The organism is Pseudomonas sp. NBRC 111119 (assembly GCF_001320125.1).
Taxonomy (GTDB): domain Bacteria; phylum Pseudomonadota; class Gammaproteobacteria; order Pseudomonadales; family Pseudomonadaceae; genus Aquipseudomonas; species Aquipseudomonas parafulva.
Genome location: NZ_BCAV01000008.1, coordinates 113,488 through 167,776 on the forward strand (window position 1 = coordinate 113,488; position 54,289 = coordinate 167,776).

Sequence of the window (54,289 nt, forward strand, 5' to 3'; positions counted from 1 at the left end):
GCGCCCACGATCGATACCATCACCGCCGTCACCAGTGCCGCGCAGCTGATCAGCAGCAACTGCGTGCGCCGCACCGGGATGCCCAGTGAAGCTGCAGAATCGGCGCCGAAGGTGAATGCATCCAGCGCCCGGCGGTGCCACAGGCATACCAGCAAACCCAGCACTGCGACCGGTACCGCCAGCCACACTGACGGCCATCGCACACCGCTCAGGTTACCCAGCAACCAGAACAGAATGCCCCGCGCTTGCTCCGCGGTGGCCGACTTGGTGATGAGGAAGGCGGTGAGGGCGTTGAACAGCTGCGAGCCGGCAATGCCCGCCAGAATGACCTGGGCGTTGTTGCCGGCCGGGCTGGCGGCCCGGGCCAGTACCAGCACCAGGGCGAATGCCGCCAGTGCGCCGATGAATGCCCCTGCCGACATGCTCAACGCCATGCTGCCCAGGCCCAGCAAGCCGACCAGCACTGCGCCGGTCGAGGCACCTGCCGACAGGCCCAGCAGATAGGGCTCGGCCAGCGGGTTGCGCAGCAGGGCCTGGAGAATCACGCCGCAGGTCGCCAGGCCAGCGCCGCAGGCTGCGGCCACCAGGGTGCGGGTCAGGCGGTAGTTCCAGACGATGCCGGCATCAATCGGGTCCACCGCGTAGCCCGCCTGCCACAGGTGGTTGGCCAGCACCTGGCCAACCAGGCTGGGTGACAGGTTGCTTTCACCAATGGCGGTGCCTGCCAGCAAGGCAGTCAGCAGGGCGGCCACGGCCACCACGGCGGTGAAGGGCAGGCGGCTGGTCACTGGGCTGCGTGACCGCTGGCGAACGCCGTTGCCAGGGTTTGCAGGCCACGGAACAGGCGGATGCCGGCTTGCATGGCTTCAGCATCCAGCACAATGATGCGCCCGTTTTTCACCGCATCCATGTTGCGGGTGACCGGGTCGTTACGCAGGAATTCGAGTTTTTTCTGGTAATCGTCGGCCGGGAAGCGGCGGCGGTCCATGCGTGCGACGATCAACCAGGTCGGGTTGGCCTTGGCCAGGGTTTCCCAGCCTACGGTCGGCCATTCTTCAGTGGATTCGACCACGTTGCGTACCCCCAGGGTGCGCAGCATGAAGTCGGCCACGCCCTGGCGGCCGGCCACGTAGGGGTCGATGTCCAGGTCGGCGCTGGAGAACCAGAACAGCGCCGAGGTCTGCGACAGGTCCTTGCCCGCCAGTTGCCCCAGGGCGCTGTTCAGCCGGCCTTTCAACTCGGCGTTCAGGGCAGTGCCGCGGTCTTGCACATCGAAGATTTCGGCCAGCTGGCTGACGGTTTTGTAGATGCTGTCTACCTGAAAGGCCTGCAGGCGCGTGCCATCGGCCCCCACCAGGTTGTCCTTGCCTTCACAGTCCGACGGCATCACATAGGTCGGTATGCGCAACTCGTCGAACTGTTCCCGGGTACCCACCACCCCCTGGGCGCCGATCATCCATTCGAACTGGGTAGCCACCAGTTGCGGGCGCTTGCCCACCACCGCTTCGAAGCTGGGGTCGTTGTCGGCCAGGCGCGGTACCTTGGCGTTCTGCGCCTGGTACTCAGGCAGCACGTCGTTGAACCACAGCGAGGTGCCCACCAGCTTGTCGCCCAGCCCCAGTGCATAGAGCATCTCGCTGCCGGCCTGGCCGATGGTCACGGCCCGCTGCGGCGCGTGGTCGAAGGTCTGCGGCTTGCCACAGTTGTCGAGGGTCAGCGGGTAGTGGGTAGCGGCAGCCTGGGCCAGGCCGGCAAAGCCCAGGCCGGCGAGCAGGGTGGCAATACGGGGCAGCATGCGGGGCGATCTCCTATCGGGCAGTTCACCGAAGGAACGTGCGGGCAGGCATCGCCGAGCCCCTGCCGGTAGCAGAAGGCAAAACGCAAAGCCCATCCCGGACACCCCGCCGGTTGGTGATATAGGTGCCGGCAGGTCTCCTGACTGGTGCGTCATGGCCTGGCTCCGACCTTCCCGGGTGTGTGACCCAGTGGCATGCAGGGAGCAGGCTCGGCACTTACAGTTGCGGGGGCAGTTCCGTTTGGCCCTGTGGAACGGGGCCTGGGATTCCCTATTGATTCCGTGATGGAAACCGGCGGCACGCATGGTAGACCATCACGCCGCCGGGTGAAACGCTTTTAGAAATACTTCAGCCAGGCAATGTCCCGCCTGCGCGCCTTCAGGCGGGCGAACCTGCGGGTGGGCAGGTACAGCGCCAGGGCCAGCAATGCCGCCCCCACCCAAACGGCGCCGATGCTGTCGAAGCCGAAGTACGCGCCCTGGTTCAGGCCAAACACAGCGACCGCTGCCAGGTACAGCACCTTGAGCACGTATAGGTGCAGCAGGTAGAAGAACATCGGCGCCGCCCCCAGCACGGCCAGCGCAGCGACCCAGCGGGCCTGGCCGGCGCGCTCGAAGCCGCGCAGCAGCAACAGGCCGGTGCCCAGCGTCAAGGCCAGGAACAACAGCGACGGGGGGTATTTGGTGATGTTGAACAGGCTCATGAGGGTTTGCACAACATTCGGGTAGGCCGCCCAGGGCGCTTCGCCATAGCCATTGAACAGGCGCAGCAACACAAAGCCCAGCAACGTGCCTGCGCCAGCCAGCAGCAGGCGTTGCTGACGCTGCGCAGGTTGGCTGGCGCGGCCAAACCAAGGCCCAAGGCCATAGCCAAGGGCGATCACACCCACCCACGGCAACACCGGGTAGGAGGTGCGCAGGCGCAGGTGCTCCGACACCTCCAGCCAGCCACGGTCATGCAGGATCGCCCAAGGCACATGCAGAGCGGCGCCTGTATCGAAATGCACGCCGTCCAGCAGGTTGTGCCCGGCAATGATGAGCGCGCCCAGCGCCAGCAAAGCGGCCCGTGGCAGCCATACCAGCAGCGACAGGGCGATCATGCTGATGCCTATGGCCCAGATCACCTGCAGGTAGATGACTGTAGGCGGCAGTTGGAATGTCCAGGCGAAGTTGACCAGCGTGAATTCCAGCACCACCAGAAACAGCCCGCGCTTGAACAGAAAGGCCGCGACATCGGCACGGCCTTGGTGCTTCTCGCCGTACAGCCAGGCAGACAGCCCGGTGAGCAGGACGAACACCGGGGCGCACAGGTGGGCGAGGGTGCGGCTGACGAACAGCGCGGGCTCGGTGGTGTCGATGGCCATCGGGTCGCTGACCTGTTTGTGCAGGAAGAACGTTTCGCGCACATGGTCCAGAAGCATGAACAGCATCACCAGCCCGCGCAGGGCATCGATGCTCTGCAGGCGCTGGGTGAGCAGGGTGGGGGTGGCGTTTGCGCTTGTCATGAAATTTCGCTGGCAAGGTGAGTATCAAATGAAACGTTATCTTATAACCAATGCATGCTGTCACGGTAGGCATTTTTGCCGGCCGTGGTATGGGTGGAGTACGCCGCCGCATGGCGACGGCGGCTTTATCAGAAGCGGTAGTCCACCGTGGCGAACAACGACCGGGGCGTGCCCATCAGCCATTGCTCGCCACTGAATGCCGACACCACGTACTGGCGGTCGAACAGGTTGTTCAACTGCAGCCCTAGCCGCACATCCGGCTGCACCTGCCAGGCAATGTTGGCATCGACCACGGTGTAGCCCGGGGCGCTCTGGGTATTGGCGTTGTTGGCATAGCGTTCATCGACAAAGCGCGCGCCGATGCCGGCCTGTACCTGCTGGCCCAGGCCTTTGCTCAGCCACAGGTTGGCGGTGCGCCTGGGCACGTTGACCGGGCGGTTGCCCGAGCGGTCCAGGTTCACCCCACCGACGTTTTCCTCGAACTGGTCATAGCGCGCCCGCAGCAACGCCGCGTTGGCCGACACCTGCCAGTGGTGCGCCAGCGCCAGTTCCAGGGTGGCTTCCAACCCGTCGGAGGTCTGCTGGCCTGCCTGCTGTTGTTCGTGGGTGAGCGGGTCATCCACAAGCAGCTTCTTCTTGACGATGTGGTAAGCCGCCAACGTCCATTCGCCCTGGCCGTTCCAGAACCGTTGCTTCAACCCCACCTCGGCCTGCCTGGCTTCGGTGAGGGCGTAGTGCATCTGCGAAGGGCGCAGGCTGATCAGGTTGTCGACGCCGTCCTGGCTGGTGGAATACTGGCCATACACCGCTACCTCCTCGCTGAGTGCATACACCAGCCCCGCGCGCCAGTTGCCGCCCTGCAGGCTGCGGTCGCTGCGGCTGCCATCCACCAGGTTGTCCCGGTCGATGTGGTTCTGATCCCGCCTCAGGCCGGTCACCAGTGCCAGCTTGTCGGTCAGTTGCAGGCGGTTCTCGGCAAACAGGGCAAAGGTGTGCGTGGTCGAAAGGGTCTGTGGCCGCAACGGCGATGCACTCTGGAACGGCCCTGGGCGGGGCTGCCACGGGTCGATGTAATCACCGCCGATGTCGTCATAGGGCGCGTTGCTGTCCACATTGAACCGGACCTTGTTGTACTCGGCGCCGATCACCGTCTTGCTCGGCAGGCCGAACAAGGCGTGGTCGAAATCGAAGGTCTGGCGGTCGCCGAACTGTTCCTGGTCGTGGCGGATCTGCAGGAAGCTGCCGCGCAGCAGCAGGCCCTGCTCGGGGGCCCAGCGGTAGTCCTCGGCGTTGCGCCACTGGCGACGGCTGTTGATGTAGTACAGCTGGTTGCTGGCGGCGACATGATCGTTCAGCGCCCACTCGCTGGTCAGCCGCGTCCATTGGTCCACGTAGTGCTGCTGGTCATTCTGCACGTTGTAGTTCTTGCTGCGCAGGCTGCTGTGGTAGTGGCCGTCGATCAGCGGCGTGCCGTAGTAATTGGCTGGCGTGGCGTCACCGCGGTCGTGGGCGAGGGTGAAGCTGAGGTCCTCGCTGGCGTCGAAGCGCAGTGCCATGCTCAGGGCCTGGCTACGGGAGGGGGTGCGGTCGACCCAACCGTTGCCTGCTTGCTGGTTCAGGTTCACCCGGTAGCTCAGGCGTTCGCTCAGGCTGCCACCGCTGTCCAGGCCTACTTGCTGGCGGTCCCAGGAGCCATACCCCACACGCAGGTGGTTGCGCACCTCGCCGGCGAGGGGTTTCTTGGGGATCACGTTGACCACCGCGCCGGTCGCCCCTTCGCCGTGCAGCACGGATGCCGGGCCGCGGATCACCTCGATGCGCTCGACCATCCACGGGTCCACCGGGAAGGTCTGGGTGCCCGCCCCGGCGTACAGGCGTGCGCCGTCGAACAAGGTCATGACCGAGCCGTGGCCGGTGAAACCACGGGCAGACAGCCCTGTGCCGCCATCGCCCGGTGAGCCGATGAAGGTGATGCCGGGCGAGCGCGTGACGGCCTCCTGCACGGTGGCATTGTTGCGCTCCTGGATCTCGGCGGTGCCAAGGGTGCTGGTACTGGCCGGGGTTTCCAGCGTGCTGAGGCCAAGGCGCGACCCTGCCTGGCTGGGCGTTGCCAAGTTGGCGGCCGCGCTGTCATAGGCACCTGTGACCGCCGTGGAGGGCAGGGCCAGGGCCGCTGCCGGGAGGGTGTCGGCCTGGGCCGGCACGGCGACGGCCAGGCAGGCCGCCAAGGGGTGTAGCTTGAAGATACGGGACATGTCGTTCCACTGCTGCAGGAAAGAAGGAATCCCGGTGGAATACACGCAAAGGCGCACCTGGCACGCAGGCGCGCACAGGCACTGGCCTGCGCCCGCCCACCGCGGGTTGCCATAGGGAGCTTCAGGCCGGTCTCCGGGCTTGCGAGGGGCATGAACCTTTCACCTTCCCATGCAGGTGCACAGTGGTGTGTCGAAAGGTTCGCTCGCTTACCGTTGCGGGGGCAGCGCCGGACTTGTCGTGGCTACACAACGCACCGGCTTCCCGTTTCACCCTGCGCACGGCGGCGCAGGGCACCTGAATCTGGCGCGCATCTGACCACTGAACAGCGCGGGCGTCAAATGCGCGGGTTGTGGGCCTTCAGAGGGCCTTTGAACGGCGTTCGCGATTCAGGTGTTTTTATTTCGAACTTTTCTGAACAGACCGCACTCGAAGCGCTCGTGCACAACCCGTCAATACGTCATGGAGACTATTCGCATGTCTGCTCGTAACCTGCTGCGCCACACCTGCCTGCTCGCCTTGGTCGCCGCCCCGCTGGCTGCCACCGCAGCGCCAAGCACGGACCCGCTGTTCACCCTGGGCCTGCTGGGCTCCTACGACAAGTTCAAGTTCGAAGGCGGCAGCGAAACGGACAAGGATCACATGGGCCAGGGCGGTGTATTTGCCACCTTCGGCAACAAGATGACTGCCGAATCCGGCTTCATCTACCAGATCGGCGCAGAGGCCAAATACGGCAAGAAGAACGACAACAAGCTCAAGGAAGCCCAGGCTGACCTGGACCTTGGCTGGCGTGCGGCGCTGGACGCGCGCAACTTCGTCGACGTGACCGTCGGCGGCGGCTACAGCTGGTCGCGCTACGAGCCCGAGATCAACGACCTGGACACCAAGCTCACCCTCAAGTCGCCGTTCGCCAAGGCCGCGCTGGGCTACAACCACCAGTTCGACGCCTCGACCCTGCGCGTGGAAGTGGGTGCCCGTCACACCCTGGACGGCCGCGCACGGCTGAAAGTGGATGACTTCGGCAGCGACACGGTTGACCTGAAAGACCGCACCAACCCCTATGCTGAAGTCACGATGCTGATGAACCAGCAGGGCGCCATGCCGGTGCAGGCCGGTGTGTACTACACCCGCACCGAGTACAAGCTGGACGATAACTCGCCGGTTGCCGACAACACCAAGCTCAAGCGTGACGAGTTCGGTGTAAAAGTGGGCCTGGCCTTCTAAACCAGGTGCCCGGCCCCGCTGAACGATGCGGGGCCGGCGCGGCTGGCGGTACTACCGCCCGCGTCTGCGTGACACCCGCGCCTCGATGTTCTTGCGCCCGATCAGCAGGGACGGGGTTTCCACCACTGGCTCATCGGCCAGCCACTTGTACATCACCAAGCAGTCCACCAGCCCCAGGTGGGCATGGCGATAAGCCTTGGGCAAGCGGCCTACCGTTTCGAAACCCAGCTTGTGCCACAGGGCAACGGCCACCTCGTTGCTGGCGACCACCGAGTTGAACTGCAGGGCCAGAAAGCCTTCCTGGCGCGCCAGTTTCTGCGAATGCTCGCACATGAGACGCGCCACTCCGCGGCCACGCGCCTGCGGCGTGACCACATAGCCGCAATTGCCCACGTGCGCCCCAGGCCCTGCGGCGTTGGCCTTGAGGTAGTACGAGCCCAGCAGTTCCCCGTTTTCCTCTGCCACCCAGGTATGCAGGGGCAGCTCCAGCCATAAGTGGCGGCCTTGCTCGGGGCTCATCTGCGGGTCAAGCGCGTAGGTTTCCCGGGCCTGCACCGTGGCCTGCAGGGTGGGCCAGAAGCGCTCGAAATCGTCTGCGGTCATCGGGCGGATATGGATCATGCGGTTACTCCAAACGGCCTTCAGATGTAGATGAACACCAGCACCACTGCGGCGACCACAGCCCATTTTTCAAGGTAGTAGCGCGTGCGGTTACGCTTTTTCAGCGCCTTGCCGCGCTCGCGGATCTTGTAGATGCGGGTGAACAGGCGGTTGATGCCACCGGTCTTGTCACCGGCATCGTTGGGCGCGGCGGCGGCTGCCATCACATTGCGGCTGAACCAGCGGTTGAACGCGGTTGCCCAGCGGTACTTGAGGGGGCGCTCGACGTCGCAGAACAGGATGATGCGGTTGTGCTCGGTGGTGTTGGCGGCGTAGTGGATATAGGTTTCATCGAAGACCACCCCCTGGCCATCGCGCCAGGAGTACTTCTGGCCGTCCACATCGATGTAGCAGCCGTCATCGTTGGGCGTGTCCAGGCCAAGGTGGTAGCGGTACGAGCCTGCATACGGGTCGCGGTGGCGCACCAGCTTGGCCCCTGGCGGCAGGGTGGCGAACATCGCGGCCTTGACCGTGCCGATGCCTTGCAGCAGTTCCGTGGTGCGCGGGCACAGGGTCATTGCCGATGGGTGGCTCTCGCCGTACCACTTCAGGTAGAAGCGCTTCCAGCCGGTTTTGAAGAACGAGTTGAAGCCCACGTCATCGTAGTTGTCGGACTTCTTGATCTCGCCAACCTGCAGCAACTGCTGGGCTTCCTCGCGGATCTCCTGCCAGTGGTCCTGCAGCGGTTGCAGCTCCGGGAAGGCTTCAACGGGCAGGTAGGGCCTGGCCGGGTGCTTGGAGAACAGGTACAGGAAGCTGTTGACGGGGGCCAGGAAGCTGGAATGGTCGCCCAGCTGCCGCGTCAGCTTGTGACGAACCCGACCGCGCAGGTGAACGTAGGCGATCGAGAGGGCGAAGATAAGTACGAGTGCAATTTTCATGGACGTTTACTTGTCGAAAAATGGCCATGCGCCATGGCATAAGCCCGCCAGCATAAACAATCGCCAAGGCAGTTTGTACTTATTGTTACGAAACAGCCGGGCGACTTAAGTGTAATGATGGGGGCGTTAACCGCGCCCCAAAGGTCAAGGAGATCATATGGCTCAGGACACCCGCCTTAGTGGCAGCCCATTCAAGCGGCTCTTTTTTGCAGTGCCGGTGGGGGACGCCCAGCGCCGCGATCTGGCCGCTTGGCGCCGCGGTCTGGCCCTGCGTAATGGCAAGCCGGTGCCGGCTGCCAACTTCCATGTGACGCTGCTGTTTCTGGGCGATGTGGACGCTGCCCTGGTGCCCTCGATCTGTGCGGCGGTGGACCAGCTCGCCCGCCCAGGCAGCGCGCCCAGGCTGCTGCTTGATCGCTTGCAGGTCTGGCAGAAGGCTGGCGCACTGGTGCTGGAAGCACAGAGCACCCCGCCGGCCCTGTTGCACCTGGTGTACGGCTTGCAGCAGGCCCTGTTGCCATTGGGGGTGCAGGTGAGCAGCCGGGATTACCGCCCGCACCTGACGTTGTCCAGGGATTATCGGGGGCAGCCCCCGGAAGCGCCCACCGCCCCGGATTTCTACCTTCTGGCGCGGGAGTTTGTGCTCTACGAGTCGCGAAAGGGGGCCTACACCCCGTTGGCGCGGTGGTCGTTGGCCGGGTGAACCGGGGTGGGTGCTGTGTGTGCAGCAGGTCAGACCGGCAAGCTCTTGTACGGCAGCTCTTCCCCTGGGCTGTGCTCGAACTGGCGCTTGTATTCGCGGCTGAACTGCGACGTGCTCTGGTAGCCCACCCGATGCGCGGTCTGCGCCACCCCCAGCCCTTCGCCAATCAGCATCTGCTGCGCCTTGAGCAGCCGCAGGCGCTTCAGGTACTGCATGGGCGCCATGTCGGTGCAGCGCTTGAAATGCTCGTGGAACGTCGACACGCTCATATTGGCCCGTGCAGCGAGGGTCTCAACGTTCAGAGGCTCGCTGTAATGCTCGCGCAGGTGAGCCAGCGCCGCACCGATGCGGGCGAAGTGCCCTTGCTGCTCCACCAAGGCCCGCAGCACCCCGGCCTGCGGGCCGCGCAGGGCGGTGTACAGCACTTCGCGGACCCGCGCCGGGCCCAGCACCTTGGCGTCCAGCGGGTCCTGCAGGCAATGCAGCAGGCGCTCCACGCTGTCGCGCATGGGCGCGTCCAGCGCCGCTGAGGTCATCGACTGGGGTGTCTGGGCCTGCACCACACCGCCCGCTGGCAAGTCCATGCGCTGCACCAGTTCACTGAGCACCGAGCGGTCGATGTCCACGGCCACGCCCAGCAATGGCGCTTGAGGCGTGGCGAAGGTTTCGCACATGAACGGTACCGACAGCGCCTGCACCAGGTAATGGCCGGCGCCATATTCCAGCGTGCGCGGCCCCAGGCGGGCCAGCTTGCTGCCCTGGGCCAGGATCATCAGGCTGGGTTCGTAGATCTGCGGGCTGCTGGCGACGTAATGGTCCCAGCTCAGCACCTGCACCTGTGGCAAATGGGTAGGGACGAACCCCGGGCGCGTGGCCAGGCGGCGGATTAGCGAACAGAGCGGCGCATTGGCGTCGACGTGGCGGGTCAGTTGCATGGAGCACCAGGGCAGAGAATCGGACAGTACGATGATCGCAGATTGACAGCCCGGCGCCACATGCAAAACCGGATTCCCGGAGAATCAGGCATGCATGCCGGAGGATCAGCTGTGGGCGAGGGGGCGTCGAGCAAGCAAAATGGCTCGCCTGAATCGTTTCACTTCACTGCGAGGCCCAGTATGTATACAGCCATCGGTTACGCTGCCCAAACCCCGACCAGCCCACTGGCACCCATGACCTTCGAGCGCCGCAGCCCGCGCCCGGATGACGTCGCCATCGAAATCCTCTACTGCGGCGTTTGCCACTCCGACATTCACCAGGCCCGTAACGAGTGGGGGATTGCCGTGTACCCCTTGATGCCTGGCCACGAGATCATCGGCCGTGTCACGGCGGTGGGCGACCAGGTGAGTGGGCACAAGGTGGGTGACCTGGTGGGTGTGGGCTGCATGGTCGATTCCTGCCGCCACTGCGAGGCCTGCGCCAAGGACCTGGAGCAATACTGCCTCGAAGGCCCGACCATGACCTACGCCACCCCGGACCGGGTGGACGGCAGCAATACCATGGGCGGCTACTCCAGCAGCATCGTGGTCAGCGAACACTTCGTGGTACGCATCCCCGACGGCATGGACCTGCCCAGCGCAGCGCCCATCCTGTGCGCTGGCATTACCACCTATTCGCCGCTCAAGCACCACGGCGTAGGCCCTGGGCACAAGGTGGGCATCCTTGGGATGGGCGGCCTGGGGCACATGGGCATCAAGCTGGCCAAGGCGTTGGGTGCGGAAGTGACCCTGTTCACCCGCTCGGCGGCCAAGGCAGCCGAGGCTCGCCGCCAGGGCGCTGACCATGTGATCGTGTCGAGCGATGCCGAGCAGATGAGCGCGGCGGCCGGTCGCTTCGACTTCCTGCTCGACACCATCCCGGTGCAGCACGACCTCAACCCCTACCTGGAAACCCTCAAGTTCGATGGCGTGCACATTCTGGTGGGCCTGATCGAGCCCATCGACCCCGCCGTGCATGCAGCCAACCTGGTATTGAAACGCCGGGTGCTGGCCGGCTCGTTGATCGGCGGGATTGCCGAAACCCAGGAGGTACTGGAGTTCTGCGCCCAGCACGACATCCGTTGCGATATCGAGATGCTGGATATCCGCAATATCAACCAGGCCTACGAGCGCATGATCGCTGGCGACGTGAAATACCGCTTCGTCATCGACATGGCCACCCTCCAGGGTTGACCTGCAGGTTGCCCGTACCCGCCAGGGTGCGGGCAACCTGTGCTACCAGCGCAGCGGTTTGTCCCAGCCTTTCCAGAACAGCCAACGCTGTGTTTCAGCATGGGGGCCGGTGCCGATCTGCCAGTCAGGCCGCCCGGTGTCCAGCGCGATCACCGCAACGAACCCGGCATAGGTCCCGGCTACCACCGTGCGCCCGTCGCGGCTGATGTCCAGGGCACACAGGGTTGACCCGATGAAGTGCTGCCAGCGCTCACTGCCGTCTTCGGCGAACGCCCGCAGATAGCCATAGGCGTCGCCGACGATGTACTCCCCCTCACGCGCCACCCCGGCATACACCCGTGCACCTTCCTGGATCACAGGCGTGCGTGGGTCGTCGCTGTAGTAATCGGTATCCAGCCCCGGCAGGTCGGCCACCCGCACTGCCAGCGTGGCACCACTGTAGAAGTGGCAGGCATTGAGCATCAATTGGTCACCTGCGGCGTTGAACAGCGCAAAGTGCGGGTACTCGCTCACCGGGCCCACCTGCGCCAGCACCTGCAGGTTGTCGTCCAGCACCAAGTGCCGGCTGCATTGGTCACCCACCACGATCAGGCGCCCGTCGGCCGATACCGTGCCATGGGCCATGCTCAGCCCCAGGTTGATATCATCGGGGTCGATACCCTCGGCCAGGTCATCGAGCACCTGCTGCTGTTGCGGGAGCAGGCGTGTTGCGCCGTGGGCAGCCAGCAGGAAAATGCCCTCGTCGCTGACCAGCAGCACCTGCTGGCCATTGGCAAACGGGATCAGCGCGGTTGGGGTAGGTGGCATTTCAAACGGTTCGAACGGGTAGCCCTTGGGCAGCCCTTCAAGGCCGCTGGGCCAGGCCAGGCGTTGCACCAGCGGGCCGCCCCAGCCATCGGTTACGCGTACACCTTCGGCGTTGGCCAGGGCGAAATAGCGGCGCTCAGGGCAACGGCCAAAGTGCTCGACGCCGATCACCGGTGTGACGTTGTTGCCGTCGATCCGCACCACCTGGCCTTTTTCATGGGGCATGCCGATGCGCGCCAGCACGCTGCCGTCGTCCAACAACAGGAGTGTGGCGATCCCCTGGGCGTGCTCATCGAGCAACGGCACCAAGGGTTGGTGGGCCGGTGGCCAGGCCTGGCGGAATGCCTGGTGCGCCTGCTCATCCACGCCTGGCCGATTGGCCGATTGCAGGGCCGCCAGCCAGGCGTCGAGCAAGTGATCGGTGGCAGGTGGCTGCGGCTCTTCGAGGTGATCCCAGCCCTGTGCCTGCCCTTGGGCAACGTACTGGTTGATGGCCTGAGCATAGGCCGTGACTGCCTGCTGCCACTGCTGCTGGGGATGCTGCTTGTCCATGAGTGGATGGAACTCCTTGTTGCCCACGCGTTTCTGAAATTGCGCGCATGTTACTCCTTCGGCCCTGCGGTTGTGAGGCCCTGGTTTGACGCGTACCATGCCTGCATTCCTTCCAATAACAAAACGTGCGCCCCTCCCGCGACCAGCAGGTGCCAGGCGTGCGTGGTGTTGCCTTGCCTGCGGAGAACCGGTTTTTCATGAACGGACCCACCCCCACCCACCTGCCTCCTACCGAGGGTACGGGCAGCTGGTTGAGCGTCATCGCCCTGGCGCTGGCCGCCTTCATCTTCAATACCACCGAGTTCGTACCGGTGGCGTTGCTGAGTGACATTGGCCGCAGTTTCGACATGAGTACCGCCCAGGTGGGCCTGATGCTGACCATCTATGCCTGGGTGGTGGCGCTGGCTTCATTGCCGATGATGCTGCTGACCCGCAACGTGGAGCGGCGTCGGCTGCTGCTGTTCGTGTTCGTGGTGTTCATCGTCAGCCACCTGCTGTCGTGGTTGTCGCAGAGTTTTGCCATGCTGCTGGTCAGCCGAATCGGCATCGCGCTGGCGCATGCTGTGTTCTGGGCCATTACTGCATCACTGGCGGTGCGCGTGGCGCCGCCTGGCCAGCAGGCCAAGGCGCTGGGCCTGCTGGCCACCGGCACCACCCTGGCCATGGTGCTGGGCATCCCCCTGGGGCGCGTGGTGGGCGAGGCGCTGGGCTGGCGGGTCACCTTCCTGAGCATTGCCGGGGTAGCGCTGGCCACCATGCTGTGCCTGATGAAGTCACTGCCGTTGCTGCCCAGCCAGAATTCTGGCTCGCTGCGCAGCCTGCCCATCCTGTTCAAACGCCCGGCGCTGGTCATCACCTACCTCCTGGTCACGTTGGTGATTACTGCACAGTTCACCGCCTACAGCTACATCGAACCCTTCGCCTTGCATGTGGCGCAGCTCAGCGGTGAGCGCACCACGCTGCTTCTGCTGCTGTTCGGCGGTGCGGGCGTGGTCGGTTCGTTCCTGTTCAGCCGCTACAGCGACCGTTTCCCTCAAGGTTTTCTGGTGGGCTCGATTGGCCTGCTCGCCGCCTGCCTGTTGTTGCTGCTGCCATTTGCGGGCAACTTCTACGCCTTTGCCGCACTGAGCATGTTCTGGGGGGTGGCCATCCTCAGCTTCAGCCTGGCACTGCAGTCCAAAACCCTGAAGCTGGCTTCGGACGCAACGGACGTGGCGATGGCGTTGTTCTCGGGTATCTACAACATCGGCATCGGCGGCGGTGCCTTGTTAGGCAGTATCGTCAGCAGCCAGATGGGCGTGGCCAACATAGGCCTGGTAGGGGGTGCGGTGGCGCTGGTGGGGCTGGTGCTGGCCTCTTGCAGCAGCAAACGCTTCCGGCAGGCATTGATGCACTGATCAGAGCAACACCGCTGCCCAGGCCGAAACCAGCAAGGCCAGGGCCAGAACCTGGTTGAACACGCGCATGCGCCGGGGTGCCAGCCACCTGGCGCTGCCGGCACCCAGCAACGCCCACGCGGCCATGCATGGCAGGGCAATCAGCAAAAACAGCAGCGCCAGTTGCCACACTGCGACCGAGGGTGTGGCAAACACCCCGATCACGGCGACGGCCATCAACCATACCTTGGGGTTGATCACCTGCAGGGCGGCGGCATTCAGCGCATCGAACCCACGCCCTCCAGCGCGTGAGTCAACCCCTGCCGGGCTGCGCAGCAGTTGCCAGGCAAGCCAGGTAAGCCACAGCACACCACCCCACGTCATCAATTGCCGGGCTAATGGATGGCGCAGCAACAGTTCCCCCATGCCGAGGCCAACCACCAGCACGATGGCAGCTGCGGCGGTGCAGGCGGCCATGACGGGCGCCAGGGTCGCCCGCAGGCCCAGGCTGGCGCCCCGTGCAAGGATCAACAGATTGGTGGGGCCAGGGCTGATACTGGCTACCAGGGCAAAGAGCATGAATGGCAAAAGGGTAGGGGTCATGGAATGGGCTCCTGTCAAAGAAGCACCATGCTCACGGGTTACTGCGTGTCAGTCTGGAAGGTTTGAGCAAAGCCTGCGGTACTGCGCCGGGGTCAGCTGGTAGGCGCGGCGGAACCAGCGCCCCAGGTGGCTTTGATCGGCAAAGCCCAGGGCAATCGCCACGTCGGCTGGGCGCTGGCCCAGCGCCAGACGGCGGCGGGCGTGGGCCAGGCGCAGCTGGATAAGGTAGGCGTGGGGTGCCAGGCCGAACGCGGCCTTGAATGCACGGGTGAGGCGAAAACGGTCGATGCCGCAGGCAAGTGCCAGCTCCTCCAGGCCGATATCACGCTCCAGGTTGTCATGCAGGTAGTCCCGTGCCCGTTGCGCTGTCAGCGGCAGGCGCGGGTCGGGGTTCTGGCGGCGGCGCCAGTGCAGGTGGCGGGTAAGGCTGGCCAGCAATGCGTCGGTCGCGCTCTGCCGGACGATGCGCAGGTCCTGCTGGTGCACCGCCTGGAAGGCGAGGGCGGTGGCCTGGGCCAGCTGCACGTCGTGGTTGAGGGTATCGGCAAAGCTCGGCAGGCTGTCGCGGGGCACCTGTTCGAACAGTGCACGCAGTTGCTGGTCCAGCCAGGCAGGCTGCAGGTACAGCGTCGAGTAAGTGAACCCATCCTCGGTCGGGGCCAGGCCATCGTGAATGTCACCGGGCTCCAGCAGAAAAACCTGCCCAGGGGTGCTGCGGTGGCGTACCTGGCGGCAATTGAATTGCTGCACCCCCTGCTCGGTAACGCCAACCAGAAAGCTGTCGTGCCAGTGGGGATCATAGGCATGCCCGACAAAGTGCGCGCGCACCGACTCGATGCCGGTATCAGCGTCCGTTTTCAGGTCGATCCAGTTGCCCATGGCCGTCTCCACCCAGGGTAAACAGCTACCTTAGCGCAGCTGCCCGCATCAGTCTGGAAGGTTTGTGCAACTGCGCCGCAGCGCCTCGAACCGTTCACGCAACCACAGGTGCAACTGGCCGACCGCGGGGGTGAGTTGCTTGCGGTGTGGGCATACCAGCGTGACCGGGGTCGGCTCGCCTGCCAGGTCGGGCAGGACGATTTCCAGCTCGCCGCTGGCCAGGTCGTTGCTCACATCCAGCCAGGACTTGTAGACGATACCTTCCCCCAGAATCGCCAGCCGGCGAATCACATCGGCGTCGTCGCTGACCAGCGGCCCGCGCACCTGCACCGTGCGGTTACCCAGCTGCCATTTGTCATACACGCGACCATATTGCATGTACAGCAGGCAGGCGTGTTGCTGCAGGGCATCGGGCGTCTGCGGCCGGCCATGCCTGTTCAGGTAGGCGGGCGAGGCCACCAGTACCCGGCGGTTCCAGTCGGCCAGGGGCAGGGCGATGTAGTTGGCGTCCTGATTGCGCCCATAGCGGATGGCAACGTCCACCGGGTCACGGTTGAGGTCGGCAATCTGGTCAGACAACAGAAAGCGCAGGTGCAAGGCGGGGTGCGCGCGGCGGAACGCGCTGAGCCACGGCAGCAACATGTTGCGGCCCAGGTCCGAGGGCGCCGACACCTGCAGGGTGCCGCGCAGCGTCCCTGGGTTGCCGTGCAGGTCTTCATGGCCCTGGCGCAGGGTCTCCAGCGCGGTCACGGCAGTGGGCAGGTAGCGCTCCCCTTCGGCGGTAAGGCGCAGGCTGCGGGTGGTGCGGGCGAACAGGCGCACATCCAGGTCGCGCTCCAGGCGCTTGATGGCGGCGGCCACCTGGCCGGGCAGCAACCCAGCTTCCAGGGCGGCTGCGGTAAAGCTGCCCAATACGCTGCTGCGCACGAACAGTTCGAGGTCAGCGAGGCGCAGCATTTTCACTCCAGCAAGAAAAGTGTTGCTCGATTGTGCCGGTTTTTCTTCGGTGCAGGAAAGATAATATGGCCTACCTGTCCCCCTGAAATGCCTGGAGCCACCCCATGGATACCGTTTCACTGGCCAAGCGCCGCTACACCACCAAGGCCTACGACGCATCGCGTCGCATTCCCCAGGCCACCCTTGACGCGCTGCTCGAGCAACTGCGCCACAGCCCGTCCTCGGTCAACTCCCAGCCCTGGCATTTTGTCGTTGTCGGCAGCGATGAGGGCAAGGCCCGCCTGGCCAAGAGTACCGACGCCGACTACGCCTACAACTCGCCGAAGCTGCGGGATGCCTCCCATGTGATCGTCTTCTGCGCCCGTACCACCATGACCGAGGCGCACCTGGATGCTGTGTTGGCCCAGGAGGCCACCGACGGGCGCTTCCGCGACGAGCAGGCACGGGCAGCGCAGAACAACAGCCGGCGCCACTACGTGGACCTGCATCGCCATGACCTCAAGGACATCCAGCACTGGATGGAAAAGCAGACCTACCTGGCCCTGGGTACTGCCCTGCTCGGCGCGGCGGCCTACGGCTTGGATGCGACCCCAATGGAGGGCTTCGACAGCAAACGCCTGGACGCCGAACTGGGGCTGCGTGAGCGCGGTTTGACCAGCGTGGTGATGTTGTGCCTGGGCTATCACGGCGAGGCAGATTTCAACGCCGGCCTGAGCAAGTCCCGCTTGCCTGCCGAACAGGTGTTCACGTTCCTGTAGTGGGGGTGGGGCTCACGAGGCCCCGCAACCTCACCAGAGCGCGGCCGAGGATGCAGTCAGCACCCTGGTGAACACTGCAATCGCGGTTTCTACATCCGCCTCGCGGGTAAACCTGCCCACACTCAGGCGCACGCTGTTGCGTGCCTTGCGCTCATCCAGCCCCAACGCCAGCAGCACATGCGAAGCCGCATTGCTGGCCGAGTTGCACGCCGAAGTGGTCGACAGCGCCAGCTCGGTCGCCAGTGCGGCGCTGTTGAACCCTGTACTGTCGATACACAGGTTGAGGGTGTGCGGCACGCGTTGCCGGGCGCAGCCATTGAGGCTGACGCCGGGCAGTGCCAGCAGCCCATCGCGCAGGCGCCAGGCCAACCGCTCCAGGCGTAGGTATTCGCTGCCCCCCGCCTGCCCTGCGAGGGCGAAGGCGCTGCCCATGCCGGCGATCTGGTGGGTCGCCAGGGTACCGGAACGCAACCCCTGTTCATGCCCGCCGCCATGGATCTGCGCACGCAAGTGGGGGCGTGCCCGCGGCCCCACGTAGAGCGCGCCAATGCCTTTGGGCCCGTACACCTTGTGCGCCGAGAACGACATCAGGTCTACCGCCTGTGCTGCCAGGTCGATGGGCAATTTACCCACGGCCTGGGCAGCATCCACGTGCAGCAAGGCGCCGTGGGCACGCACCCGCTCGCCGATGGCGGCAAAGTCGGTGACTGTACCCAGTTCGTTGTTCACCGCCATCAGCGACACCAGACGGGTGTCTGCGCGCAGCGCAGCATGCACGGCAGCGGGTTGAATCAGCCCGGCGGCGTCTGGGGGCAGGCGCGTGACCGACCAGCCCTGGCGTTCAAGCTCTGCCACCGTGTCCAGCACAGCCTTGTGTTCCAGCTGGCTGGTGATCAGGTGTGCAGGTTGCCCCAGGCCCTGGGCGATGCCCTTGAGCGCCAGGTTGTTGGATTCGGTTGCGCCAGACGTCCACACCAACGCATCCGCCGTGGTGCCCACCCGCTCTGCCACCTGCTGGCGCGCCTGGTCGACGGCAGCGCGAGCGGCTTGGCCGTACGCGTGACCACTGGAGGCGGGGTTGCCGAAGTGGGCCTCACGCCCGAGGCTGGCGAGCATGGTTTCGATCACCCGTTCATCAACGGGCGTAGTGGCGGCGTAGTCGAAATAGAGCGGGGCGTCAGGCATGGGCAATTCCGTGTGTGGCCAGAAAGCTTCAAGTGATTGAGCAAGATTACCCGGCGCCGGAAGATGGTTTTACCTTTAGTTGCCCTGTTTTAAGAATATTTCGCGAAAAAATTCTCCCTGCTGGGAATAAGGAGAATTTTTTTCTAAGGTTAGGCCACCAGGGGGTTCATTACTGACCTGGTAAGCGCGCTCAAGGCTGCATCGTTCTCTCTTCTTGCGCCACCACACGCTCGCACAGCTCGGTGATCTGCTCGCGCATCCAGCGGTTGGCCGGGTCCTGGTCGGTGCTCTCGTGCCAGTACAGGTGGGTTTCCAGTGCGGGTACCTCCACCGGCAGTGGTTTGTAGCAAAGCTGGTGGCGACGGGCGAAGCGCTCGGGCACGGTCATCGCCATGTCCGTCTGTTGCAGCACCTGAGAGGCCATCAGGTAGTGCTGCGAGCGCAGGGCGACCTTGCGCTGAACGCCCATTTTGCCAAGGGCCAGGTCTACGTAACCCAGGCCATTGCGCCGGCTGGAAATATGAATGTGGGTCATGCCCAGGTAGCTTTCCAGGGTGAGCGTGCTGTCTGCCAGCGGGTGGCCCTGGCGCAGCGCGCACACATAGCGGTCCTGCATGAGCTTCACATGCCGTACTTGGGGATCGGTGTTGAGCGGGGCATCAATGGCGAAATCCAGGCGGCCGGCGGCCAGCTCCTTGGTGGTTTCACGCCGTTTGCACAAGAAGCTCTCGATCAGCACCGAAGGCGCCAGGCGCCGCAGGCGCTGAAACAGCGGGGGCAATATCACCGCCTCGGTCAGGTCGGTCATGCTGATACGAAACGTCTTGTTGGCCTGCTGCGGGTTGAAGGTGCGGCTTTCCTGCACCGAGGTGCGCAGCAGCGCCAGGGCATTGCGCACCGAGCCGATGATGTTCTGCGCCATGGGGGTGGGCACCATGCCCTGGGCGGTGCGCACGAACAGTGGGTCGTTGAAGGTTTCGCGCAGGCGCGACAGGGCGTTGGACACCGCCGGCTGGGTAATGCCGACGATCTGCCCAGCGCGTGTAAGGTTGGCTTCGGTGTAGATCGCATCGAACACGATGAACAGGTTGAGATCGACCTTGCTGAGGTTCATGGGCGCCGCTCGTTGTTTGAATTATTCGTCGATCATATATCGGTTATGAATGTTAATACACGGCGAAAATAGACTAGGTGGATGGCGGGTGGCTGCTCTAGGCTCTGTTCACTTACCCCGAACCATGAAGGTAGCCCCGATGGATTTCGCCTATTCGCCCAAGGTGCAGGCACTGCGCGAGCGCGTCAGCGCGTTCATGGACACCCATGTATACCCCGCTGAAGCGGTGTTCGAGCGCCAGGTTGCTGAAGGCGACCGCTGGCAGCCCACGGCAATCATGGAGACCCTCAAGGCCAAAGCCCGCGCAGAAGGCTTGTGGAACCTGTTTCTGCCGGAATCGGAATACGGCGCGGGGCTGACCAACCTTGAATACGCACCGCTGGCCGAGATCATGGGCCGCTCGCTGCTGGGGCCGGAACCTTTCAACTGTTCAGCGCCTGACACCGGCAACATGGAGGTGCTGGTGCGCTATGGCACCCCGGCGCAGAAGCGCCAGTGGCTGGAGCCGCTGCTGCAGGGCCAGATCCGCTCGGCGTTTGCCATGACCGAGCCGGACGTGGCCTCGTCGGATGCCACCAACATGGCGGCCACCGCGTTGCGCGAGGGTGACGAGTGGGTGATCAACGGCCGCAAGTGGTGGACCTCCGGGGCCTGCGACCCGCGCTGCAAGGTGATGATCTTCATGGGCCTTTCCAACCCACAGGGCCCGCGCCACCAGCAGCATTCGATGGTGCTGGTGCCCATGGATGCGCCGGGCGTGAAGGTGGTACGCCCGTTGCCCGTGTTCGGCTACGACGACGCCCCCCATGGCCATGCCGAAGTGCTGTTCGAAAACGTACGGGTGCCCTACGACCATGTGATCCTCGGCGAAGGCCGTGGTTTCGAAATAGCCCAGGGGCGGCTTGGCCCCGGCCGTATTCACCACTGCATGCGCTCCATCGGCATGGCCGAACGGGCACTGGAACTGATGTGCAAGCGCGCCGTGTCGCGCACGGCATTCGGCAAGCCGCTGGCGCGCCTGGGCGGCAATATGGACAACATCGCCGATTCACGAATGGAAATTGACATGGCGCGGCTGCTCACGCTCAAGGCGGCGTACATGATGGACACCGTGGGCAACAAGATTGCCCGCAGCGAGATTGCCCAAATAAAAGTTGTCGCGCCGAATGTGGCCTTGAAGGTCATTGATCGCGCCATTCAGCTTCACGGGGGGGCGGGTGTAAGTGGGGACTTCCCATTGGCGTATATGTACGCCATGCAGCGCACCTTGCGCCTGGCCGATGGGCCGGACGAAGTGCACCGTGCGGCGATTGGCAAGTATGAGGTTGGCAAGTATCTGCCGGTGCAGATGATGAACTAAACAGCGAGGCAGATGGCGCCCAGTGAGGGAGCAGCGCGTGTATTGAGCGTGGCTGGGCAAAAGGGGGTGGGACAGTCTATAACTGGGAGTACGACAGGCTGAAGGTGCCCAGGCAAGTTCGACAATGTGTTGAACCAATATACTGTTCGGTGCCACTAAGCAGTTGATAACGCGTTATTACCTGGCCGTCTTGAAAAAGGAACCATGCCCATGTCCCGTCTCGCCGAATTCCGCCAGCTTGAACAAAAGCTGGCGTCGCAACTTGCTGAACTGGAAGCCATGAAAGGCAGCCCGGAGCTGCAGAAAGAAATCGAGTTTGAAACCAAACTGCGCAACCTGTTGGCCAAGTATGAGTACAGCCTGCGCGACATCGTCAATTTGCTCGACCCGCAGGCCGGGCAACACAAGGCTGCACCCGCTGTTGGGCAAAAAGCGCCGCGCCGTGCGCGGCAGGTCAAACAGTACAAGAACCCGCACACCGGTGAAGTGATCGAGACCAAAGGCGGCAACCACACCAAGCTCAAGTCGTGGAAAGCCGAATACGGTGCCGACGAAGTGGAAAACTGGCTGGCCCGCTAATGCCTGGCAAGCGCTACCCCACCACCCCGGACGGCCGATACTTCGTGGTCCGCGGGCGGCTGTGGCGCTGCTCCAACCCCTCATTGTCAGACGCGCAGCGCAGCACCTGGGTGCATGCGCTGATGCAGGCACGGCGCGCCGTAAAACATGCCAGGGCGCACAGTGACTCAAGCCTGCTCCAGCAGGCACGCGCCCAGGTGCAGGCGGCCAAGGAGGCCCTGGGCGAGCGCGGGCCGGTTTGGTGGTCCGACGGCAGCCCGGACTTCAACCGGCACATGGCGGTCAACACTCCTTACGCCCAGTGGTATCGCGCGCTTGAGCAGCCCCTTGCGCAGGCAACTGCTGCCCCCGCGTCTTGATTAGCGACATCACCACCCCACCCAGCAGCAAACCGAACGTCACCCCCAGTGACAGCAGTGCCGGCACTTTGCCCACCAGGCCGTGATAGAAGATCTTGCAGCCGATGAAAATCAGCACCAGGGCCAGCGCGTATTTGAGGTACACGAAGCGGTGCATCAGCGCCGACAGGGCGAAGTACAGCGAGCGCAGGCCGAGGATGGCGAAGATGTTCGAGGTGTAGACGATGAACGGGTCCTGGGTGATGGCAAAAATCGCCGGCACGCTGTCAACCGCGAATACCAGGTCGGCCAATTCGATCAGTACCAGCGCCAGGAACAGAGGCGTGGCGTGGCGTAGCGGCTTGGTGTGCCCAGGCGGGGTGTGCTGCACGAAAAACCGTGAGCCGTGGATGTCGTCGGTCACGCGCATGTGCCGGCGCACGAACTTCAAGATCGGGTTGTTGGCGAGGTCTGGCTTGTCGTCATCCTTGGCCAAGGCCATTTTTATACCGGTGAACAACAGGAAGGCGCCGAACAGGTAAAGCACCCAGGCAAAGTTCTGCACCAGCGCCGCGCCCACGCCAATCATGATCGCCCGCAGGAATACCACCCCCAAAATACCCCAGAACAGCACCCGGTGCTGGTAGCGGCGGGGCACGGCGAAATAACCGAAGATCATGGCCATGACGAACACGTTGTCCATGGACAGCGATTGTTCGACCAGAAAGCCTGTGTAGAACTCCAGTGCCGACTGGGCACCCAGCTGGAACCACACCCAGGCGCCGAACAGCAGGCCGACACTGAAGTAGCCTGCGTACAGCAACAGGCTTTCGCGCATTTCAATTTCCCGGTCCTGGCGATGCAGCACGCCCAGGTCGAGCACCAGCAGGCCGATGACGATCGCCATGAAAACCAGCCACAACCAGGTGCTGGTGCCAAGAAACAGGGTGGTGAGCAATGTGTGCAGAGCTGTCATGAGCCCCTCCTTGATTGTCGATGTTGCAAGGCAACAGTGATCCGACATGGCGGCTTGGCAGCCGTCAGAGGGGCCCGGTATCACATGGGTTTCAGGCTAGACGAGGTTACCGGCGGGGAGGGTGGCCAGCTGTTACATTTCTTTGCCGTCACCTGTCAGTAGACCCACACCTCCACCCGACGGTTGCGCAGGCGGCCCTGCTCACGCTCATTGTCGGCCACCGGCAGGTCGTCCCCCAGGCCGATCAGTTCCATCACCTCGACACCCTCGCGGGCCAGCACGCGCCGCCCCGCTTGCGCCCGCAGCCGTGACAGCAGGGCTGCGCGCCCTGGGGTGTCCTTGGGGTCACCGAACCCCACCAGTACCGCCCGGCGTTGCAGCTTGCCGGCCTGGTCGAGGTAGCGGGCGACCCGCTGGATGTCGCGCAGCGCCTTGTTGTCCAACACGGCGCTGCCTGGCTGGAAGCGCAAACTCACACTCAACCGCCGCGCCTGCTGCGCCAGGCTGCGATAGCGCGGCGGCATCGTCGGGCGGGTGCTTACCTGTTGCGCTTCGATCTGCTGGGAAACGAAGCCTTGCCGGGCGACGATCGCCTGGCCGGCAGGGCTCTGGGCGAACTCGGCCAAGGCCATGGCCTGCGGCTTGGGGTGGGCTGGCAGGTACAGGAACAAACGCCTGGAGAGCGGGTAATCCTCACTGGCGACCTGCGCCGACGTGGGTAGCAGGGCGGGGGTATCGCCGTCCGCCACAGGCAACACTTTGGCCCGGTGGACGGCGGCCAGGCTGCTGAAGCCAATCGCCTGCCGGTCGTTGGCCACCGCTGCGGCCAGGGGTTCGCTGGCTTCGAAGCGTTGGGCGTTGTGCGCCAATTGGCAGTGACGGGGTGCCAGCACCATCGCTTTGAAGCTGGCATAGGTGCCCGAGCGGTTGTCCCGCGCATAGAGATGAATGGCGCCACCGGGCACACCCAGCTGCTCCCAGTGATGAACCTGGCCGCAGAACACCTGGGCGAGCTGATCGGTGGTGAGTTGCGCCAGTGGGTTATCTGGGTGGGTGATCACGGCAATGCCATCCAGGGCGATCACCTGCTCGGTGTCGGCCTCGCGCAGGTTGCCCAGCGCGTGCAGCGCGCGCTGTTCGCGCTCGGTGATGGGGCGCGATGCTGCTGCCAGGTCGGCGTCACCGCGGCCCAGGGCGACAAAGCCGGTGCTGCTGCCGTGGGCGGCTATATCGACCCGGATGGGGCTGCCGGAGGCGTCGACGGCAGTGATCACTGTTTCATTGGCGGTTCGGCCTGGCTGGGTGTGCACCGCGGTTGCCTGCTGCGCCTGCAGTTGCCCCACCACCAGTGCAGGCAGCAGGGTCGCACCCATGGTATTGGAGCCGGCCAGGCGCAGGTGCACGGGCTCGGCCAGGGCTGTCAGCGGGAGCAGGTTGAACAGCAGGATGAGCAGGCGAGGCATGCCGGAAGGCCCGTGACACAGAGGTGGCCGGCAGATTACGACAGTTGCGTGATGTTTATATGACTGCGCTGGCGCAGCGGCGCCGCCGTGGCACCGCCGCGTTCAAGGCTTTAATGGGCCCCGGCCGACTTGCTCAGGTCGCTCTCTGCCCATTCGGTGTAGATGCACGCATCGGCCACCGCCCAGCGCACGTGCACCGCATCCCCTGGCTGCATCGGCATGCCGGAAGCCGACAAGGCTTTCACGGTCAGCTCGGTCCCCCCCGCCGTGATCACGTGGCAGGTTTGGCTTTCACCCAGGAACAATACCTCGCCTACCTTTGCGCTGACCTCGTTCCAGCCCGCTGGCAGGGGCTGTGCCGCGGCCTGTTCGGCGGTCAGGGCCAGGGCTTTTTCAGGCCGCACCATCACCAGCGCATCCTGCTCGGCAACCAGCCCCGGGGTGAGGCGGATGGCCACCGGCTGCCCCTCGAAGCGCCCGGCACCGTTGCCCGTGGCCTTGATGCGCAGGAAGTTGGAGTTGCCCAGGAACGAGGCCACGAACGCATTGGGCGGGTTCTGATACAGGTCGTAGCCGGTGCCCAGGCCGACGATCTTGCCGTGGCTGAAAATGGCAATGCGCTGGGACAGGCGCATGGCTTCTTCCTGGTCATGGGTGACATACACGATGGTGATGCCCAGCCGGCGGTGCAGCTGGCGCAGCTCATCCTGCAGGTCTTCGCGCAGTTTCTTGTCCAGCGCGCCGAGTGGCTCGTCCATCAGCAGGATGCGCGGCTCGTACACCAGCGCTCGGGCAATGGCCACGCGCTGCTGTTGGCCGCCGGACATCTGCGAAGGTTTACGGTGGGCGAAGGGTTCCAGTTGCACCAGCTTCAGCATGGCATCCACGCGCTTTTTGGTTTCAGCGGCGGCGAGTTTGCGGATGGCCAGCGGGAAGGCGATGTTGTCGCGCACGTTCAGGTGCGGGAACAGCGAATAGCGCTGGAACACCATGCCGATATCACGCTTGTGCGGTGGCACATTGACCAGCGACTGGCCATCCACCAGGATCTCGCCACTGCTGGGGGTTTCGAAGCCGGCCAGCATCGACAGGGTAGTGGACTTGCCCGAGCCGCTGGAACCCAGGAAGGTCAGGAACTCGCCATCCTGAATGTCCAGGTCGAGGTTGTCCACGGCGGTAAAGTCACCGTAGTGCTTGTTCAGGCCCCGTAGGCTGACCAGGGGCTTGCCTGGCGCGTTGTCTTTGATCACTGCACTCATTGTTGTTTTTCTCCGCGCGCTCAGGCGTTTGTTTCGGTACGCCGGCGCAAGGCGGCGGCAATGAACATCACAAGCAGCGAAAGGCCGATCAGCAGGGTCGAGGCCACCGCAATCACCGGGCTGAGGTCCTGGCGCAAGGTGGTCCACATCTTCACTGGCAGGGTCTGCAACTCAGGGCTTGCCATCATCACGCTCAGCACCACTTCATCCCATGACACCAGGAAGGCAAACAGGCCGCCTGCAATCATGCCCGGGCGGATGGCCGGGAACGTGACCTTGAAGATGGCCTGCAGGCGCGAGGCCCCGCAGATCACCGCGGCGTCCTCGATGGACTGGTCGAACAGCTTCAGCGAGTTGATGATCGAGATGATGGTGAAGGGCAGCGCCACGATCACGTGGCTGACCACGAAGGCGAACAGCGTGCCGGTGTAGCCCAGCTTGAGGAACAGCGCATACACCGCCACGGCAATGATCACCAGCGGCACGATCATCGGCATGGTGAACAGGCCGTAGAGCATTTCTCGCCCGGGGAAGCGGCCGCGCACCAGCGCAAAGGCTGTTGGCAGGCCCAGCAGCACAGCCGCCACCGTGGTCAGCACGGCGACTTTCAGGCTGGCCAGCGCCGCGTCCATCCACTCAGGGTTGGAGAAGAACTGGCCGTACCATTTGAAGGTCCAGCCTGGCGGTGGGAACACCAGCCACTGGGACGAGCCGAACGAGAGCAACACGATGAACACCACTGGCAGCAGCAGAAAGGCCGCAATCACCCCGGTGGTCAGGTACAGGCCCGTCCGCAGCGGGCGGCCCATGGCATTGGGAGACAGGAGCATGGCGGTTTACCTCGCGTTGCCAACCGGGGATTCCGGTTGCAGCTTCAGGTACAGGTAAAAGAGCACCAGTGTGATCAGCACCAGCAAGGCGGCGGCGGCGCTGGCCAGGCCCCAGTTGAGGAACGACTGCACCTGCTGGATGATGAACTCGGGCAGCATCATGTTCTGCGCACCGCCCAGCAGGGCCGGGGTGACGTAGTAACCCAGCGACATCACGAACACCATCAGCGCGCCGGAGAACAGCCCCGAGCGGCACAGCGGCAGGAACACCTTCCAGAAGTTGGTCCAAGGGCTGGCGCCGCAGATCGAGCCCGCCTGCAGTACCATCGGGTCGATGGCATGCATGGTGGCCTGCAGCGGCAGCACGATGAACGGGATCATGATGTAGCTCATGCCGATCACCACACCGGTCAGGTTATGCACCATTTCCAGCGGCGCATCGATGATGCCCATGGCCATCAACATCTTGTTGATCACCCCCGAACTCTGCAGCAGCACCAGCCAGGAATAGGTGCGCGCCAGCAGGCTGGTCCACATCGACAACAGCACGATGTTCAGCAGCCAGCGGCCCCAGCCCTTGGGTACCAGAGTAATCGCCCAGGCCAGGGGGAAGCCCAGCAGCACACTGATCAGGGTCACCAGCCCGGCTACCGAGAAGGTGTTGAACAGCACCCGGGCGTAGGCGGAGTTGGCGAACAGCTGCTCATAGTTGCCAAGCCCGGGGGTTGGCTCCAGTACACCACGCAGCAACAGGCCGACCAGCGGGGCGAAGAAGAACAGGCCGAGGAACAGCAGGGCGGGCAGCAGGTTGCGGCTGCCTTTCCAGCGCTGGCCAAGGCTGGCCCGCCGTGGCGCCGCAGCGCTGCCCCCGGTGCCCGAGGCGGCACCTTGGGCATTGTGCAGGGCGTTGATGGCAACCTTCATTTGACCAGCCACTCATTCCAGCGGGCAGCAATGGCCTGGCCGTTTTTTGCCCAGTAGGCAAAGTCCAGGGTGACCTGGTCCTGTGCGTAGGCGGTTGGCAGGTTCGGGGCCAGGGCCTTGTCCAGTTTGGCCACGCTGTCGACGTTGACGGGGGCGTAGGCGGTCTTGTTGGCGAACTCGGCCTGGCCCTCGGCGCTGCTGGCGTTGGCCAGGAACTTCATGGCCGCGTCCTTGTTCTTTGCACCCTTGGGGATGACCAGGAAATCGGCCATGACCAGGTTCTGCTTCCAGCTCACACCCACCGGTGCGCCGTCTTGCTGCAGGGCGTACACGCGGCCGTTCCAGAACTGGCCGAGGGAGGCTTCACCCGAGGCCAGCAGTTGCTGGGACTGGGCGCCACCGCCCCACCAGACGATGTCTTTCTTGATGGTATCGAGCTTCTTGAAGGCGCGGTCCAGGTCCAGTGGGTACAGCTTGTCGGGGGCGACGCCATCGGCGAGCAGGGCCAGTTCAAGCACGCCCGGACTTGGCCATTTGTACAGGGCGCGCTTGCCGGGGTAGGTCTTGGTGTCGAACAGTGCGGTCCAGTCGGTGGGTTTGCTGGCGCCCAGCTTGCCCTCGTTGTAGCCGAGCACGAAGGAGAAGAAGAACGAGCCGACACCATGGTCGGAGACGAACCGGGGGTCGATCCTGTCGCGTTTGATCTGGGTGAAGTCGAGGGGTTCGAGCAGGCCTTCGCTGGCGGCGCGCAGGGCAAAGTCGGCTTCTACGTCGACCACGTCCCACTGCACGTTACCGCTTTCCACCATGGCCTTGAGCTTGCCGTAGTCGGTCGGGCCGTCCTGCACCACCTTGATGCCGGTGGCTTTGGTGAAGGGCACTGCCCATGCTTCCTTCTGGGCGTCCTGGGTAGTGCCGCCCCAGCTGACGAAATTGACGCTTTCGGCGGCCTGGGCAGCCTGGCACGCCAGGGTCAGCAGGCTTGCAGACAGCACTGCGGTTACACGTTTGCTCAACAGCATGGTTACGCCCTCGTTGCTTTTTGTTATTCGAGGCGGGGTGTGGTGCGCCCGCCAACAGTATTCGGGGAGCAGCTACAGCAGATTCAAGGTCTACGGGATATCATATTATGGTATTCCAAACTTTTCGCAAGGGGCATGAGGCGACCGGCCATCACTCCGCGCTTTGCCCGGCGCCGCAGGTTCAGCCCAGCATCCCGGGTTCGAAGGGGATGCTTTGCACCACTTCCAGCTCATAGCCGGCAAGGCCTGCGTATTTCAACGGCGGCCCCAGGTGCCGCAGCTTGCCGACGCCCAGGTCCTGAAGAATCTGCGCGCCGGTACCCACCTCCGAGTACACCTTCGACTGGCCGCGCTGGTAGGGCCTCAGCGGTTGCGTAAGGTGCGGCACGCGCTCCAGCAAGGCCTGGGAAGACTCATGGTTGGCCAGGATCACCACCACACCGGCACCTTCCTGGGCCACTTTCTGCAAGGCGGCCCACAACGTCCAGTTGGCAGGGCCGGCGTATTCGGCGCCCACCAGGTCGCGCAGCGGGTCGATCACGTGCACCCGCACCAGGGTCGGTTGTTCGCGGCGAATGTCGCCCATCACCATGGCCATGTGCACACCGCCTTCGATGCCGTCTTCATAGGTGACCAGGCGGAAGGTGCCATGCACGGTCGGCAGTTCACGTTCGCCTATGCGCTTGACGGTCTGTTCGTTGCTGAGGCGGTAGTGGATCAGGTCGGCGATGGTGCCGATCTTGATGCCATGGCGTGCTGCAAATACTTCCAGGTCGGGGCGCCGCGCCATGGTGCCGTCGTCGTTGAGCACTTCCACGATCACCGACGCCGGGCTGAAACCGGCCAGGCGCGCCAGGTCGCAGCCCGCTTCGGTATGCCCCGCGCGGTTCAGCACACCGCCTTCACGCGCACGCAAGGGGAAGATGTGGCCCGGCTGCACCAGGTCTTCCGGGCGCGCGTCCGCGGCCATCGCGGCGGCCACGGTGCGGGCGCGGTCGGCGGCAGAAATACCGGTCGTTACCCCGGTAGCCGCTTCGATCGATACGGTGAACGCGGTGCTGAAGACGCTGCCATTGGCCGGCACCATCTGCTCCAGGCCCAGGCGCTGGCAGTGCTCGTCAGTCAGGGTCAGGCAGATCAGCCCGCGGGCTTCGCGGGCCATGAAGTTGATTGCCTGGGCATCGCAACGTTCGGCTGCAATCAGCAGGTCGCCTTCGTTTTCCCGGTCTTCATCGTCTACCAGCAGCACCATCTTGCCTTGGCGGTAGTCCTCGAGAATCTCATCGACAGTGTTGAAAGCCATGTTGCACACTCGCTGTGGCTGGTTGATTATTATGGTATACCATCATACATAAAATCATTTCGAGAGGAGAGTTACGCATGAAGGCCTACTGGATCGCCCATGTGGACGTCACCGACCCTCAGCAGTACCTGCAATACACCCAGCGTGCCCCGGCGGCGTTCCAGGCGTTTGGCGGGCGGTTTCTGGCGCGCGGTGGGCGCAGCGAGGCGGTGGAAGGGCGTGACACCCCTCAGCGTAGCGTGGTCATCGAGTTCGACTCCTACGAACAGGCGCTGGCCTGCTACCACTCAGACCAGTACCAGCAAGCCTGTAGCCACCGCCAGGGGGTGGCTCGGGCCGAAGTGATCATCGTCGAGGGGGTCGAGGGCTGAACCACAAGGCAGGGACCACAGTGCAGATAAAACTGGCTATGCTTGGCCGATGACCAGCCCTGCACCCCTGCGCCAACCTTGCCCGCCGGGTGCCTGTAACTGCGGCCGTGAACAACTGGCCACTCACGCACAGGCCGCCCAGCGCATTCTTCTGCTGAACCGGCAGGAAGAAAAGCGCCTGCTCGAGCGGCTGGAAAACCTCCAGTCCCTCGAAGACCTGTACCGCTTGCAGCAACGCTTGTACGACAACCTCGGTATCCGGCTGCACATCGCCCCCGGCCACCATGAGGTGCGCACCATGCGCGGCATCGTCATCGAACTGGACGATCAGCCGGGGCTGTGCCGCAAGACTCGCCAGGCCATCCCGGCGGCCATCCGCCGGGGCCTGGAGCGTAACCCACAGGTGGCGTTCCGCCTGCTCGACACCCATGACTTGCTGCGCGATGCCTGATGCCGGGCAGCGTTGCCACGCGGGGCTAATTTTTTTACAACCTGCCACGTCTACTTCAAAGCCCCCTGCGCCCCTGGCGCTGCGGCCCTCATCATTCAAGGAGACAGGCAATGACTTCCGTTTTCGACCGTGACGACATCCAGTTTCAGGTCGTGGTCAACCACGAAGAGCAATACTCGATCTGGCCCGACTACAAAGCTATCCCCGATGGCTGGCGCGCCGTGGGCAAAAGCGGCCTGAAGAAGGAGTGCCTGGCCTACATCGACGAGGTGTGGACCGACATGCGCCCGCTGAGCCTGCGCCAGAAAATGGCGGAAGCTGCTGCGCAGTGACCACGGTCAACCTGCTGTGCCTGCCGTACTCGGGCGCCAGCGCCATGGTGTATAGCCGCTGGCGGCGCAAGCTGCCCGCCTGGTTGCAGGTGCGCCCGGTCGAGCTGCCCGGGCGTGGCGCACGCCTGGGGGAGCCCTTGCACACCGACATGCAGGGCCTGGCCCGGCAACTGGCGGCCGAGCAGCGCCTGGCGGCCAACGCCCCTTACGCCTTGCTTGGCCACAGCCTGGGTGCGCTGCTGGCGTTCGAACTTGCCCATGAATTGCAAGGGTTGGGGTGCACCCCACCCCTGGCGCTGTTCGCCTGCGGTACGGCGGCGCCCACCCGCCGTGAAGACTACGATGGCAACAACTGGCGCGAGCCCAAAACCGACCCCGAGTTGCTCGACGAACTGCGCACACTGCAGGGTACGCCGGAAGAAGTGCTGGCCAACCCTGAGCTGATGAGCCTGACGTTGCCCATTCTGCGGGCCGACTTTCTGCTGTGCGGCACCTACGCCTACCGCCAGCGGCCTGCGTTGCAATGCCCGTTGCACGTGCTGGGCGGCGAAAACGACCGCGCCAGTGATGAGCAACTCGACGCCTGGCGGCTGGAGACGCGCGGTGCCTTCTCCAGGCAGATGTTCAGCGGCGGCCATTTCTTCATCCACGAGCATGAAGACCGCGTACTGGCTGCCCTGACCCGCGCACTGGAACCGTTGCGCCAGTCCGCCTGATTGACGTCCCCGGTTGCCTGGGAGAGGCTAGGGCTTTTCCCAGGCAAGGGGCAGGCAATGCTGATTGACCCGAACAAGGCCACGCTGCTGGTCATCGACATCCAGGAAAAACTCATCGGCGCCATGAGCGACCCTGAAGGCACCCAGGCACGCGCTCGCTGGTTGCTGACGGTGGCAGAAGAGCTGAAATTGCCGACGGTGATTTCGGAGCAATATCCCAAAGGTCTTGGCCCTACACTCGGGCCGTTGCTGGAAGCCGCGCCGGGGGCCAAGGTGGTTGAAAAAAACCATTTCTCCTGCGTCGCTGCTCAGTGCCTGCCCAGCGAGCTGATGGCGCGTGAGCAGGTCATCGTCTGCGGCATGGAAACCCACGTGTGCGTGTTGCAAACCGTGCTTGGCCTGCTGGCGCTGGGCAAGCAGGTGTTCGTGGTGGAGGACGCCTGTGACAGCCGTACCCAGGCCAACAAGGCCGCCGGGTTGGCGCGCATGCGCGGTGCCGGGGCGCAGGTGGTGACCCGCGAGATGGTGGTGTTCGAGCTGATGGGCAGTGCCAGCCACCCGTCCTTCCGGCATATCAGCAAGACGTTTCTGGTAGGGGAACAGCCCTGAACCGGCGCGCGGTAATGGGCGTGGTGATCGCCCTGGCGCTGCTGCAAGGCTGCGCCGGGCGCCGTGAACCCACCCCCCAGGCCGACCCGGCGCAGGTGCGTGCGCAGCTCATGCGCCTGCTGCCGGCACAGGCACGCGACCGTGCGGGTTGGGCTGACGATATCCAGACCGCGTTTCAGGCCCAGGGCCTTGAGCCCAGCCAGAGCAACCTGTGTGCGGTGCTGGCGGTGACCGAGCAGGAGTCCACCTTCAACGCCGACCCGCAGGTACCCAACCTGGGGCGTATCGCCCGAGAGGAAATCGACCGCCGTGCGGCGCGGCTGCATATCCCCAGATTGCTCGTCGACGGCGCGTTGAAAACCCCCTCCGGCAACGGTCAGAGCTACCAGCAGCGGCTGCTTTCGGTGCGCAGCGAGCGGCAACTCAGCGAACTGTACGATGAGGTGATCGCCCGGGTGCCGTTGGGCAAGACCTTGCTCGGTGGCCTGAACCCGGTGCGTACCGGTGGGCCGATGCAGGTGAGCGTCGCCTTCGCTGAACGGCATGCACAGGGCTACCCCTACAGCCAGGCTGGCAGTATCCGCCAAGAGGTGTTCAGCCGCCGTGGCGGAATGTATTTCGGCATCGCCCACTTGCTGGGTTACCCGGCCAATTACGACCGCCAGCTGTACCGTTTTGCCGACTTCAACGCAGGCTGGTACGCCAGCCGCAATGCTGCGTTTCAGGCGGCGCTGAGCCAGGTGACGGGCGTGCAACTGGCACTGGATGGTGACCTGATAGCCCCTGGTGCGATCATGCCAGGTACCACAGAGCAGGCTGCGCGCAGGCTGGGCGCCAAGCTTGGCTTGCGCAACCCGCAAATCCGCAGCCAGCTGGAGCAGGGCACCCAGCTGGACTTCGAAGACAGCCGCTTGTACGCGGGGGTGTTTGCGTTGGCCGATGCCGCCGCTGGCAAGCCGCTGCCGCGGGCGGTGCTACCCGGCATCGAGCTGAAAAGCCCGAAGATCACGCGCAAACTGACCACGGCCTGGTTTGCCGGGCGGGTGGATGAGCGGTATCAGCGGTGCATGCGGCGTTAGCGACGCGGGTCTCGGTTCCCATCGCCGGCAAGCCGGGTGCCACATGCCCCAGCTGAAGCCGGCACACCCTGCATCAACTGTCGCCCAGCGCCTTGATCACCTGGTCGACACTGGCCTTCAGCCCCCCCAGCGCATCCTCAGGGTCACTCTCCACCACCACCAGCTTGGCCCCGGATGCCTTGATCACCTCGGCCACCGCAGCCTCCGGCTGCCGATGGTCCAGCACCAGGGCCACATCCTGCGCCTTCAGGTTTGCCCCCAGCGCCTCGAGCGCGGCGGTGTCCCAATTGCTCGGCAGCGGTTGTTCCACCACATCCAGGTTCAACCCGCTGGCCAGGTAGCTCAGCCGCTCCGACAGGCTCACCACCGTCAGGTTGTCGACCTTGGCCAGGCGGGTCTGGCTGCTGGCGGCCAGCTCCAGCAGTTGGCGCTTGAGCCCCGCCAGGTTGCCCTGGATCCTGGTTTTGTCCTGGGGCGAAAGCCGCTCCAGGTCATTGGCCATCACATCCGCCATGCGCCCGAGGTTGGTGGGGTTCAGCCAGGGGTAGGCGGCATGGGCATCGTCACCGCTCACCGCAATACCCGGCAGTGCGCCGTCGACGGGGCGCGCCGCGTCAATTTCCACGATGCGGATATTGCTGCGCCTGGCCACCGGGTACAGCGGGTCGTCGCGCCATAGGGAGCGCAGCCCGATCACCGCGTCGGCCTGCTGCGCCGCCTTCTGCAAGCTGGCGCCGCCGCGCCCGCTGAAGTACGACGGTTGCCGGCTGGCAGGCAGGTTGGCCGGTGCTGCCCGCTTCAGCTCCACCGTGGTGCCGTCCAGCAGGGCGCTTGCCAGGCTATGAGTCACGGGCAGGGCGGTCAGCACTTGGGTGGCGAACGACAGCGACGGCAGGCTGGCCAGGGCCACTGTCAGGGTCAGGCGTTTCAGGTTCATGCCGGGTTTCCTTGCAGGCGTGGGACGAGGGCGCGGGCCAGTGCCGCGAGGGCGAAGCAGATGCCGGCAACCAGGATGATCGCGGCGCCTGAAGGCACCGGCAGGTCGCAGACGATGGGCAGCAAGATACCGAGCAGGGTGCTGAGCGTGGCGATCAGCACCGACAAAAAGAAGAAGCCTTTGAGCGACTGGCTGACCAACCGCGCGGCGGCAGCGGGGATCACCAGCAAGGCACCCACCAGGATCGCCCCGATCACTTTCACCGAAGCCACGGTGACCAGCGTGACCAGCACCACGAACAGGTAATCCAGGGTTTTCACCGCTACGCCGCGCACGGCAGCCAGCTGCGGATTGAAGCTGGCCAGCATGATCCGGTTGTACAACGGCAACGCCAGGGCCAGCACCAGTGCAGCGACGATGCCGAGCACGACCAGGTCCTGGCCGCTTACGGTCAACACCGACCCGAACAACACGTTTTCCAGGATGTGCACGTTGATCTTGCCGGCCAGCATCAACAGCAGGCTGGCCCCGAGGGCCAGGGACACCGACAGGAATACGCCGATCAGCGTATCCGGCGACAGCCCCGTGCGGTTGCGCAGGAAGTTGAGCAGGATGCCGAACAGCAGGCAGTAGCCAAACAGGCTGCCATAGGGGCCGGTGTAGGGCTCCCCCAGCAGGATGCCGATTGCCACGCCGGTGAGCGCCGCATGGCCGACCGCTTCAGAGAAGAACGCGAAGCGCTTGACCACCACCAAGGTGCCGAGCCCACCCAGGACCGGGCCGATCATCAGGCCTGCCAGCAAGGCGTTGACCACAAAACCGTAGGCCAGTGCCTCCGGCAGGTAGCCCAGTGTGGCCCACTGCTGGACCAGTTGACGGAAGGATTCGAAGCTCATCAGGCAAGGCTCTCGCTGCGCGGGTGAACGGAGAACAGGCCGAGCAGGCGCTCGGGCGTGAGGGCCTGGGCGGGCGGTGCGTCAAACAGCACCTTGCGGCTCAGGCCGGTGACCCGGTCTGCCAGGCGCAGCACCGCCTCCAGGTCGTGTTCGATCCACAGCACCGTCGTGCCGGCCTGGCGCCAACCGGCCAGCAACTGCTCGAACACCTGAATGCCTGCCTCGTCCAGCGCCGACATGGGCTCGTCCAGCACCAGTAATTGCGGCTCGGGGATCAGGCCCTGGGCCAGCAGCACCCGTTGGCGCTCACCACCCGACAGCGCGCCCATGCGGCGCTTGCGTTTGTCCAGCATGCCGACCCGCACCAGCGCGGCGTCGATGGCGGGCTGCACGCGCCGGGACAAGCCCAGGAACGCGGGGCGTTTCTGGCACATGGCGGCCATGAAGTCATCGACGGTCATGGGCAGCCCACGGTCGAATTCCAGCGCCTGTGGCACATAGCCGATAACCTCCCGCTCGCCCGGCCAGCGCAGGGTCAACTGACCCTGGTGCGGCATCTGCCCAAGCAGTGTCTTGATCAACGAACTCTTGCCGCCACCATTGGGGCCGACGATGGCGTGCACGGTGCCGGGCGCGACGCTGAAGGCCACCTGCTCAAGAATGCGCGTGCGCCCCAGGGTGAGGTCGATGCCACCGAACTCGATGGCCGGGCCACAAGCCGGCTGCACGTGGGCGGCGGCGGTCATGCGCGGTTCTCCTGGATGGCACGCACCACGGTATCGAGGTTGCGCTTCATCTCCACTTCATACTTGTCCTTGGTGTATTCCCCATAGGAGATGTGGGTCAGTGGGTACAGGCGAACGCCGGCCTCGCGCTGGATGGTTTCCACGTAGGCGGAAGGGAAGTCCATCTCCGAGAAGATCACCCGCACATCCAGCGCCTTCAACTGGTCGATGGTCTTTTTCAACTGGGCGGGGCTGGGTTCGATCCCATGGGCCGGCTCCACCACCGCGGTGACTTCCAGGCCGAAGTCGCGCACCAGGTAGTCGTAGGCGGCATGGATGGTGGCCACGCGGAAGGTGGCGCTGGGCGCCTCGGTCACCTTGGCCAGGGCCTCGGCCCGCAGGGTGCGCAGGCGCTTGCCATAAGCGCGGGCGTTCTGCGTGTAGAACTTGGCGTTCGCCGGGTCCAGCTTGCCAAGCTCGCGGGCGATGTTATTGACCTGCGCAATGGTGGTGCTGATGGACAGGAAGGTATGGGGGTTGACGACCTTGCCCGCACCCCGTGCGGCGATGCCTGTGGCGGCGAGCAAGGGGACGTTCTGGTTGGACTCGATGGTGGCGATGCCGGGCTTTTCGCTGGCGGCGATCATGCGGTCGGCAAAATCGTCATGGCCCACACCGTTGAGCACCACCACGTCCAGTGTACCGATGCGCTTGATGTCCTCAGCCCGGGGCTCGTAGGCGTGGGGGTTGAAACCCGCGGGAATCAACGGCACCACTTCGGCCTTGTCTGCGACGATATTGCTCACATAGCTGTAATAGGGGTGCAGGGTGATGCCGATGCGCAGTGGCTTGCCACTGTCGGCCAGGGCCATGGCCGGCAGGGCGATGGCCAGAAGCAGGGCGAGGGCGGAGCGAAACATGGGAAGTCCTTTTGGGTTCAGTGGCGGTGTTCGCGGGTGACACCGGCGTCGTAGTGGCTGACCACCTGCCGCCAGCCCGCTGCAATCAAGGCTGCCTGGCCGAGGTCGTCGGGTGGCAGGTGGCTGCTGTCGCGGCGTAGCCAGATATCCGGTTGGCCGTCGTTGCCAGCGGGCAGGATCAGCAGCAGGCTGCCGGCGATGTCCGGGGCCTGGCTGCGGCCGAGGTAGGCGCCGGCCTGCAGCCACGTCCACTGATGGTTGCCGCGGCTCTGGCTGCCGGCGTCATCGACGAAAGGCGGCAGGCCGTCTTCGGCCAGCGCCTGCACACCCGGGGCAGCCTGGCGCTCTTCGCGCAGCATCTGGATTTCGTCGAAGGCCACCCTCAGGTCGGTATACAGCCCCTGTTCGGCAGCCGTCAGGTCGCGACGTGCATCGAGCTGGTGGCGCTCGATGGCCTGCTCGTCTTCACGCTCGCCACGCAGCGCCACCACCCCTGCTGCCAGCAAGACGATCAATACGCTGACCAGTAGCACGTACAGGGTTTCGTGCCCGGCACCCGCCGGGCGTATCACCTGGGCGCGGCTCATGGTTGTGGGATGTCGGCGTAGTCGACTTCCACCACATGCCCGGGGCCGGCGTCGAACAGCACATAGAACTCGCCATCAGGGCGCTTGAAGGTCAGGGTCGAGTCTTCCCCCAGCTTGCCGCCGACCAGCACCTGCTCGTCGTAACCAATCACGTCCAGGGTCACGCCAGGGGCGCCGCTGCCATCGGAGAAGCCCCCCGTGCACTTGACCTGGCCGCTGGCAAGTTCCTCGCATTCGCACATGGGGTTGTGGGCCATCGCCGGGGCGGCGGCCAGTAGCAGCATCGGTAGCGCGAAGGTGCGCATCAGGTGTTTCATTTCTTGCCTCCTTGTTTCTTGAGCCACGCCACGGTAGCGGGCGATGCCTCGGCCAATGGGACCGAAGCCTGGTGCATGCTGCCGTCCCAGCCTTCCACGGTGATCCAGATCTGGGCATCGTGGCTGGTGCGTGGGGGAATAGGCAGTGAGGTACTCATGTTGTAGGGCGCACCAAAGAAAATGGTGCCGGCAGCGCGCAGGCTGCGGGGTTTGCCGATACGCAGGTAGGTCGCCTTCACGTCCTGGGTGCAGGCCTTGCACAGTGCGGCGTTGAAGACCTTGAAAAACCCGGCCGGGCCGTCGGCCTGGGGTTCTTGGTCGCGCATCTCGGCCAGGTCCAGGCTGTAGGGGCCCACCTGGATGTCGCGCACGATGTTGGCGCCCAGGCCCGCTTCGCCGCGGAACAGCTTGGCATCGGCGAAGTACTTGGGCATGAAGCCCAGCGGGATGAGGATCAGCAGGATGTTGAGGTGAAAACGCCATTTCAGCCAGGCTTGTTTCAACGGGCTGGCGGTGAGGGTCTGGGCCCGGCTCATGAGTGGACCTCCACGGTGGTTTCACGCGGGAGGTTGCGGGGGGCGCGTTCACCGCGCTTGAGCGCGGCAGCAGTGGCTTGGGCGGTACGCTTGGTCCAGATAAGCAGGCCGCTGAACACCATCAGGGTCAGTACCAGCCCGAAGAAGAACCACACCAGCTTGATCGGCAAGCCACCAAAATCGCCCGTGTGCAGCGGGCGCATGGATTCGGTGACGAACTCGAGCGCCGACCTGTCGCTGATCAGAAACTGGCTGTCGATCGTGCGGGTGTAAGGGTTTACCGCCGCACTCTGGTGCATCAATGGGTACCAGCCTGGGCCGCTCAGGTTGATGTGGCTGTAGGCGGTAGACGGCAGCGAAACGAAGCTGACTTCCAGCCCGGGGATGGCCAGGCCTGCCAGGCGCACAGCCTCGTCCAGGTCGATGCGCGGGGCAGGGGAGCCGTCTTGGGTTTGCGGGACCTGCTCCCGTGCGATGACAGGCACGACCTTCTCGCTTGAGAGGGTGATGTGATTGTCAAACAGGATCGCCTGGATCAGGAACCATGTGCCGGTAATGGAAATGACTGCAATGAACCAGATCGACCACACCCCGGCCAGGCGGTGCAGGTCACCCCAGAAAATTCGGGAGCCATGGCCGGTTCGCACCGGTTTGAAGAAGCCCTTCCAGAACTTCTTGTACACCACCAGCCCGGTCACCAGCGAGGCCAGCATGGGCAGGCCCAGTATGGAGACCAGGTACCACCCCCAGCTATAGCCATTAGTGAAGGGCACCAGCCACCAACCGTGCAGCGCGCGGGTGAATGCTTCAAAGTTGAAGTCCGGGGTCTTGCCCTGGATGGCGCCGGTGTAGGGGTTTACATAAAGCGTCGGGCTGGTGCCGTCTGGCAGGGTGACATTGGCCTTGACGGCGAAATGCGAGCCATCTGGCTGGCTGAGGCCACCCACGATCATGTCTGGCTTGGCTTCATGCAGGGCATCCAGTACCTGCTGGAAGGTCATACGCTGCACGTCGCCATCAGGCTTGTTCGCCCGCACCGCCGGGTCGGCCAGCCAGACGATCTCCTGGCTGACCACGGCGAGCATGCCAGTGAAACAAACGATGAGCACGAAGAACCAGATCGGCAAGGCGAGCCAGCTGTGGACCAGGAACCACAACTTGGACTTTGATTTTTTCGGTGTTTTGGCCATCAGACAGTCTTCTGCAGGGGATAGTCGAGCGTGAGCCCAACCAAAAAGGGCTGTACTGATAAGGACGAATGAGAATCAAAAAACCGTCGTTTTAAATGCAAGCAAATGTTTCAGATGGCCGAAGCCGGCCCGTGGTGAAACCATGGGCCGGCCTGGAAGCGGTGGGTCAGGCGCTGGTCAGCGCTACAGCAGGTTGCGGTTTGCCTTGCAGGTGCGACAGGTCGTGGTAGAGGGCCCGGCCAATTTCTGCTGCACGCGATGGCAGCACAGACAACAGGGTGTCGCTCAGGCCATGGCTGTTCTCACAGAACCCCTGCAGATACACCGCAGCCTGCAGGTCAGGGCTGGCCAGTACTCGGTAATTGCGGTCGACGTTGAAATCCTCCACGTAGCCTGCCAGCGGCGCCAGCAGCTCGCGGTGCGAGCGGCGTTCGTAGCCGGTCGCCAGGATCACGGCGTCGTAGCGGTGCGTCTGCTGCTGGCCGGTGGCGAGGTCACTGAGTGTCAGCTCCAACCCGTCGCGGGTGGCCACCACCGCTTCCACCTGGCGCCGGCACAGCACGTTGTGACGGTGCTGGTGGGCGACCTTCTGCCGATAGAGCACGCCGTAGATGCGCTCGATCAGGTTCAGGTCCACGACGGAGTAGTTGGTGTTGTGGTATTCACCCAGCAACTTGCTGCGTTGTTCGGCCGGCTCGTTGAAGACCAGGTCGGTGTAGTCCGGGGCAAAGATTTCGTTCACGAACGGGCTGTCGTCTGCGGGCTTCAGGGCCGTGGCGCGCAGGATCATGTCCACCTTGACCGACGGGTAGCTGTCATTCAGGTCGATGAATGCCTCTGCGGCGCTCTGGCCGGAGCCGATCACTGCAATGCGCATGGGTTTGCCGTCAGTGCAAGGCAGTTTCTTCAGGCTGCTGAGGTATTGGGAGTGATGGAATACCCGGGGATCATCCTTGAACGCGCCGAATTTCTGCGGAATTTTCGGGGTGCCACCACTGCCCACCACTACCGAACGGGTACGGCGGCTGTACTCCCGGCCCTGGACGTCGCGCGACACCAGCCGCAAATGTTCGACGCGGCCGGCTACAACCTCGGGCTCGATGCGCAGCACTTCTTCGCCATAAACGGCCTGGGTGGCGAAATGCTCCGCTGCCCAGCGCAGGTAATCGTTGTACTCCAGGCGGCACGGGTAAAAGGTGCCCAGGTTGATGAAATCGGCCAGGCGTTGCTTCTGGTGCAGGTAGTTGACGAAGCTGTAGGGGCTGGTGGGGTTGCGCAGCGACACCAGGTCCTTGAGAAACGAGATCTGCAACTCGCTCTGGGTCGCCAGGGTTTCGCCATGCCAGCGGTAGTCCTGCTGTTTGTCGATGAACAGTGCATCCAGTGCATGGCCCTGCACTTCGGCGAGTTCCTCCAAGGCGATGGCCAGGGCGAGGTTCGAGGGGCCAAAGCCCACGCCGATCAGATCTTTGATAGTTTCCTGCTGTGAGGCCTGGGTCATGGCTGCAATTCCCTGAAGGTCGAATGTGAGCGCGCCAGCGCTGATACATGTTTTGGAACGAGCCAGGGGATAGGGAATTTAGCAGCCTAAAGACCCGGCCACGGCGGCCGATAGGCAGAGGTAGGACGAACATAACCTTTGAAGGGAGCCCACATGGCAGGGATAAACGCAGGCAACCTGATGATCAATGGGGTCTCGGCCCAGGCACTGAGTGAGGCCGCCGCTACCGCTCAGGCCGCCACCTCTGGCGGCGCTGTGACCATCCCCAGCGACAGCATGCGGATGTCCAAGGCTAGCCAGACGCAAGACACCGAGGCCAGCGACCTGGGTGAATCGGAAGCGGTGAAGCAGCTGCGGCAATTGATCAAGGACCTGCAAAAGCAGCTGGCCGAGGAGCAGAAGCAGCTGGCAGCTCTAATGGCCAGCAACATGGAAGACACCGCCAAGGCCGCTGCGGTGGCGGCCAAGCAAGCCAGCATCGCCAACCTCAGCGGGCAGATTCTGGCGGCCTCCGGGCAATTGCTGCAGCTATTGAAGGACAGCGGCAGCAGCAGCGCCGGCGCCACGTTCAGCGCCGAGGCCTGACCTGTGGCGAGGGCTATTCGGCCGCCACACGGCCCTTGCCGTGTCTATCGGCCTTGTATTGCATGGCCACGGCCGGGGCCGGCTTGGTCGCACCGGTTTCCAGCCATTGGCGCATACGGCTGGCATCGGCGAAGTGGGTGTACTTGCCAAACGCATCGAGAATCACCATCGCCACAGGGCGGTTGTCCATGCGGGTCAACAGCACCAGGCAGTGCCCTGCCTCGTTGGTAAACCCGGTCTTGGTCAGCTTGATGTCCCAGTTGCTCTTGTTGACCAGGTGGTCGGTGTTGCGGAAACCCAGGGTGTAGTTGGGCTTGCGGAAGGCCACCGTTTTTTCACGCGTGGTCGACAGGCTGCTGAGCATTGGGTACTTGCGCGCCGCCATCAGCAGCTTGGTCAGGTCCCGGGCAGTGGAGACGTTCTGGGTGGACAGCCCGGTAGGCTCCACATAGCGTGTGTGGGTCATGCCCAGGCTGCGGGCCTTGGCATTCATTGCCTTGATGAACGCCGGGTAGCCACCGGGGTAGTGGTTGGCCAGGGTGGTGGCCGCACGGTTTTCCGATGACATCAGGGTAATCAGCAGGGTTTCGTGGCGGTTCAGTTCACTGCCCAGCCGCACCCGTGAATAAACGCCTCTCATCTCCGGGTTGTTGGCGATGGTCATGGTCAGCATTTCGTCCATCGGCTGCTTCGCGTCCAGCACCACCATTGCCGTCATCAACTTGGTGACCGAGGCAATGGGCAGCACCCGGTCTGGACGGCTTGAATACAGTTCCTGGTTGGTGTTCAGGTCGATCAGCAACGCGCTGCCCGATGCCAAGTGCAGTTTGGCAGGGTCGCGCTGAAGTTGGGCGTGAGGCTGAGCGGCAGCAGCAATCGACGTGTGGGTTGCGGTACCTGTGAGCAACAGCAGCAGGCTGAGGATGGACAGGGTTGTTTTCACGTTGTGACTCACTAATGGTTGGTATGTCGTTGGCTGTGCGAGGGTTTTTCTCAGAACCGGCGCATTCTGGAGTATGGCTGAACAGCTGTCGAATGCCTTATTCCAAAAGGGCGCAAGGTGAAGAGAATTTAATCCGGGCCGCAAGGCGGCCCCAAGTCATATGACTACGCACTCGCCCTCGGCCGCCTTGCCCAGGCGTGCGCTGAACGGGGCGCTGATGGTGCAGCGCAACCCTTCAACGTGGTAGGCAAATTCCGCCTTCCCATCGAACGCATTGCGCAAGCTGCCGTGAATCATCAGCGAACCATACCCTTTGCGCTGGGGAGGGCTGACCGGCGGACCATTCTGTTCCTGCCATGCGAACCTGAATTGGCAGCCTTCTTCGGCATGGTCTTCCAGGTGCCAGCGTATAGTCGCCGCGCCCCCAGGCTGGGAAAATGCCCCGTATTTGGCGGCGTTGGTTGCCAGTTCGTGCAGAACCAACGCCAATGCGGAGGCAGCCTCGGGCGCCAGGATGATGTCAGGGCCCGAGTAGCAGCCTGCCGTCTCTGCCATATACGGGGCCAGGGTTTCAGCCAGCAACTCAGTGAGGCGCGATGATTTGTCGGCCAACGCCAACGCGTGCGCTTTCTGCATCATCAACAGGCGGTTGTCCAGCGTTCTACGAAACTGCGGGAACTCCGGGTAGTGCCTCGCTGTGAGCACCGCGACCGCACCGATGGTGCTGAACAGGTTTCTCATGCGGTGATCGAGTTCCGCGATGAGTATCTGGTTAGCCTCCTGGGTGCGGCTGTAGGCACACAGTTGCGCACACAGCCGTGAAGCGCAGGTGATGGCGTGGCGCTGCTCGGGATTGAGTGGCCTCTGCGGGTCGTAGATGACGGCCAGCGTACCCTGCACATCGCCCTCTTTGCTCAAGGCAGGGAATGAAGCCAGCGCCAGCAAGCGGTGCTGGTGAAACAGGCTTTTCCATTCGGAAGAAAAACGCGCATCGGTGGCGACCTCAGGTACCTCTATGACCTTGCCACTTAAAATCGCCAGGCCGCAGGAGCCGCGTTTGCCGGTAATCGGGTTGCCTACCAATTGTTTGCTGAAGTCGGCCGGCAGGCTTGGGAAGAGCGAGTACCGAAAGGTTTTACCCGGCTTGTCGAGGATGTTGACGCCCACATGGCTGCCGGGAATGCCCGCAGCCAGGGCAACGACCAAGGCTTCGAGCAGCGGCAGAATCGAACCGCCCCTGGCCATGACATCCACGGCTCTATCACGAAAATCATCGACCAATGCGGTCATATGCAGGAAGCCTCGTCCGGAAAGACCAACGCTGTTCGTCAGCAGGCGGACGAATGCTCAGCCTTGGAAGGTTACCGCTTTTTGGTACTGGCTGCAGTAGCGATGAAAACGGCGTGAACCGAACCGCAAAAAAAGAGCCCGCACGAAGGCGGGCAACAAGGGAGGGAGCAACGCATCAAATGGGGTGTCATGCCAGCAACATGCCGGGTTGCAACTGTTCGGCCAGCGCTTTGGCCGATGCCAGGCTACGCAACGGGCCACTCACCGCTTCGCCGTTGCGCATCAGGTACCAGCAGGCCAACAGGCCCTGCTCCCGCAGCGGGGTAGGCACTGCGCTGCCGACAACGGACATGATCTGGATAGTGGCCATGGGTGCCTCCTGTGGAACATGGCTCTACCTTAGCCAGCAGCGCGTGGCATGAGAAATCAACGTGCTCAATAGTCGTTATCAGTTCTTTCAACCTTACCAACGGGGTGGGCCGTAATAGACCGGTGGCGGGCCATAGTAGGCGCGGTAGCCCGGCGGCGGCGGTGGCGGGGCGGGCGCGTAGTAAGGCTGGTAGTACACCGGCTGGGGCGGTGGCTGTACGTAAACCGGTGGCGGCGCGTAGTACACGGGCGGGCGTTCGACGTAAACGGTGCGGTCATGGCCGCCGTAGGCCGTGGCGCCGATCACTGCACCGACCACAGCGGCACCCAGCAGGGGCCCGGGCCCGGCCCAACCGCGACCATGGGCAGCAGCGGGCCCGCTGATGGCCAAGGCGCCGGCCAGCAGTGCGATTGCGGCAATATTACGGTTCATGGAGCAACCTCATGGAAAACCCCGAGTCGGGGCCTGCTTACTATGACTCGGCACTCGGTCAGCTGTGTATGGGGGAAGGGTAAAGGTTGTGTAAGGGGCGACAAATGGAGCGCTCTGGTACGCTGCTCAATCGTTTTACTCATGACCGAGGAGCACCCATGTCCACTCCCCCAAGCAGGGATACTGTACTGTGCATTTCCCTGGCAGGCCGCCCTGGCACCTTTGGTGTGCGCTTTCATAATCACCTGTATCAACAGCTCGGCCTGGACTTCTACTACAAGGCCATGCGCACCGATGACCTGCCAGCTGCGGTGGCGGGTATCCGCGCACTGGGCATTCGCGGGTGTGGGGTCTCCATGCCCTACAAAGAAGCCTGCATGGCGCTCGTGGATGAGATCGACCCTTCCGCAGCCGCCATCGAGTCGGTCAACACGCTGGTGAATACCGACGGCCACCTGAAGGCCTACAATACCGATTACATGGCCGTGCGCCAGTTGCTAAGCCAGCATCAGGTCGACCCTTGTACCGCGTTTGCGTTGCGCGGCAGCGGCGGCATGGCCAAGGCGGTGGCCAGCGCCCTGCGCGATGCAGGCTTTAGCGAAGGCATCATCGTCGCCCGTAACGAGCAGGCAGGCCGCCAGTTGGCGGATGTTTGCGGCTATCGCTGGCTACCCGAACTGGGCGACCTGTGCCCACCGATGCTGGTGAACGTTACACCGGTGGGCATGGCCGGCGGCCCGGAGGCCCATCAGCTGGCATTCAGCGAAAACGCCATCGCCGCGGCCGAGCGGGTCTTCGATGTGGTCGCCATGCCTGCGCAAACGCCACTCATCAGCCGCGCCCAAGCGTTGGGCAAGCCGGTCATCACCGGCCTGGAGGTGATCGCCTTGCAGGCGCTGGAGCAGTTTGTGCTGTACACCGGTGTAAGGCCCACGCACAGCCAGGTGCAGGCAGCTGTGGCCTACGCCAGGGACGCCTGATGCCCGATCACGATGCCTCAGAACACCTGCTGCCCATCGTCCAGCTGGCGATCGACCAGTGCGCGACCGTGGGCCAGCGATACGTGCTGGGCATTGCCAAGGTCGGAGAAAAACTGCATCGGCATCGACAGGCGTCTGCTCATGTGCCCATCAGGGGCAGTAATCAGGCAGCCGGCGCTATAGGGCAGGGGCGAGTCGGGGTGGGGCATCACACTGGCGGTGATGATGTGCTGGCGGTATTCACAGTGCAGGGATTGCATGGTCAGTACCTCGCTGTGGCAGGTGAAGCCTTCACTCCATATACCACAGCGGGCTGCCTGGGAAATTCGGCCCGACGAGCGAGCCTGGCAGGGCCTCAGCCCTTGAGGTCGGTGGGCTGGATCACTTCAACCCAGTAGCCATCAGGGTCCTTGATGAAGGCCAGGTGGTTCATGCGGCCATCCTGCAGGCGCTTCTGGAACGGTACGCCCAGGGCTTCGAAGCGTGCGCAGGCGACACGGACATCCGGTACCGAGACACAGATATGACCGAAACCACGTGGGTCGGTATTGCCATCGTGATAGGCAAAGCCAGCATCGCTTTCAGTGCCGTGGTTGTGAGTAAGCTCGAGTACACCCGGGATCGATTTCATCCACTGGTGGCGTGCGTGGTCATCCTCGGGAATGTGCTGTGGATCGACCAGGGCGAGGAAATACAGGCTGAATTCGGCCTCGGGGAAATCGCGCTTGTCCACCAGGCGGAAGCCCAGTACACGGGTGTAGAAGTCCAGCGATTTCTGGATGTCCTTGACCCGCAGCATGGTGTGGTTGAACACGAACTGGGCGGTGGCAGTATCGGGTTGGGCGGTCACGCCCGGCAGGGTTTGCAGATCGTGCAGGCTCATGTTTACTCCTGAGACGGGCCGGGAGTGGTACCCCGGCAAAACGGACAGGCTGCCCATGATACGGCAGTGAATCGATTGCGCAAATAAAACGCCCTGCACGGGGCAGGGCGTTGGAATTAGAGGCCCGCGTGTGCGGGCGCTTGATGGGGTCGCTAATCCTTTAGCTGTGTTGATGATGCCCCCGGCGGTGTGAAAAATGTGTGAAGCAGGTGTTCATGTTTCATCATCATTTGTCAAAACCACCTGAGCATCGCACGCTATGCTCGCGCCTACGAATCCGCGAATCAAACACTCTGGAAGGCACACGTGTGAAAGAAGTCTTGCTCATCGGCATCGGCCCGGGCGACCCCGCCCAGGTCACCTACCAGGCAGTCACCGCCCTGCGCCGCGCCAGCGTGTTCTTCATCATGGACAAGGGCCCTGACAAGCAAGACCTGTTGCATCTGCGCAAACGTATCCTCGAACGCTACCGCCCGGAGGGCGGCTACCGCCTGGTACAAATGCCCGACCCTACACGGGAAGGCAACCCAGCCGACTACGTGGGGGCCGTGCGTGATTGGCACCGCGAGCGCGCCACCGTCTATGCCACGTTGATCGAGCAACACATCGCTGCGGGCGAGTGCGGCGCCTTCCTGTTATGGGGCGAGCCAACCCTGTACGACAGCACGCTGCGTATTTTAACGCGGGTGCGCGAGCAGGGCGTGGAGCTGCAGGTGCACGTCATCCCTGGTATCAGCAGCGTGCAAGTGCTGGCAGCCCGTCATCAGATAACCCTCAACCGCATCGGCGAGCCTCTGGTGATACTGCCCGGGCGGCAATTGGCGGGGGTCGATCGAATTGACAACGTGGTAGTCATGCTCGATGGCCAGTGCGCATTCGCCACCCTGAATGACCCGGCCCTTACCATCTACTGGGGCGCTTACCTGGGCACCGAGGACGAATTGCTGGTCGCCGGCCCTCTGGAGGCCGTCAAAGCGCGCATCCTTGAACTGCGGGCCGGCGCGCGGCTTCGCAAAGGCTGGATCATGGACACGTACCTGTTGCGACGCGAAACAGCGGGCGAAACCTGTTAACCCTCGTCCCCTGCACCTGGGCCCACGATCGCGGCCACCTTGTCCCGGAGCTGATCGATGCTGAACGGCTTGCTGATCCGGTGCATGCCCTCGGGCAGGTCGAAGCTGTCGGCATAGCCACTGGCGAACATGATGTTAAGCACCGGGCGCAAGCCCCGTGCACGGGCTGCCAACTCTTCACCCCGAATGTCTGGCAAACCCACATCGGTTATCATCAGGTCCAGGTGCTGGTTAGCGTCCTCGAGTACTCGCAGGGCAGACGTTGCGTCTTCTGCTTCGATGATCTCGTAGCCGAGTTCTTCGAGCACATCGACCATGAGCATGCGTACGATGTCGTCGTCTTCGACTACCAGAAGGGGCATGGTTGAGATCCTGTCATTAATAGTGTCTCTAGTCTGTACGCTGAAAGGCCCCAGAAGTTCCCGAGGATACCTTTCTCATCAATTAGATGGAACGATTGGCGCAGGCATCTTTCAAATACTGGCTAAATGCCCCGCCCTGACCGACCAGGCAGGTTTTGCTTCACGCATGCGGTGGCTCACAATAACGAATGATCGGCCATGGCCTACATGGACGTTAATTGCTCGGGCGTTATCATATGATTCAAGCAGCCTCGATGGACCAACGCAGCTTTCGCAGGCTGCTGAGCCGCAATATTGGCCTGCCTCTGGGCCTGGGCCTGCTGGGGGCCGTGGCGTTCGTTGCCGTGATCAACTATTTGCTCTCGGCCATGCAGTGGGTGGAGCACACCGACCGGGTAATCAGCGACGCCAACGAGACACTGAAACTGTCCATCGACATGGAAACCGGCATGCGCGGGTTTCTGATCAGTGGTGATGAGCGTTTCCTGGACCCGTACGAAGTGGCCAAGCCGCGTATCTTCAACAGCCTGCAGGGTCTGCGCGGGTTGGTGGAAGACAACCCGCTTCAAGTCGCCCGGATTGATCGGCTGATCGCACTGCAGCGGGCCTGGAACGATTTTGGCGCTGAAATGATCAGCCTGCGGCGCGGCGACGGTGACTACCGCGATATGATCGGCAAAGGCCGCGGCAAGCGCCTGACCGATGAAATCCGCCGGGAGTTCGAGGACTTGATCGGTGCAGAACAGCAACTGCGCCTGACGCGTAACGAGTCGGTCAGCACCATTACCGTTACCTCCATTGCCGCCTTCATTATCTTGCTTGTCGGGCTCAGCGCGCTGCTCGCCTACCTCGGCCGCCGCGACCTGATTGCGCTTTCCAGCAATTACGACCAGAACCTGCGGGCGCAGCAACGTGCCGCTGAACGGCTGGAACATCAGGCGTGGCTGCGCAACGGCCAGACGCAACTGGCTCAGCAGGTGCTTGGGCAACTGACACTGCCCATGCTGGGTGACAACATCCTGCGCTTTTTCGCCTCCTATCTGGGCAGCGTGGTAGGCGCGGTTTATGTGCGCGACGAGCACGGCAACCTGGTGCGTGTCGCCAGTTATGGCCTGGGCGCCGAAGAGCAGGCGCGTGAGCAGCGCCTGGGCGACCATCACGGGTTGCTGGCGCAGGCGGTGCGCGAAGAGCGCATCATCCGCCTGGACGATCTGCCCCAGGATTACTACCGGCTCGCTTCCGGGTTGGGCAGTGGCCTGCCGCGCAGTGGCCTGATTGTGCCTGCGACCGAGGACGGCCTGGTCAACGGTGTCATCGAGCTAGGGTTGTTGCGACCGCTCCAGGACCGTGATGCCGAGATGCTCGAGCGCGTGGCTGGCAACCTGGGCATGTCCATCGAAACCGCCCGCTACCGCCAGCGCCTGCAGGAAGTATTGGCCGAAACCCAACAGCTCAACGAAGAACTGCAAGTGCAGCAGGAAGAGCTGAAAACGGCCAACGAAGAACTCGAAGAACAGTCGCGCGTGCTCAAGGAATCCCAGGCCTACCTGGAAACCCAGCAAGCGGAACTTGAACAGACCAACGAGCAGTTGTCCGATCGCACTGACGCCCTGGACCTCAAGAACGAGGAACTCAGCCGTGCCCAGGCCGAGTTGCAGGCCCGCGCCGACGAGTTGCAGCGCTCAAGCAAATACAAGTCCGAGTTCCTGGCCAACATGTCCCACGAACTGCGCACGCCGCTCAACAGTTCGCTGATTCTGGCCAAACTGCTGGCAGAGAACGGTGAAGGCAACCTCAGCCAGGAGCAGGTCAAGTTCGCCGAGTCCATCTATTCGGCGGGCAATGACCTGCTCAACCTGATCAACGACATTCTCGACATCGCCAAGGTCGAGGCCGGCAAGCTCGAAGTGCGTCCTGAAACCACCCACGTCGAGCGCCTGGTCGAAGGCCTGCGCAACATGTTCAGGCCGCTGGCCGGTCAGAAAGGCCTGGCCTTCGAGGTCACCGCCGACGCCCAGGTCCCGGCCACTCTGTTCACGGACCGCCAGCGCCTGGAGCAGATCCTGAAGAACCTGCTGTCCAACGCCATCAAGTTCACCGAGCGCGGGCAGGTCAGCCTGAACATCGGCTACGCGCCTGGTACGGGCATCACGTTCACCGTGCGCGATACCGGTATAGGCATCGCCGGCGACCAGCAGCAGGCGATTTTCGGCGCATTCCACCAGGTGGATGGCACCAGCAACCGCCGCTACGGCGGCACGGGCCTGGGGCTGTCGATTTCCCGTGACCTTGCCCGCCTGCTGGGTGGGCAGATCACCGTCGACAGCACGCCCGGCGAGGGCAGTGTGTTCAGCCTGACGCTGCCGGAGCATCATGAGGCCGTTGCGCAGCAGTTCCAGCCCCTGAACCTGCGCCCGGCAGCAGAGCCAGTACCCCTGGCACCCGTGCCATCCGCCCTCGCGCCCAAGGCGCCGCCGCTGGCCTTCACCGATGACCGCGAGCGTGCGCCGTTCACCAACCGCTGCATCCTGGTGATCGAAGATGAGCCGAATTTCGCGCGCATCCTGTTCGACCTGGCTCATGAACTGGGCTACAGCTGCCTGGTGGCCCATGGCGCCGACGAAGGCTTCGAGCTGGCCGCACGGTTCATCCCCGACGCCATCCTGCTGGACATGCGCCTGCCGGACCACTCTGGGCTCACAGTGCTGCAGCGCCTCAAGGAACAGGCCAATACCCGGCACATCCCGGTACACATCATTTCAGTGGAGGACCGCGTAGAGGCGGCCATGCACATGGGCGCGGTGGGCTATGCGGTCAAACCCACCAGCCGTGAGGAACTCAAGGACGTGTTCGCCCGGCTGGAGGCCAAGCTCACCCAGAAGCTCAAGCACATCCTGCTGGTGGAGGACGACGACCTGCAGCGCGAAAGCATCGCGCGCCTGATTGGCGACGACGATGTCGAGATCACTGCAGTGGGCATGGCGCAGGAGGCGCTGGCACTGCTGCGCGAGAACATCTACGACTGCATGATCATCGACCTCAAGCTGCCCGACATGTTGGGCAACGAACTGCTCAAGCGCATGACGGCAGAAGACATCCGCTCGTTCCCGCCGGTCATCGTTTACACCGGCCGCAACCTCACCCGCGAGGAAGAGGCCGACCTGCTCAAGTACTCGCGCTCGATCATCATCAAGGGCGCACGCTCGCCGGAGCGCCTGCTCGACGAGGTGACGCTGTTCCTGCACAAGGTCGAATCGCAGCTCTCCCATGAGCGCCAGCGCATGCTCAAGACCGCGCGCAGCCGCGACAAGGTGTTCGAAGGCCGCAAGATCCTGCTGGTGGACGACGATGTGCGCAACATCTTCGCCCTGACCAGCGCCCTGGAGCACAAGGGTGCCATCGTCGAGATTGGCCGCAACGGGCGTGAAGCCATCGAGCGCCTGGAGCAGCATGAAGACATCGACCTGGTGCTGATGGATGTGATGATGCCGGAAATGGATGGCTTCGAGGCCACCCGGTTGATCCGCCAGCAACCGCGCTGGCGCAAGCTGCCGATCATCGCCGTGACCGCCAAGGCCATGAAGGATGACCAGCACCGCTGCCTGCAGGCAGGTGCCAACGACTACCTGGCCAAACCCATCGACCTGGACCGCCTGTTCTCGTTGATCCGCGTATGGCTACCGCAACTGGAGCGAATTTGAGTAGCGAACGTAACACCGACATTGAAATCCGTTTGCTGATCGAGGCGATCTACCTCAAGTACAGCTACGATTTTCGCAATTATTCCGGTGCTTCGATCAAGCGCAGGATCCTGCATGCCTTGCGCCAGTTCGACTGCCATACCGTCTCGGCCCTGCAGGAGCGTGTGCTGCACGACCCGAGCATGTTCATGCAGTTGCTGCAGTACCTGACGATCCCGGTCAGCGAGATGTTCCGAGACCCCGGCCACTTCCTGGCCTTGCGCCAGGAGGTGGTGCCGTTGCTGCACACCTGGCCATCGATCAAGGTGTGGATCGCGGGCTGTAGCACCGGTGAAGAGGTGTATTCCATGGCCATCCTGCTGCGCGAGGAGGGCCTGCTGGAGCGCACCATCATCTATGCCACCGACATCAACCCTCATTCGTTGGAAAAAGCCAAGCAAGGCATCTATTCCATGCAGAGCATGCGTGAATATGCCGAGAACTACCGACTGGCGGGTGGGCGCCGGGACTTCGCCGAGTACTACACGGCAGCCTACGGCAACGCGATCATGGACAGCACCTTGCGCGAGCAGGTGACCTTTGCCGATCACAGCCTGGCCACCGACAGTGTGTTTTCCGAAACCCAGCTGGTCTCTTGCCGCAATGTGCTGATCTATTTCGACAAGGCATTGCAGGACCGCGCCCTGGGCCTGTTCCATGAATCGTTGTGCCACCGCGGCTTTCTGGTGCTGGGCAGCAAGGAGTCGATCGACTTTTCTGCCTACGGCCAGCGCTTCGAGCCCTGGGTTCGGCCCGAGCGGATTTACCGCAAACTATGAAGGGTATCCGTGCTGTGGTAATTGGCGCCTCGGCAGGCGGCGTGACAGCGCTGTTCAAGGTGCTGGGCGGGCTGCCGGCCGACATGGCAGTGTCGGTCCTGTGCCTGCTGCACTTGCCGCACAACCGCGAAAGCCACCTGGCCGATGTGTTACAACGCCGTCTTGGCCGGCCGGTGTGCGAAGCGCGTGACAAGCAGCCTGTGCAGCCGGGGGCGATCTACGTGGCCGGCCCTGGCTACCACCTGTCGGTAGAGCGTGACCAGACCCTGTCGCTGAGCCAGGAGCCCCCGCGGCATTTTTCCAGGCCTTCCATCGACTACCTTTTCATGTCGGCAGCGGACGCCTTTGGCGAAAGCCTGCTGGGTATACTGCTCACCGGTGCCAATGAAGACGGCGCCGAAGGGCTGGCCTACATCAAGAACAGCGGCGGCCGGACCATTGTCCAGGACCCCCGCGACGCACAGGTTGCGCTGATGCCGGAGGCCGCCCTGGCCCTGCACAGGCCTGACCATATTCTTCCTCTGAGCGGCATCGAGCAGTTGCTCGCAACCCTGGAACCCAGCGCATGCTAAGCCACACCATCGCCAAATTGCTGATCGTCGATGATTTGCCGGAGAACCTGCTGGCCCTCGACGCCCTGATCCAGGGCGAGGACCGTGAGGTGCACCAGGCACAGTCCGCCGAAGCCGCATTGTCGCTGTTGCTCGAGCACGAGTTCGCCTTGGCGATCCTGGATGTGCAGATGCCCGGCATGAATGGGTTCGAGCTGGCTGAACTGATGCGTGGCACAGAGAAAACCCGCAACATTCCGATCGTGTTCGTGACCGCAGCCGGGCGCGAGATGGACTATGCCTTCAAGGGCTATGAAAGCGGGGCAGTGGATTTTCTCTACAAGCCGCTGGATACCTTCGCGGTGAAGAGCAAGGTCTCGGTGTTCGTCGATCTTTACCGCCAGCGCAAGGTGCTGGACCGGCAGTTGCAGGCGCTGGAGCGCAGCCGTCAGGAGCAGGAACAGCTGCTCGGCCAGTTGCAGGCTGCGCGTGGGGAGCTTGAGCGTGCCGTGCGCATGCGTGACGACTTCATGTCGATCGTGTCCCACGAAGTACGCACCCCGCTCAATGGCCTGATTCTGGAAACTCAACTGCGCAAGCTGCACCTGGCGCGCGGCAACCTCGATGCCTTCAGCCGCGACAAGCTCCAGGCCATGGTCGAGCGCGATGAACGGCAGATCAACAGCCTGATCCGCCTGATTGAAGACATGCTCGACGTTTCGCGCATCCGCACCGGCAAACTGTCCCTGCGCCCGAAGGCATTCGACCTGTGCCAGCTGGTGCGTGGCCTGGCGGAAAACTTCGCTGCCCAGGCCGCTGCGCTGGACACGCGTATCGAGTTGCAGTGCCCAGCGCATATGCACGGTGAGTGGGATGAATTTCGGATTGAGCAAGTACTGGCCAACCTGTTGTCCAATGCTTTGCGTTATGGCGAACGCAAACCTGTGCAGGTTCGCGTGTTCCAGGAGGACGACATGGCGTGCGTTCAGGTTCAGGACCACGGCATCGGTATTGGTGCCGCCAACCAGCGGCGCATCTTCCAGCAGTTCGAGCGGGTGGCGACGCAGCAGGCCACAGGCGGGCTGGGGTTGGGGTTGTACATTTCCGACCAGATCGTACAGGCCCATGGCGGGCGTATAGTGGTGGAAAGCGAGGAGGGCGAAGGTGCCACCTTCACCCTGCAATTACCGCTCGGTGAGCGAGAACAACAAAACGATCAGGTGCGGGCAACCTCTGCTTGAGCCTGGGGTCTGATGGCCAACTGCAAGAATTTCAAGGTTTCGATATGAGTGAAGATGCGCAAGATGTGGTGCTGGTGGTGGAAGACGAGCCGGCAATCCGCATGATTCTGCGGGACTACCTGGCCGGTGAGGGCTACCACGTGCTGGTGGCGGAAGACGGCGAGCAGGCGTTCGCCATTTTGGCGAGCAAGCCGCACCTCGACTTGATGGTGACCGACTTCCGCTTGCCTGGCGGCATTTCCGGTGTAGACATCGCCGAGCCCGCGGTAAAGTTGCGCCCGGACCTGAAGGTGATCTTCATCAGTGGCTACCCGGCGGAAATCCTTGAGTCTGGCAGCCCTATCGCGCGCAAGGCGCCGATTCTGGCCAAGCCATTCGACCTGAACACGTTGCGCGATCAGATCCAGAACCAGCTGTGC

The 54,289-nt window shown here is 63.5% G+C and carries 58 protein-coding genes and 2 riboswitches (2 of these 60 running past the window's edge); of the genes, 22 read left to right on the forward strand and 36 right to left on the reverse strand.

Annotation, left to right across the window (positions count from 1 at the left end; translation table 11 throughout):
* The 4 genes from APH25_RS04600 to APH25_RS04615 all read right to left on the reverse strand — a co-directional run.
* A protein-coding gene (locus APH25_RS04600; RefSeq protein ID WP_060481213.1) for an iron ABC transporter permease crosses the window boundary here: on the reverse strand, window positions 1-788 show its 5' portion. The gene continues 232 nt to the left of window position 1, outside the view; only the first 788 of its 1,020 coding nucleotides appear in the window; its start codon is at window positions 786-788; its stop codon lies beyond the left edge, outside the window.
* On the reverse strand, window positions 785-1,795 hold the full coding sequence (locus tag APH25_RS04605) for an ABC transporter substrate-binding protein (RefSeq protein WP_028634457.1): 1,011 nt from the start codon (window positions 1,793-1,795) through the stop codon (window positions 785-787). The genes APH25_RS04600 and APH25_RS04605 overlap by 4 nt, the downstream gene beginning before the upstream one ends.
* 112 nt (window positions 1,796-1,907) lie before the next feature.
* Window positions 1,908-2,107, reverse strand: a riboswitch (cobalamin riboswitch).
* A 26-nt stretch (window positions 2,108-2,133) separates the two neighbouring features.
* Entirely contained in the window at window positions 2,134-3,300 is a 1,167-nt protein-coding gene (locus APH25_RS04610) for a DUF1624 domain-containing protein (RefSeq protein ID WP_060481214.1), read from the reverse strand.
* A gap of 128 nt (window positions 3,301-3,428) precedes the next feature.
* The gene (locus tag APH25_RS04615) at window positions 3,429-5,555 is read right to left on the reverse strand and encodes a TonB-dependent siderophore receptor (RefSeq protein WP_060481215.1); all 2,127 of its coding nucleotides are present in this window, start codon (window positions 5,553-5,555) and stop codon (window positions 3,429-3,431) included.
* A 106-nt stretch (window positions 5,556-5,661) separates the two neighbouring features.
* A riboswitch (cobalamin riboswitch) is annotated at window positions 5,662-5,869 on the reverse strand.
* A gap of 161 nt (window positions 5,870-6,030) precedes the next feature.
* Between APH25_RS04615 and APH25_RS04620 the strand changes: the two genes are divergently transcribed.
* The gene (locus APH25_RS04620) at window positions 6,031-6,777 is read left to right on the forward strand and encodes an outer membrane beta-barrel protein (protein ID WP_028634454.1); all 747 of its coding nucleotides are present in this window, start codon (window positions 6,031-6,033) and stop codon (window positions 6,775-6,777) included.
* Window positions 6,778-6,828: 51 nt separating this feature from the next.
* Here the strand turns inward: APH25_RS04620 and APH25_RS04625 are convergent, their stop codons facing one another.
* Window positions 6,829-7,398, reverse strand: a complete 570-nt coding sequence (locus tag APH25_RS04625) for a GNAT family N-acetyltransferase (protein ID WP_060481216.1) — start codon at window positions 7,396-7,398, stop codon at window positions 6,829-6,831.
* A 20-nt stretch (window positions 7,399-7,418) separates the two neighbouring features.
* Entirely contained in the window at window positions 7,419-8,318 is a 900-nt protein-coding gene (lpxO, locus tag APH25_RS04630) for a lipid A hydroxylase LpxO (protein WP_028634452.1), read from the reverse strand.
* A gap of 157 nt (window positions 8,319-8,475) precedes the next feature.
* Between lpxO and thpR the strand changes: the two genes are divergently transcribed.
* Window positions 8,476-9,021: an RNA 2',3'-cyclic phosphodiesterase gene (gene thpR, locus APH25_RS04635; RefSeq protein ID WP_060481217.1), complete on the forward strand. Its 546-nt coding sequence runs from the start codon at window positions 8,476-8,478 to the stop codon at window positions 9,019-9,021.
* Window positions 9,022-9,050: 29 nt separating this feature from the next.
* Here thpR and APH25_RS04640 read toward each other — a convergent pair whose 3' ends face one another.
* Entirely contained in the window at window positions 9,051-9,956 is a 906-nt protein-coding gene (locus APH25_RS04640) for an AraC family transcriptional regulator (RefSeq protein WP_028634450.1), read from the reverse strand.
* A 180-nt stretch (window positions 9,957-10,136) separates the two neighbouring features.
* Here APH25_RS04640 and calA point away from each other — a divergent pair, with 180 nt between their 5' ends.
* Complete coding sequence (gene calA / locus APH25_RS04645) at window positions 10,137-11,189, forward strand: vanillin reductase (RefSeq protein ID WP_060481218.1); 1,053 nt, start codon at window positions 10,137-10,139, stop codon at window positions 11,187-11,189.
* A gap of 42 nt (window positions 11,190-11,231) precedes the next feature.
* On the opposite strand, the gene APH25_RS04650 is transcribed toward calA, so the two are convergent.
* Window positions 11,232-12,548, reverse strand: coding sequence for a PQQ-binding-like beta-propeller repeat protein (locus APH25_RS04650; protein WP_060481219.1), 1,317 nt, complete (start codon window positions 12,546-12,548; stop codon window positions 11,232-11,234).
* 197 nt (window positions 12,549-12,745) lie between these two features.
* Here APH25_RS04650 and APH25_RS04655 point away from each other — a divergent pair, with 197 nt between their 5' ends.
* Window positions 12,746-13,945 (forward strand): sugar transporter, encoded by a 1,200-nt coding sequence (locus tag APH25_RS04655; protein ID WP_028634447.1) that lies wholly within the window; start codon window positions 12,746-12,748, stop codon window positions 13,943-13,945.
* Here APH25_RS04655 and APH25_RS04660 read toward each other — a convergent pair whose 3' ends face one another.
* Genes APH25_RS04660 through APH25_RS04670 form a run of 3 tightly spaced genes read right to left on the reverse strand, consistent with a single transcriptional unit; the run spans window position 13,946 to window position 16,363 of the window.
* Window positions 13,946-14,527, reverse strand: coding sequence for a LysE family translocator (locus APH25_RS04660; RefSeq protein WP_060481220.1), 582 nt, complete (start codon window positions 14,525-14,527; stop codon window positions 13,946-13,948). It lies immediately after the preceding gene.
* Window positions 14,528-14,575: 48 nt separating this feature from the next.
* Window positions 14,576-15,406 carry an AraC family transcriptional regulator gene (locus APH25_RS04665; protein WP_060481221.1) on the reverse strand — a complete coding sequence of 277 codons (831 nt, stop codon included), beginning with the start codon at window positions 15,404-15,406 and terminating at the stop codon, window positions 14,576-14,578.
* Between the two features lie 48 nt (window positions 15,407-15,454).
* Window positions 15,455-16,363 carry a LysR family transcriptional regulator gene (locus tag APH25_RS04670; RefSeq protein ID WP_060481222.1) on the reverse strand — a complete coding sequence of 303 codons (909 nt, stop codon included), beginning with the start codon at window positions 16,361-16,363 and terminating at the stop codon, window positions 15,455-15,457.
* Window positions 16,364-16,467: 104 nt separating this feature from the next.
* Between APH25_RS04670 and APH25_RS04675 the strand changes: the two genes are divergently transcribed.
* Window positions 16,468-17,121 carry an oxygen-insensitive NAD(P)H-dependent nitroreductase NfsB gene (locus APH25_RS04675; protein ID WP_028634443.1) on the forward strand — a complete coding sequence of 218 codons (654 nt, stop codon included), beginning with the start codon at window positions 16,468-16,470 and terminating at the stop codon, window positions 17,119-17,121.
* A gap of 30 nt (window positions 17,122-17,151) precedes the next feature.
* On the opposite strand, the gene APH25_RS04680 is transcribed toward APH25_RS04675, so the two are convergent.
* On the reverse strand, window positions 17,152-18,306 hold the full coding sequence (locus tag APH25_RS04680) for a cysteine desulfurase family protein (RefSeq protein WP_060481223.1): 1,155 nt from the start codon (window positions 18,304-18,306) through the stop codon (window positions 17,152-17,154).
* 190 nt (window positions 18,307-18,496) lie between these two features.
* Entirely contained in the window at window positions 18,497-19,420 is a 924-nt protein-coding gene (locus APH25_RS04685; protein WP_028634441.1) for a LysR family transcriptional regulator, read from the reverse strand.
* A gap of 139 nt (window positions 19,421-19,559) precedes the next feature.
* Between APH25_RS04685 and APH25_RS04690 the strand changes: the two genes are divergently transcribed.
* The 3 genes from APH25_RS04690 to APH25_RS04700 all read left to right on the forward strand — a co-directional run bounded on the left by APH25_RS04690 (window position 19,560) and on the right by APH25_RS04700 (window position 21,718).
* The gene (locus tag APH25_RS04690) at window positions 19,560-20,780 is read left to right on the forward strand and encodes an acyl-CoA dehydrogenase (protein WP_060481224.1); all 1,221 of its coding nucleotides are present in this window, start codon (window positions 19,560-19,562) and stop codon (window positions 20,778-20,780) included.
* Window positions 20,781-20,990: 210 nt separating this feature from the next.
* The gene (locus APH25_RS04695) at window positions 20,991-21,359 is read left to right on the forward strand and encodes a histone-like nucleoid-structuring protein, MvaT/MvaU family (RefSeq protein ID WP_028634439.1); all 369 of its coding nucleotides are present in this window, start codon (window positions 20,991-20,993) and stop codon (window positions 21,357-21,359) included.
* Entirely contained in the window at window positions 21,359-21,718 is a 360-nt protein-coding gene (locus tag APH25_RS04700) for a hypothetical protein (protein WP_060481225.1), read from the forward strand. The genes APH25_RS04695 and APH25_RS04700 overlap by 1 nt, the downstream gene beginning before the upstream one ends.
* Here the strand turns inward: APH25_RS04700 and APH25_RS04705 are convergent.
* The 7 genes from APH25_RS04705 to ribBA form a co-directional block, all read right to left on the reverse strand.
* The gene (locus tag APH25_RS04705; protein WP_060481226.1) at window positions 21,642-22,673 is read right to left on the reverse strand and encodes a TerC family protein; all 1,032 of its coding nucleotides are present in this window, start codon (window positions 22,671-22,673) and stop codon (window positions 21,642-21,644) included. The genes APH25_RS04700 and APH25_RS04705 overlap by 77 nt on opposite strands.
* 155 nt (window positions 22,674-22,828) lie before the next feature.
* Window positions 22,829-24,136 carry a substrate-binding domain-containing protein gene (locus APH25_RS04710; protein ID WP_060481227.1) on the reverse strand — a complete coding sequence of 436 codons (1,308 nt, stop codon included), beginning with the start codon at window positions 24,134-24,136 and terminating at the stop codon, window positions 22,829-22,831.
* Window positions 24,137-24,246: 110 nt separating this feature from the next.
* On the reverse strand, window positions 24,247-25,395 hold the full coding sequence (locus APH25_RS04715) for an ABC transporter ATP-binding protein (protein ID WP_060481228.1): 1,149 nt from the start codon (window positions 25,393-25,395) through the stop codon (window positions 24,247-24,249).
* A gap of 20 nt (window positions 25,396-25,415) precedes the next feature.
* A complete protein-coding gene (locus APH25_RS04720; RefSeq protein ID WP_028634435.1) occupies window positions 25,416-26,225 on the reverse strand; it encodes an ABC transporter permease in 810 nt (269 codons plus the stop codon).
* Window positions 26,226-26,231: 6 nt separating this feature from the next.
* Window positions 26,232-27,149, reverse strand: coding sequence for an ABC transporter permease (locus APH25_RS04725; protein ID WP_060481229.1), 918 nt, complete (start codon window positions 27,147-27,149; stop codon window positions 26,232-26,234).
* A complete protein-coding gene (locus APH25_RS04730; protein ID WP_060481230.1) occupies window positions 27,146-28,171 on the reverse strand; it encodes a polyamine ABC transporter substrate-binding protein in 1,026 nt (341 codons plus the stop codon). Before APH25_RS04730 ends, APH25_RS04725 begins: the two co-directional genes overlap by 4 nt.
* A 181-nt stretch (window positions 28,172-28,352) precedes the next feature.
* On the reverse strand, window positions 28,353-29,474 hold the full coding sequence (ribBA, locus tag APH25_RS04735) for a bifunctional 3,4-dihydroxy-2-butanone-4-phosphate synthase/GTP cyclohydrolase II (protein ID WP_028634432.1): 1,122 nt from the start codon (window positions 29,472-29,474) through the stop codon (window positions 28,353-28,355).
* A 77-nt stretch (window positions 29,475-29,551) separates the two neighbouring features.
* On the opposite strand from ribBA, the gene APH25_RS04740 reads away from it, so the two are divergent.
* From APH25_RS04740 to APH25_RS04765, 6 genes are all read left to right on the forward strand, one after another.
* Window positions 29,552-29,845, forward strand: a complete 294-nt coding sequence (locus APH25_RS04740; protein ID WP_060481231.1) for a DUF1330 domain-containing protein — start codon at window positions 29,552-29,554, stop codon at window positions 29,843-29,845.
* Between the two features lie 49 nt (window positions 29,846-29,894).
* Window positions 29,895-30,296, forward strand: coding sequence for a hypothetical protein (locus tag APH25_RS04745; RefSeq protein WP_028634430.1), 402 nt, complete (start codon window positions 29,895-29,897; stop codon window positions 30,294-30,296).
* A gap of 110 nt (window positions 30,297-30,406) precedes the next feature.
* On the forward strand, window positions 30,407-30,628 hold the full coding sequence (locus tag APH25_RS04750; protein WP_028634429.1) for an MbtH family protein: 222 nt from the start codon (window positions 30,407-30,409) through the stop codon (window positions 30,626-30,628).
* On the forward strand, window positions 30,625-31,344 hold the full coding sequence (locus APH25_RS04755; RefSeq protein WP_060481232.1) for a thioesterase II family protein: 720 nt from the start codon (window positions 30,625-30,627) through the stop codon (window positions 31,342-31,344). The genes APH25_RS04750 and APH25_RS04755 overlap by 4 nt, the downstream gene beginning before the upstream one ends.
* 57 nt (window positions 31,345-31,401) lie before the next feature.
* The gene (locus APH25_RS04760; RefSeq protein ID WP_060481233.1) at window positions 31,402-31,953 is read left to right on the forward strand and encodes a hydrolase; all 552 of its coding nucleotides are present in this window, start codon (window positions 31,402-31,404) and stop codon (window positions 31,951-31,953) included.
* A gap of 14 nt (window positions 31,954-31,967) precedes the next feature.
* Window positions 31,968-33,032 (forward strand): DUF1615 domain-containing protein, encoded by a 1,065-nt coding sequence (locus tag APH25_RS04765; RefSeq protein ID WP_177331154.1) that lies wholly within the window; start codon window positions 31,968-31,970, stop codon window positions 33,030-33,032.
* Window positions 33,033-33,105: 73 nt separating this feature from the next.
* On the opposite strand, the gene APH25_RS04770 is transcribed toward APH25_RS04765, so the two are convergent.
* From APH25_RS04770 to APH25_RS04810, 9 genes are all read right to left on the reverse strand, one after another.
* Window positions 33,106-33,969 (reverse strand): metal ABC transporter solute-binding protein, Zn/Mn family, encoded by an 864-nt coding sequence (locus APH25_RS04770; RefSeq protein WP_060481234.1) that lies wholly within the window; start codon window positions 33,967-33,969, stop codon window positions 33,106-33,108.
* Window positions 33,966-34,865 (reverse strand): metal ABC transporter permease, encoded by a 900-nt coding sequence (locus tag APH25_RS04775; RefSeq protein WP_060481235.1) that lies wholly within the window; start codon window positions 34,863-34,865, stop codon window positions 33,966-33,968. The genes APH25_RS04770 and APH25_RS04775 overlap by 4 nt, the downstream gene beginning before the upstream one ends.
* Window positions 34,865-35,611 carry a metal ABC transporter ATP-binding protein gene (locus APH25_RS04780; protein WP_060481236.1) on the reverse strand — a complete coding sequence of 249 codons (747 nt, stop codon included), beginning with the start codon at window positions 35,609-35,611 and terminating at the stop codon, window positions 34,865-34,867. Before APH25_RS04780 ends, APH25_RS04775 begins: the two co-directional genes overlap by 1 nt.
* On the reverse strand, window positions 35,608-36,510 hold the full coding sequence (locus APH25_RS04785; protein WP_028634422.1) for a metal ABC transporter substrate-binding protein: 903 nt from the start codon (window positions 36,508-36,510) through the stop codon (window positions 35,608-35,610). The genes APH25_RS04780 and APH25_RS04785 overlap by 4 nt, the downstream gene beginning before the upstream one ends.
* Before the next feature lie 17 nt (window positions 36,511-36,527).
* On the reverse strand, window positions 36,528-37,097 hold the full coding sequence (locus APH25_RS04790; protein WP_028634421.1) for a DUF6162 family protein: 570 nt from the start codon (window positions 37,095-37,097) through the stop codon (window positions 36,528-36,530).
* Window positions 37,094-37,414 (reverse strand): hypothetical protein, encoded by a 321-nt coding sequence (locus tag APH25_RS04795; protein WP_060481237.1) that lies wholly within the window; start codon window positions 37,412-37,414, stop codon window positions 37,094-37,096. The genes APH25_RS04790 and APH25_RS04795 overlap by 4 nt, the downstream gene beginning before the upstream one ends.
* A complete protein-coding gene (locus APH25_RS04800; protein ID WP_060481238.1) occupies window positions 37,411-37,950 on the reverse strand; it encodes a hypothetical protein in 540 nt (179 codons plus the stop codon). The genes APH25_RS04795 and APH25_RS04800 overlap by 4 nt, the downstream gene beginning before the upstream one ends.
* Entirely contained in the window at window positions 37,947-39,140 is a 1,194-nt protein-coding gene (locus APH25_RS04805) for a PepSY domain-containing protein (protein ID WP_060481239.1), read from the reverse strand. The genes APH25_RS04800 and APH25_RS04805 overlap by 4 nt, the downstream gene beginning before the upstream one ends.
* A gap of 166 nt (window positions 39,141-39,306) precedes the next feature.
* Window positions 39,307-40,641 (reverse strand): lysine N(6)-hydroxylase/L-ornithine N(5)-oxygenase family protein, encoded by a 1,335-nt coding sequence (locus tag APH25_RS04810; RefSeq protein ID WP_060481240.1) that lies wholly within the window; start codon window positions 40,639-40,641, stop codon window positions 39,307-39,309.
* A 153-nt stretch (window positions 40,642-40,794) separates the two neighbouring features.
* Between APH25_RS04810 and APH25_RS04815 the strand changes: the two genes are divergently transcribed.
* Entirely contained in the window at window positions 40,795-41,226 is a 432-nt protein-coding gene (locus APH25_RS04815) for a hypothetical protein (protein WP_060481241.1), read from the forward strand.
* A 13-nt stretch (window positions 41,227-41,239) separates the two neighbouring features.
* On the opposite strand, the gene pbpG is transcribed toward APH25_RS04815, so the two are convergent.
* The 4 genes from pbpG to APH25_RS04835 form a co-directional block, all read right to left on the reverse strand.
* Window positions 41,240-42,169, reverse strand: coding sequence for a D-alanyl-D-alanine endopeptidase (gene pbpG / locus APH25_RS04820; RefSeq protein WP_028634415.1), 930 nt, complete (start codon window positions 42,167-42,169; stop codon window positions 41,240-41,242).
* A gap of 156 nt (window positions 42,170-42,325) precedes the next feature.
* On the reverse strand, window positions 42,326-43,459 hold the full coding sequence (locus APH25_RS04825; RefSeq protein WP_060481242.1) for an HWE histidine kinase domain-containing protein: 1,134 nt from the start codon (window positions 43,457-43,459) through the stop codon (window positions 42,326-42,328).
* Between the two features lie 187 nt (window positions 43,460-43,646).
* Window positions 43,647-43,829, reverse strand: a complete 183-nt coding sequence (locus tag APH25_RS04830) for a hypothetical protein (RefSeq protein WP_060481243.1) — start codon at window positions 43,827-43,829, stop codon at window positions 43,647-43,649.
* Window positions 43,830-43,922: 93 nt separating this feature from the next.
* The gene (locus APH25_RS04835) at window positions 43,923-44,261 is read right to left on the reverse strand and encodes a hypothetical protein (RefSeq protein ID WP_060481244.1); all 339 of its coding nucleotides are present in this window, start codon (window positions 44,259-44,261) and stop codon (window positions 43,923-43,925) included.
* A gap of 158 nt (window positions 44,262-44,419) precedes the next feature.
* Between APH25_RS04835 and APH25_RS04840 the strand changes: the two genes are divergently transcribed.
* Window positions 44,420-45,241, forward strand: a complete 822-nt coding sequence (locus APH25_RS04840; RefSeq protein ID WP_060481245.1) for a shikimate 5-dehydrogenase — start codon at window positions 44,420-44,422, stop codon at window positions 45,239-45,241.
* A 17-nt stretch (window positions 45,242-45,258) separates the two neighbouring features.
* On the opposite strand, the gene APH25_RS04845 is transcribed toward APH25_RS04840, so the two are convergent.
* Together APH25_RS04845 and gloA are read right to left on the reverse strand one after the other, a co-directional pair.
* Entirely contained in the window at window positions 45,259-45,501 is a 243-nt protein-coding gene (locus tag APH25_RS04845; RefSeq protein WP_060481246.1) for a hypothetical protein, read from the reverse strand.
* Between the two features lie 95 nt (window positions 45,502-45,596).
* Window positions 45,597-46,124, reverse strand: coding sequence for a lactoylglutathione lyase (gene gloA / locus APH25_RS04850; protein WP_028634409.1), 528 nt, complete (start codon window positions 46,122-46,124; stop codon window positions 45,597-45,599).
* 308 nt (window positions 46,125-46,432) lie between these two features.
* On the opposite strand from gloA, the gene cobF reads away from it, so the two are divergent.
* Window positions 46,433-47,197 carry a precorrin-6A synthase (deacetylating) gene (gene cobF, locus APH25_RS04855; protein ID WP_060481247.1) on the forward strand — a complete coding sequence of 255 codons (765 nt, stop codon included), beginning with the start codon at window positions 46,433-46,435 and terminating at the stop codon, window positions 47,195-47,197.
* On the opposite strand, the gene APH25_RS04860 is transcribed toward cobF, so the two are convergent.
* Window positions 47,194-47,559: a response regulator gene (locus APH25_RS04860; RefSeq protein ID WP_060481248.1), complete on the reverse strand. Its 366-nt coding sequence runs from the start codon at window positions 47,557-47,559 to the stop codon at window positions 47,194-47,196. The two genes, cobF and APH25_RS04860, sit on opposite strands and share 4 nt — an antisense overlap.
* A gap of 236 nt (window positions 47,560-47,795) precedes the next feature.
* On the opposite strand from APH25_RS04860, the gene APH25_RS04865 reads away from it, so the two are divergent.
* The 5 genes in view from APH25_RS04865 to APH25_RS04885 are tightly spaced (at most 44 nt apart) and all read left to right on the forward strand, a layout consistent with a single transcriptional unit that may run on beyond the window.
* On the forward strand, window positions 47,796-51,260 hold the full coding sequence (locus tag APH25_RS04865) for a response regulator (protein ID WP_060481249.1): 3,465 nt from the start codon (window positions 47,796-47,798) through the stop codon (window positions 51,258-51,260).
* Window positions 51,257-52,078, forward strand: coding sequence for a protein-glutamate O-methyltransferase CheR (locus tag APH25_RS04870; RefSeq protein WP_028634405.1), 822 nt, complete (start codon window positions 51,257-51,259; stop codon window positions 52,076-52,078). Before APH25_RS04865 ends, APH25_RS04870 begins: the two co-directional genes overlap by 4 nt.
* Entirely contained in the window at window positions 52,075-52,650 is a 576-nt protein-coding gene (locus tag APH25_RS04875) for a chemotaxis protein CheB (RefSeq protein WP_060481250.1), read from the forward strand. The genes APH25_RS04870 and APH25_RS04875 overlap by 4 nt, the downstream gene beginning before the upstream one ends.
* Window positions 52,644-53,870, forward strand: coding sequence for a hybrid sensor histidine kinase/response regulator (locus APH25_RS04880; RefSeq protein ID WP_060481251.1), 1,227 nt, complete (start codon window positions 52,644-52,646; stop codon window positions 53,868-53,870). Before APH25_RS04875 ends, APH25_RS04880 begins: the two co-directional genes overlap by 7 nt.
* 44 nt (window positions 53,871-53,914) lie before the next feature.
* Window positions 53,915-54,289, forward strand: partial view of a response regulator gene (locus APH25_RS04885; protein WP_028634402.1) — the 5' portion only. 3 nt of this gene lie beyond the right edge of the window; only the first 375 of its 378 coding nucleotides appear in the window; the start codon lies at window positions 53,915-53,917; the stop codon falls past the right edge of the window.

Coding starts and splice junctions, on each gene's coding strand:
- APH25_RS04605 (WP_028634457.1), bottom strand. CDS start 1,795: ATGCTGCCCCGTATTGCCACCCTGCTCGCCGGCCTGGGCTTTGCCGGC.
- APH25_RS04610 (WP_060481214.1), bottom strand. CDS start 3,300: ATGACAAGCGCAAACGCCACCCCCACCCTGCTCACCCAGCGCCTGCAG.
- APH25_RS04615 (WP_060481215.1), bottom strand. CDS start 5,555: ATGTCCCGTATCTTCAAGCTACACCCCTTGGCGGCCTGCCTGGCCGTC.
- APH25_RS04620 (WP_028634454.1), top strand. CDS start 6,031: ATGTCTGCTCGTAACCTGCTGCGCCACACCTGCCTGCTCGCCTTGGTC.
- APH25_RS04625 (WP_060481216.1), bottom strand. CDS start 7,398: ATGATCCATATCCGCCCGATGACCGCAGACGATTTCGAGCGCTTCTGG.
- lpxO (WP_028634452.1), bottom strand. CDS start 8,318: ATGAAAATTGCACTCGTACTTATCTTCGCCCTCTCGATCGCCTACGTT.
- thpR (WP_060481217.1), top strand. CDS start 8,476: ATGGCTCAGGACACCCGCCTTAGTGGCAGCCCATTCAAGCGGCTCTTT.
- APH25_RS04640 (WP_028634450.1), bottom strand. CDS start 9,956: ATGCAACTGACCCGCCACGTCGACGCCAATGCGCCGCTCTGTTCGCTA.
- calA (WP_060481218.1), top strand. CDS start 10,137: ATGTATACAGCCATCGGTTACGCTGCCCAAACCCCGACCAGCCCACTG.
- APH25_RS04650 (WP_060481219.1), bottom strand. CDS start 12,548: ATGGACAAGCAGCATCCCCAGCAGCAGTGGCAGCAGGCAGTCACGGCC.
- APH25_RS04655 (WP_028634447.1), top strand. CDS start 12,746: ATGAACGGACCCACCCCCACCCACCTGCCTCCTACCGAGGGTACGGGC.
- APH25_RS04660 (WP_060481220.1), bottom strand. CDS start 14,527: ATGACCCCTACCCTTTTGCCATTCATGCTCTTTGCCCTGGTAGCCAGT.
- APH25_RS04665 (WP_060481221.1), bottom strand. CDS start 15,406: ATGGGCAACTGGATCGACCTGAAAACGGACGCTGATACCGGCATCGAG.
- APH25_RS04670 (WP_060481222.1), bottom strand. CDS start 16,363: ATGCTGCGCCTCGCTGACCTCGAACTGTTCGTGCGCAGCAGCGTATTG.
- APH25_RS04675 (WP_028634443.1), top strand. CDS start 16,468: ATGGATACCGTTTCACTGGCCAAGCGCCGCTACACCACCAAGGCCTAC.
- APH25_RS04680 (WP_060481223.1), bottom strand. CDS start 18,306: ATGCCTGACGCCCCGCTCTATTTCGACTACGCCGCCACTACGCCCGTT.
- APH25_RS04685 (WP_028634441.1), bottom strand. CDS start 19,420: ATGAACCTCAGCAAGGTCGATCTCAACCTGTTCATCGTGTTCGATGCG.
- APH25_RS04690 (WP_060481224.1), top strand. CDS start 19,560: ATGGATTTCGCCTATTCGCCCAAGGTGCAGGCACTGCGCGAGCGCGTC.
- APH25_RS04695 (WP_028634439.1), top strand. CDS start 20,991: ATGTCCCGTCTCGCCGAATTCCGCCAGCTTGAACAAAAGCTGGCGTCG.
- APH25_RS04700 (WP_060481225.1), top strand. CDS start 21,359: ATGCCTGGCAAGCGCTACCCCACCACCCCGGACGGCCGATACTTCGTG.
- APH25_RS04705 (WP_060481226.1), bottom strand. CDS start 22,673: ATGACAGCTCTGCACACATTGCTCACCACCCTGTTTCTTGGCACCAGC.
- APH25_RS04710 (WP_060481227.1), bottom strand. CDS start 24,136: ATGCCTCGCCTGCTCATCCTGCTGTTCAACCTGCTCCCGCTGACAGCC.
- APH25_RS04715 (WP_060481228.1), bottom strand. CDS start 25,395: ATGAGTGCAGTGATCAAAGACAACGCGCCAGGCAAGCCCCTGGTCAGC.
- APH25_RS04720 (WP_028634435.1), bottom strand. CDS start 26,225: ATGCTCCTGTCTCCCAATGCCATGGGCCGCCCGCTGCGGACGGGCCTG.
- APH25_RS04725 (WP_060481229.1), bottom strand. CDS start 27,149: ATGAAGGTTGCCATCAACGCCCTGCACAATGCCCAAGGTGCCGCCTCG.
- APH25_RS04730 (WP_060481230.1), bottom strand. CDS start 28,171: ATGCTGTTGAGCAAACGTGTAACCGCAGTGCTGTCTGCAAGCCTGCTG.
- ribBA (WP_028634432.1), bottom strand. CDS start 29,474: ATGGCTTTCAACACTGTCGATGAGATTCTCGAGGACTACCGCCAAGGC.
- APH25_RS04740 (WP_060481231.1), top strand. CDS start 29,552: ATGAAGGCCTACTGGATCGCCCATGTGGACGTCACCGACCCTCAGCAG.
- APH25_RS04745 (WP_028634430.1), top strand. CDS start 29,895: ATGACCAGCCCTGCACCCCTGCGCCAACCTTGCCCGCCGGGTGCCTGT.
- APH25_RS04750 (WP_028634429.1), top strand. CDS start 30,407: ATGACTTCCGTTTTCGACCGTGACGACATCCAGTTTCAGGTCGTGGTC.
- APH25_RS04760 (WP_060481233.1), top strand. CDS start 31,402: ATGCTGATTGACCCGAACAAGGCCACGCTGCTGGTCATCGACATCCAG.
- APH25_RS04765 (WP_177331154.1), top strand. CDS start 31,968: ATGGGCGTGGTGATCGCCCTGGCGCTGCTGCAAGGCTGCGCCGGGCGC.
- APH25_RS04770 (WP_060481234.1), bottom strand. CDS start 33,969: ATGAACCTGAAACGCCTGACCCTGACAGTGGCCCTGGCCAGCCTGCCG.
- APH25_RS04775 (WP_060481235.1), bottom strand. CDS start 34,865: ATGAGCTTCGAATCCTTCCGTCAACTGGTCCAGCAGTGGGCCACACTG.
- APH25_RS04780 (WP_060481236.1), bottom strand. CDS start 35,611: ATGACCGCCGCCGCCCACGTGCAGCCGGCTTGTGGCCCGGCCATCGAG.
- APH25_RS04785 (WP_028634422.1), bottom strand. CDS start 36,510: ATGTTTCGCTCCGCCCTCGCCCTGCTTCTGGCCATCGCCCTGCCGGCC.
- APH25_RS04790 (WP_028634421.1), bottom strand. CDS start 37,097: ATGAGCCGCGCCCAGGTGATACGCCCGGCGGGTGCCGGGCACGAAACC.
- APH25_RS04795 (WP_060481237.1), bottom strand. CDS start 37,414: ATGAAACACCTGATGCGCACCTTCGCGCTACCGATGCTGCTACTGGCC.
- APH25_RS04800 (WP_060481238.1), bottom strand. CDS start 37,950: ATGAGCCGGGCCCAGACCCTCACCGCCAGCCCGTTGAAACAAGCCTGG.
- APH25_RS04805 (WP_060481239.1), bottom strand. CDS start 39,140: ATGGCCAAAACACCGAAAAAATCAAAGTCCAAGTTGTGGTTCCTGGTC.
- APH25_RS04810 (WP_060481240.1), bottom strand. CDS start 40,641: ATGACCCAGGCCTCACAGCAGGAAACTATCAAAGATCTGATCGGCGTG.
- APH25_RS04815 (WP_060481241.1), top strand. CDS start 40,795: ATGGCAGGGATAAACGCAGGCAACCTGATGATCAATGGGGTCTCGGCC.
- APH25_RS04825 (WP_060481242.1), bottom strand. CDS start 43,459: ATGACCGCATTGGTCGATGATTTTCGTGATAGAGCCGTGGATGTCATG.
- APH25_RS04830 (WP_060481243.1), bottom strand. CDS start 43,829: ATGGCCACTATCCAGATCATGTCCGTTGTCGGCAGCGCAGTGCCTACC.
- APH25_RS04835 (WP_060481244.1), bottom strand. CDS start 44,261: ATGAACCGTAATATTGCCGCAATCGCACTGCTGGCCGGCGCCTTGGCC.
- APH25_RS04840 (WP_060481245.1), top strand. CDS start 44,420: ATGTCCACTCCCCCAAGCAGGGATACTGTACTGTGCATTTCCCTGGCA.
- APH25_RS04845 (WP_060481246.1), bottom strand. CDS start 45,501: ATGCAATCCCTGCACTGTGAATACCGCCAGCACATCATCACCGCCAGT.
- gloA (WP_028634409.1), bottom strand. CDS start 46,124: ATGAGCCTGCACGATCTGCAAACCCTGCCGGGCGTGACCGCCCAACCC.
- APH25_RS04860 (WP_060481248.1), bottom strand. CDS start 47,559: ATGCCCCTTCTGGTAGTCGAAGACGACGACATCGTACGCATGCTCATG.
- APH25_RS04865 (WP_060481249.1), top strand. CDS start 47,796: ATGATTCAAGCAGCCTCGATGGACCAACGCAGCTTTCGCAGGCTGCTG.
- APH25_RS04875 (WP_060481250.1), top strand. CDS start 52,075: ATGAAGGGTATCCGTGCTGTGGTAATTGGCGCCTCGGCAGGCGGCGTG.
- APH25_RS04880 (WP_060481251.1), top strand. CDS start 52,644: ATGCTAAGCCACACCATCGCCAAATTGCTGATCGTCGATGATTTGCCG.